The sequence below is a fragment of the Mesorhizobium sp. M1E.F.Ca.ET.063.01.1.1 genome, assembly GCF_003998155.1.
Taxonomy (GTDB): Bacteria; Pseudomonadota; Alphaproteobacteria; order Rhizobiales; family Rhizobiaceae; genus Mesorhizobium.
Genome location: NZ_RZSC01000003.1, coordinates 1 through 55,368, shown reverse-complemented (window position 1 = coordinate 55,368; position 55,368 = coordinate 1). Strand labels below are relative to the sequence as shown.

Annotated in this window: 48 protein-coding genes, 1 tRNA gene and 1 pseudogene; 28 read left to right on the top strand and 22 right to left on the bottom strand. The window is 64.3% G+C overall.

All coding sequences use genetic code 11. The features are described 5' to 3' along the window. A partial coding sequence (locus EOA29_RS01195; RefSeq protein ID WP_127220081.1) for a Tim44/TimA family putative adaptor protein occupies nt 1–519 on the bottom strand: 519 nt, incomplete at its 3' end. 212 nt (nt 520–731) lie between these two features. Here EOA29_RS01195 and EOA29_RS01190 point away from each other — a divergent pair. Then, complete coding sequence (locus EOA29_RS01190; RefSeq protein WP_126091077.1) at nt 732–1,226, top strand: FxsA family protein; 495 nt, start codon at nt 732–734, stop codon at nt 1,224–1,226. 290 nt (nt 1,227–1,516) lie between these two features. Further along, nucleotides 1,517–2,017, top strand: a complete 501-nt coding sequence (secB, locus tag EOA29_RS01185; RefSeq protein WP_126086743.1) for a protein-export chaperone SecB — start codon at nt 1,517–1,519, stop codon at nt 2,015–2,017. A 322-nt stretch (nt 2,018–2,339) separates the two neighbouring features. On the opposite strand, the gene dnaQ is transcribed toward secB, so the two are convergent. The 5 genes from dnaQ to EOA29_RS01160 form a co-directional block, all read right to left on the bottom strand. Continuing rightward, nucleotides 2,340–3,047 carry a DNA polymerase III subunit epsilon gene (dnaQ, locus tag EOA29_RS01180; protein ID WP_126091078.1) on the bottom strand — a complete coding sequence of 236 codons (708 nt, stop codon included), beginning with the start codon at nt 3,045–3,047 and terminating at the stop codon, nt 2,340–2,342. Between the two features lie 74 nt (nt 3,048–3,121). Next, nucleotides 3,122–3,718, bottom strand: a complete 597-nt coding sequence (gene coaE, locus EOA29_RS01175) for a dephospho-CoA kinase (protein WP_126095692.1) — start codon at nt 3,716–3,718, stop codon at nt 3,122–3,124. Nucleotides 3,719–3,728: 10 nt separating this feature from the next. Continuing rightward, complete coding sequence (locus EOA29_RS01170) at nt 3,729–4,562, bottom strand: shikimate dehydrogenase (protein ID WP_126091079.1); 834 nt, start codon at nt 4,560–4,562, stop codon at nt 3,729–3,731. Continuing rightward, the gene (locus tag EOA29_RS01165) at nt 4,555–5,154 is read right to left on the bottom strand and encodes a Maf-like protein (RefSeq protein WP_126091080.1); all 600 of its coding nucleotides are present in this window, start codon (nt 5,152–5,154) and stop codon (nt 4,555–4,557) included. Before EOA29_RS01165 ends, EOA29_RS01170 begins: the two co-directional genes overlap by 8 nt. A 247-nt stretch (nt 5,155–5,401) precedes the next feature. After that, entirely contained in the window at nt 5,402–6,223 is an 822-nt protein-coding gene (locus tag EOA29_RS01160; RefSeq protein WP_126091081.1) for a pyruvate, water dikinase regulatory protein, read from the bottom strand. A gap of 401 nt (nt 6,224–6,624) precedes the next feature. On the opposite strand from EOA29_RS01160, the gene hemE reads away from it, so the two are divergent. From hemE to rho, 3 genes are all read left to right on the top strand, one after another. Beyond that, nucleotides 6,625–7,653 carry a uroporphyrinogen decarboxylase gene (hemE, locus tag EOA29_RS01155; protein ID WP_126091082.1) on the top strand — a complete coding sequence of 343 codons (1,029 nt, stop codon included), beginning with the start codon at nt 6,625–6,627 and terminating at the stop codon, nt 7,651–7,653. Next, nucleotides 7,650–8,192 (top strand): protoporphyrinogen oxidase HemJ, encoded by a 543-nt coding sequence (gene hemJ, locus EOA29_RS01150; RefSeq protein ID WP_245464840.1) that lies wholly within the window; start codon nt 7,650–7,652, stop codon nt 8,190–8,192. Before hemE ends, hemJ begins: the two co-directional genes overlap by 4 nt. A 178-nt stretch (nt 8,193–8,370) precedes the next feature. Then, entirely contained in the window at nt 8,371–9,636 is a 1,266-nt protein-coding gene (gene rho, locus EOA29_RS01145) for a transcription termination factor Rho (protein ID WP_126091083.1), read from the top strand. Nucleotides 9,637–9,807: 171 nt separating this feature from the next. Here the strand turns inward: rho and EOA29_RS01140 are convergent, their stop codons facing one another. Continuing rightward, entirely contained in the window at nt 9,808–11,823 is a 2,016-nt protein-coding gene (locus EOA29_RS01140) for a thioredoxin domain-containing protein (RefSeq protein WP_126091084.1), read from the bottom strand. A gap of 76 nt (nt 11,824–11,899) precedes the next feature. Here EOA29_RS01140 and mnmE point away from each other — a divergent pair, with 76 nt between their 5' ends. From mnmE to EOA29_RS01110, 5 genes are all read left to right on the top strand, one after another. Beyond that, entirely contained in the window at nt 11,900–13,207 is a 1,308-nt protein-coding gene (gene mnmE / locus EOA29_RS01135; RefSeq protein ID WP_126095694.1) for a tRNA uridine-5-carboxymethylaminomethyl(34) synthesis GTPase MnmE, read from the top strand. 389 nt (nt 13,208–13,596) lie between these two features. After that, nucleotides 13,597–15,471 carry a tRNA uridine-5-carboxymethylaminomethyl(34) synthesis enzyme MnmG gene (gene mnmG / locus EOA29_RS01125; protein ID WP_126091085.1) on the top strand — a complete coding sequence of 625 codons (1,875 nt, stop codon included), beginning with the start codon at nt 13,597–13,599 and terminating at the stop codon, nt 15,469–15,471. A gap of 11 nt (nt 15,472–15,482) precedes the next feature. Next, a complete protein-coding gene (gene rsmG / locus EOA29_RS01120; protein WP_126095695.1) occupies nt 15,483–16,124 on the top strand; it encodes a 16S rRNA (guanine(527)-N(7))-methyltransferase RsmG in 642 nt (213 codons plus the stop codon). A 17-nt stretch (nt 16,125–16,141) separates the two neighbouring features. Next, on the top strand, nt 16,142–16,939 hold the full coding sequence (locus EOA29_RS01115; protein WP_126091086.1) for a ParA family protein: 798 nt from the start codon (nt 16,142–16,144) through the stop codon (nt 16,937–16,939). Nucleotides 16,940–17,006: 67 nt separating this feature from the next. Further along, nucleotides 17,007–17,894, top strand: a complete 888-nt coding sequence (locus EOA29_RS01110) for a ParB/RepB/Spo0J family partition protein (protein WP_126091087.1) — start codon at nt 17,007–17,009, stop codon at nt 17,892–17,894. A gap of 302 nt (nt 17,895–18,196) precedes the next feature. On the opposite strand, the gene holA is transcribed toward EOA29_RS01110, so the two are convergent. Continuing rightward, a complete protein-coding gene (gene holA / locus EOA29_RS01105) occupies nt 18,197–19,243 on the bottom strand; it encodes a DNA polymerase III subunit delta (protein ID WP_126091088.1) in 1,047 nt (348 codons plus the stop codon). Between the two features lie 465 nt (nt 19,244–19,708). On the opposite strand from holA, the gene EOA29_RS01100 reads away from it, so the two are divergent. The 4 genes from EOA29_RS01100 (at nt 19,709) to lpdA (ending at nt 24,949) form a co-directional block, all read left to right on the top strand. Continuing rightward, on the top strand, nt 19,709–20,941 hold the full coding sequence (locus EOA29_RS01100) for a 3-methyl-2-oxobutanoate dehydrogenase (2-methylpropanoyl-transferring) subunit alpha (RefSeq protein WP_126091089.1): 1,233 nt from the start codon (nt 19,709–19,711) through the stop codon (nt 20,939–20,941). 2 nt (nt 20,942–20,943) lie between these two features. Beyond that, nucleotides 20,944–21,957 (top strand): alpha-ketoacid dehydrogenase subunit beta, encoded by a 1,014-nt coding sequence (locus EOA29_RS01095; protein WP_126091090.1) that lies wholly within the window; start codon nt 20,944–20,946, stop codon nt 21,955–21,957. 19 nt (nt 21,958–21,976) lie between these two features. Further along, entirely contained in the window at nt 21,977–23,299 is a 1,323-nt protein-coding gene (locus EOA29_RS01090) for a dihydrolipoamide acetyltransferase family protein (RefSeq protein WP_126091091.1), read from the top strand. A gap of 237 nt (nt 23,300–23,536) precedes the next feature. Continuing rightward, nucleotides 23,537–24,949, top strand: a complete 1,413-nt coding sequence (gene lpdA, locus EOA29_RS01085) for a dihydrolipoyl dehydrogenase (protein ID WP_126091092.1) — start codon at nt 23,537–23,539, stop codon at nt 24,947–24,949. 194 nt (nt 24,950–25,143) lie between these two features. On the opposite strand, the gene EOA29_RS01080 is transcribed toward lpdA, so the two are convergent. Beyond that, nucleotides 25,144–26,247, bottom strand: coding sequence for a saccharopine dehydrogenase family protein (locus tag EOA29_RS01080; RefSeq protein ID WP_126091093.1), 1,104 nt, complete (start codon nt 26,245–26,247; stop codon nt 25,144–25,146). Between the two features lie 122 nt (nt 26,248–26,369). Between EOA29_RS01080 and EOA29_RS01075 the strand changes: the two genes are divergently transcribed. Next, nucleotides 26,370–26,798, top strand: coding sequence for an Lrp/AsnC family transcriptional regulator (locus EOA29_RS01075; RefSeq protein WP_126091094.1), 429 nt, complete (start codon nt 26,370–26,372; stop codon nt 26,796–26,798). A gap of 221 nt (nt 26,799–27,019) precedes the next feature. On the opposite strand, the gene EOA29_RS01065 is transcribed toward EOA29_RS01075, so the two are convergent. The 5 genes and pseudogenes from EOA29_RS01065 to EOA29_RS01045 form a co-directional block, all read right to left on the bottom strand. Next, nucleotides 27,020–29,047: an aldo/keto reductase gene (locus EOA29_RS01065; protein WP_127220079.1), complete on the bottom strand. Its 2,028-nt coding sequence runs from the start codon at nt 29,045–29,047 to the stop codon at nt 27,020–27,022. Between the two features lie 55 nt (nt 29,048–29,102). Continuing rightward, entirely contained in the window at nt 29,103–30,188 is a 1,086-nt protein-coding gene (ugpC, locus tag EOA29_RS01060; protein WP_126091097.1) for a sn-glycerol-3-phosphate ABC transporter ATP-binding protein UgpC, read from the bottom strand. A gap of 12 nt (nt 30,189–30,200) precedes the next feature. Then, the gene (locus EOA29_RS01055) at nt 30,201–31,037 is read right to left on the bottom strand and encodes a carbohydrate ABC transporter permease (protein WP_126091098.1); all 837 of its coding nucleotides are present in this window, start codon (nt 31,035–31,037) and stop codon (nt 30,201–30,203) included. A gap of 47 nt (nt 31,038–31,084) precedes the next feature. Then, nucleotides 31,085–31,945: a sugar ABC transporter permease gene (locus EOA29_RS01050; RefSeq protein ID WP_126091099.1), complete on the bottom strand. Its 861-nt coding sequence runs from the start codon at nt 31,943–31,945 to the stop codon at nt 31,085–31,087. 182 nt (nt 31,946–32,127) lie between these two features. After that, nucleotides 32,128–33,395, bottom strand: a pseudogene (locus EOA29_RS01045) (ABC transporter substrate-binding protein). 106 nt (nt 33,396–33,501) lie between these two features. On the opposite strand from EOA29_RS01045, the gene EOA29_RS01040 reads away from it, so the two are divergent. Further along, on the top strand, nt 33,502–34,368 hold the full coding sequence (locus tag EOA29_RS01040) for a helix-turn-helix domain-containing protein (RefSeq protein ID WP_126091101.1): 867 nt from the start codon (nt 33,502–33,504) through the stop codon (nt 34,366–34,368). Nucleotides 34,369–34,387: 19 nt separating this feature from the next. Here the strand turns inward: EOA29_RS01040 and EOA29_RS01035 are convergent, their stop codons facing one another. From EOA29_RS01035 to EOA29_RS01025, 3 genes are read right to left on the bottom strand one after another with little or no spacing between them, the layout of a single operon-like run. Next, nucleotides 34,388–35,767 carry an ATP-binding protein gene (locus EOA29_RS01035; protein ID WP_126091102.1) on the bottom strand — a complete coding sequence of 460 codons (1,380 nt, stop codon included), beginning with the start codon at nt 35,765–35,767 and terminating at the stop codon, nt 34,388–34,390. A 4-nt stretch (nt 35,768–35,771) separates the two neighbouring features. Beyond that, the gene (locus EOA29_RS01030) at nt 35,772–36,152 is read right to left on the bottom strand and encodes a YkvA family protein (RefSeq protein WP_126091103.1); all 381 of its coding nucleotides are present in this window, start codon (nt 36,150–36,152) and stop codon (nt 35,772–35,774) included. 56 nt (nt 36,153–36,208) lie between these two features. Further along, nucleotides 36,209–36,886, bottom strand: coding sequence for a winged helix-turn-helix domain-containing protein (locus EOA29_RS01025; protein ID WP_126091104.1), 678 nt, complete (start codon nt 36,884–36,886; stop codon nt 36,209–36,211). 202 nt (nt 36,887–37,088) lie between these two features. On the opposite strand from EOA29_RS01025, the gene EOA29_RS01020 reads away from it, so the two are divergent. The 7 genes from EOA29_RS01020 (at nt 37,089) to EOA29_RS00995 (ending at nt 44,401) form a co-directional block, all read left to right on the top strand. After that, nucleotides 37,089–37,721, top strand: a complete 633-nt coding sequence (locus tag EOA29_RS01020; RefSeq protein WP_126091105.1) for an isoprenylcysteine carboxylmethyltransferase family protein — start codon at nt 37,089–37,091, stop codon at nt 37,719–37,721. Nucleotides 37,722–37,942: 221 nt separating this feature from the next. Further along, the gene (locus EOA29_RS41060) at nt 37,943–38,128 is read left to right on the top strand and encodes a hypothetical protein (protein WP_210213101.1); all 186 of its coding nucleotides are present in this window, start codon (nt 37,943–37,945) and stop codon (nt 38,126–38,128) included. Nucleotides 38,129–38,435: 307 nt separating this feature from the next. Further along, nucleotides 38,436–39,455, top strand: coding sequence for an LLM class flavin-dependent oxidoreductase (locus EOA29_RS01015; protein ID WP_127220078.1), 1,020 nt, complete (start codon nt 38,436–38,438; stop codon nt 39,453–39,455). A gap of 298 nt (nt 39,456–39,753) precedes the next feature. Continuing rightward, nucleotides 39,754–40,725 (top strand): sugar ABC transporter substrate-binding protein, encoded by a 972-nt coding sequence (locus EOA29_RS01010; RefSeq protein ID WP_126091107.1) that lies wholly within the window; start codon nt 39,754–39,756, stop codon nt 40,723–40,725. 136 nt (nt 40,726–40,861) lie between these two features. Next, entirely contained in the window at nt 40,862–42,364 is a 1,503-nt protein-coding gene (locus EOA29_RS01005) for a sugar ABC transporter ATP-binding protein (protein ID WP_126091108.1), read from the top strand. Beyond that, nucleotides 42,361–43,377, top strand: a complete 1,017-nt coding sequence (locus EOA29_RS01000) for an ABC transporter permease (RefSeq protein ID WP_126091109.1) — start codon at nt 42,361–42,363, stop codon at nt 43,375–43,377. The genes EOA29_RS01005 and EOA29_RS01000 overlap by 4 nt, the downstream gene beginning before the upstream one ends. A gap of 22 nt (nt 43,378–43,399) precedes the next feature. After that, nucleotides 43,400–44,401: a substrate-binding domain-containing protein gene (locus tag EOA29_RS00995; RefSeq protein WP_126091110.1), complete on the top strand. Its 1,002-nt coding sequence runs from the start codon at nt 43,400–43,402 to the stop codon at nt 44,399–44,401. Nucleotides 44,402–44,574: 173 nt separating this feature from the next. On the opposite strand, the gene EOA29_RS00990 is transcribed toward EOA29_RS00995, so the two are convergent. Beyond that, a complete protein-coding gene (locus EOA29_RS00990) occupies nt 44,575–45,633 on the bottom strand; it encodes an ornithine cyclodeaminase (RefSeq protein ID WP_126091111.1) in 1,059 nt (352 codons plus the stop codon). Between the two features lie 2 nt (nt 45,634–45,635). Next, nucleotides 45,636–46,568 (bottom strand): arginase, encoded by a 933-nt coding sequence (gene rocF / locus EOA29_RS00985; protein WP_126091112.1) that lies wholly within the window; start codon nt 46,566–46,568, stop codon nt 45,636–45,638. A 132-nt stretch (nt 46,569–46,700) separates the two neighbouring features. Here rocF and EOA29_RS00980 point away from each other — a divergent pair, with 132 nt between their 5' ends. Continuing rightward, nucleotides 46,701–47,141 carry an Lrp/AsnC family transcriptional regulator gene (locus EOA29_RS00980; protein WP_126091113.1) on the top strand — a complete coding sequence of 147 codons (441 nt, stop codon included), beginning with the start codon at nt 46,701–46,703 and terminating at the stop codon, nt 47,139–47,141. Between the two features lie 160 nt (nt 47,142–47,301). On the opposite strand, the gene EOA29_RS00975 is transcribed toward EOA29_RS00980, so the two are convergent. After that, nucleotides 47,302–48,648 carry a PASTA domain-containing protein gene (locus EOA29_RS00975; protein WP_126091114.1) on the bottom strand — a complete coding sequence of 449 codons (1,347 nt, stop codon included), beginning with the start codon at nt 48,646–48,648 and terminating at the stop codon, nt 47,302–47,304. A gap of 495 nt (nt 48,649–49,143) precedes the next feature. After that, nucleotides 49,144–49,218 (bottom strand) — tRNA-Gly (locus EOA29_RS00970). 209 nt (nt 49,219–49,427) lie between these two features. Here EOA29_RS00970 and EOA29_RS00965 point away from each other — a divergent pair. The 4 genes from EOA29_RS00965 (at nt 49,428) to EOA29_RS00950 (ending at nt 52,276) form a co-directional block, all read left to right on the top strand. After that, on the top strand, nt 49,428–49,928 hold the full coding sequence (locus tag EOA29_RS00965) for a prolyl-tRNA synthetase associated domain-containing protein (RefSeq protein ID WP_126091115.1): 501 nt from the start codon (nt 49,428–49,430) through the stop codon (nt 49,926–49,928). A gap of 98 nt (nt 49,929–50,026) precedes the next feature. Beyond that, entirely contained in the window at nt 50,027–51,022 is a 996-nt protein-coding gene (gene trxA, locus EOA29_RS00960; protein WP_126091116.1) for a thioredoxin, read from the top strand. 172 nt (nt 51,023–51,194) lie between these two features. Next, on the top strand, nt 51,195–51,866 hold the full coding sequence (locus EOA29_RS00955) for an LON peptidase substrate-binding domain-containing protein (RefSeq protein ID WP_126091117.1): 672 nt from the start codon (nt 51,195–51,197) through the stop codon (nt 51,864–51,866). A 158-nt stretch (nt 51,867–52,024) separates the two neighbouring features. Then, complete coding sequence (locus EOA29_RS00950) at nt 52,025–52,276, top strand: Trm112 family protein (RefSeq protein WP_189350458.1); 252 nt, start codon at nt 52,025–52,027, stop codon at nt 52,274–52,276. A 345-nt stretch (nt 52,277–52,621) separates the two neighbouring features. Here EOA29_RS00950 and EOA29_RS00945 read toward each other — a convergent pair. Next, nucleotides 52,622–55,368: error-prone DNA polymerase (locus EOA29_RS00945; RefSeq protein WP_127220077.1), on the bottom strand; the 2,747-nt coding region annotated here is incomplete at its 5' end.

Below are 55,368 nucleotides of genomic sequence, written 5' to 3'. Positions count from 1 at the left end.
CTTCATCTCGGCGGCGACGACATCGACCTTGTCGATGCCGACGAAGGAAGACTGGATCTTTTCCGATTTCGCCTCGCGTTCGCCGATCGCGGCGGCGAAGCTGTCATAGACTTCGCGCGACAGGAGGTTCTTCAGCGTCTTGCGGTCGCCATCGGCAAAGGCCATGACGATCATCTCGTAGGCCATCTTGGCGCCGTCGACGAAGGTTTTCGGATCGAAGGACGGATCGCTGTCCTTAATCGTGCGCAGGCCCTTGTTGAGATCGCTGTCAGGCTTGGCGAAGGCGTCGATCGCGGCATAGGTCTCGGCCGCCGTCTCGCCCGGCATGCGCTTGCGCGGCAGCGACACCACATTCTCGGATTTCTGCGCAGCGTCCTGATCGCGCGTGCGGCTCGCCGAATAGGGATCGAAGGGCGGGCGCTCGTTTCCGGTGCGGCGGCCCAGCACGTTGCGCAGTTGGAAGAAGATCACAACCGCCGCAATCAAGAAGAAAATCGTGCCGAAGTCGAAGAAACCCATATCTTCCGCCAATTCCATCCCTGTCCAGGCCGGACCACCAGAGCCTCGCCCGGAGGCTCACAAAGGCGGCGGTCGCATAGCATTCAACACCCAAAGCATATAGAACGGCAGGCGCAATCATTCAAATCAAAGGCAGCCATACCTATCTATTGGCCCCGGTGCCAGCGGCGATTGCCCGCGGGCCCGCAAAAGAGAAAGCGATCGGTCAAGACTTGCGCGTTTCACTCTTCCCGTTGTTCCTGCTCCTGCTGCCGCTGCTGGAGATCGCCGGCTTCGTCATCGTCGGCCGCGAAGTGGGCGCTTTGGCGACGGTTGCGCTGGTCGTGCTTTCCACGATTGCCGGCAGCCTGCTGCTTCGCCATCAGGGTTTTGGGGTGATGGCGCGGGTGCGGGCGGAAATGGATGCCGGACGCGACCCCAGCCGCCAGCTCGCGCATGGCGCGATGATCGTGCTGGCGGCGATCCTGCTGATCATTCCGGGCTTCATCACCGACATTTTCGCCATCCTGCTGCTCCTGCCGCCTGTGCGCGATCTCGCCTGGCGGCTGCTGAAGAGCCGCATCGTGATGGCGACGAGCTTCAGCAGCGGCTTTTCCGCCCGCGGCCGCGACAAGGTGATCGATCTCGACGACAGCGACTATTCGCGCGACGACTACAAGCGCGGGCCGGACCACAATTCCCCTTGGCGTCGGCTGAAAGACGACTAGGTCTGGATGTAGGCTCGTCTGCTATCTCGTGCACGTCATTGCCCGGAACCGCCGCGCAGTCTGGACGACCTGCAGTTTTTGCCTGACGCATGTCGTTACCCCAAAACCGCTACGCACTTTTGGGCGACATGCGGTTCTTGCATGACGCATGTCGTTATCCCAAAACCGCTACGCACTTTTGGGCGACATGCGTGACGGCGGCAAAACTTGTCTTGTCATGCCGACCATGGTAGCGAACCCCCGATTTCAATCCGGTCAGCAATGCTGCCCAGGCAAAAGGACAAAGGCTCATGGCCAGCAACGATGACGCCGCGGCAGGCGCCGCCAACGGCAACGGCAACCAGGCACAGCCCTCGCTCAACGTGCTTGCCCAGTATGTGAAGGACCTGTCCTTCGAAAGCCCCGGCGCGCCGAATTCGCTGCGCGGCCGCGACAAGGCGCCCGGCATCGCCATCAATGTCAACGTCAACGCCAACCCGCTTTCGGACAAGCAGTTCGATGTCAATCTCACGTTGAACGCCAAGGCCTCCTTCGACCAGGAAGTGCTGTTCAACGTCGAGCTGGTCTATGGCGGCGTCTTCGCCATCAGCGGTTTCCCGCAGGAGCACATGCTGCCGATCCTGTTCATCGAATGCCCGCGGCTGCTGTTCCCCTTCGCCCGCCAGATCATCGCCGACGCCACCCGCAACGGCGGCTTCCCGCCGCTGATGCTCGACCCGATCGATTTCGCGCAGATGTTCCAGCAGCGCATCGCCGAGGACCAGGCCGCGGCGAAGGTCCAGGTGAGCTGAGAAAGGCTCTGCCGCACCCCTTATCAGAAGCCCGGCCGCGTGCCGGGCTTTTTTGTTAGTCAGGCCCTGCGAGCAGTCGCCGACGCTCGCGATTGGCCGTGCCCGTCTTGCCGGTCGTCATTCTGGGGCGGAGCACGGAGCGGAGCGACGCGCGCAGACCCTAGAATCCATGCCGTTATGCTAAGGCGTTGCTGCGCTTACAGAATTCTGCACCGTTGCACTCTACGGCGAGGGTCACGGCATGGATACTCGGGTCAAGCCCGAGTATGACGAAGGGATGGGCGATTCGGCTGATCTCCAACGTCGGCGCCAGAGCGCCCGCTCAACCCGCGACCGCCACCTTCAACCACAGCGCCTTCTCGCCGAGCGTGCCGACAAGACCGGCATGAGCGGCCCGATCCGCCTCGGTCAGCCTCGGCGGCAGGGCGATCGGCCTTGCGCCGATCGAGATGTCGATGTCTGCCACCTCGCCGGCACCGTTCATCTGGATCGCGACGGCGTCGAGGACAAGAGCCGCCTGCTTGCCGCCGATGAGCTCGATATAGACCTCGGCCAGCAATTCGGAGTCGAGCAGCGCGCCGTGCTTGGTGCGTCGGGTGTTGTCGATGCCGTAGCGCCGGCAGAGCGCATCCAGCGAATTCGGGCCCATCGGATGCTTGCGGCGCGCGAGCGCCAGCGTGTCGACGACGCGGGCGCCGTCGATGGCCGGATGGCCGAGCCGGCCGAATTCGAGATTGAGGAAGCCGATGTCGAACGTGGCGTTGTGGGCGATCAGCTTGGCGCCGTCGGTGAAGGCCAGCCACTCCTCCACGACTTCCGTGAAGGTCGGCTTGCCGACCAGGTCGGCGGCGCTGATGCCGTGCACGGCCTGCGCCTCGGCATGAATCGCGCGCCCTTGCGGATTGATGAATTTGTGGAAGGTGCGGCCGGTCGGGAAGCGGTTGACCAGCTCGACGCCGCCGAGCTCGATAATGCGGTCGTCGCGCAAATCGAGGCCGGTGGTTTCCGTATCGAAGATGATCTCACGCATTCGAATCAGTCCGCTCCAAAGAGCAGAATCATAAACCAGAACAAAATGGCAATGGGGACTGCTGACAGCAAGAGTCAGGAGCGAGCCTTATCCCCTGTCAGTTCGCTGACGATCGCCTCGACCGCCCGGCGCGCCGCATCGAAGCCTTGCCCGGTGTCGACGATGAAATCGGCCTGGCGGCGCTTTTCCGTGTCCGGCACCTGCTTGGCGAGGATGGCTTCGAATTTAGCCGCGCTCATGCCGGGCCGCGCCAGCACCCGGGCACGCTGGATCTCGGCCGGCGCGGTGACGACCACGACCTTGTCGACGCGGTTGCGGCCGCCGGTCTCGAACAAAAGCGGGATGTCGAGCACAGCGATCGGCGCGCCGGCGGCGCGATGCAGGCCAAGAAACGCATCGGCGTCGGCGCGGACCAGCGGATGGATGATCGCCTCCAGCTTCTTCAGCGCGGCGGGATCGCCCAACACCTTTTCCGCCAGCCTGGCACGATCGACCACGCCCGCTTTCGTCGTGCCGGGGAACGCCGCTTCGACCAGCGGCGCGGCCTTGCCTGAGTAAAGACGATGCACGGTCTCGTCGGAATCGTGGACCGGCACGCCGGCATCGGCGAACATCTTCGCCGTGGTCGACTTGCCCATGCCGATCGATCCGGTGAGGCCGAGCACGATCATGGCTGCCATCTCAATGCGCTTCGATGTCGGCGACGATCATGCGCCGCAGCTCGGGCGTGACCTCCGGCCGCTTGCCGAACCAGCGCTCGAAACCGGGCACGGCCTGATGCAGCAGCATGCCGAGACCATCGACCGTCTTCAGGCCGCGAGCCCTGGCGGCGGCAAGCAACGGCGTTTCCAACGGCACATAGACGATGTCGGTGACGATGGCATGGCCGGGCAGACCCGCCGGATCGGCGGCGAGCGTCTCGTTGCCGTGCATGCCGAGGGCCGTGGTGTTGACGAGCAGGCCGGCATCGGCAAGCAGTTCGCCGACGGCGCCGGCGCCATGCGCGGAAACACCGGCGCCGAAGCGGTCGGAAAGTTCCCGCGCCCTCGCCAGCGTGCGGTTGACGATGCGGATGTCCTTCACGCCGCGGGCCTTCAGCGCGTGGATGACCGCCCGGGACGCGCCGCCTGCGCCCAGCACCACGGCCGGGCCATTGCCCGCCCAGCCCGGCGCGTAGTCATCGAGATTGCCGGCAAAGCCGAGACCATCGGTGTTGCCGCCCCACAAGACGCCATCTTCCAGCCACAGCGTGTTGACCGCGCCGATCGCTTCAGCCGCCTCGTCGCGGCGCTCGACCAAGGCAAAGGCGGCTTCCTTGTGCGGGATGGTGACGTTGCCGCCGCGGTAGCCATTCTCGCCGAGCGATTTCAGGAACGCCGCGAAATCCTCCGGCACGACATCGATCGCCCGATAGCTGCCGTCGATGCCGTATTTCGCCAGCCAGTAGCCGTGGATCTTCGGCGAACGCGAATGCGCGATCGGATGTCCGGTGACGAAGGCCTTTTTCTCAACCATCGATCGCCCCCAGCGCGCGCAGCTCCTTCAGCAGCGGCAGCAGCGGCAGCCCAACGATGGTGAAATAATCGCCTTCGATTTTTTCGAAGAGCTGGATGCCCTCGCTCTCGATCTGATAGGCGCCGACGCTTGCCAGCGCCTTGGCGCCGACGCGCGCCAGGTGCCGGCCGATAAAGGCGGGATCGAGCTTGCGCATGGTGAGGCTGACGACGCCGACATGCCGCCACAGCACCTCGCCGTCGCGGCAGAGCACCGCCGCGCTGTTCAGCTGATGCGTCTTGCCCGACAAAGCCAGGAGATGGCTGCGCGCTCCTTCCATGTCGGCCGGCTTGTGGAAGATTTCGTCGCCGAGCGACAGCGTCTGATCGCAGCCGAGCACCAGCGCGCCAGGCCTGCGTTCGCTGACTTCGGTCGCCTTGGCTTCGGCAAGGATCGAAGCGACATCTTCGGGAGACACGCCGCTGTCTTGCAAGGGCGCCTCGAGCGCGCGCTCGTCGACATCGGCCGGAACAGCCTCGATGTCGAGCCCGGCATTGACGAGCATCGCCTTACGGAACAGGCTGCCCGAAGCGAGGATGATTTTCTCGGCCATGCTGGTTCACCCAACGGTTGCGATCCGTCCAGCACCCCTCATCCGTCTCGGCGCTGTGCGCCGAGCCACCTTCTCCCACAAGGGGAGAAGGAAAGTCCTGCGCTGACGCCGCTGCAAATCGCCACCTGGCGGTATCTGCGGGACGCCGGCGCCACGTTCTTCCTTCTCCCCTTGTGGGAGAAGGTGGCCGAGCGAAGCTCGGTCGGATGAGGGGTGTTGGACGGGGTGCTCACTTATATCGCCTGCCCTAGCGCGTCTTCCCCCGCAGGGCAACGATGGCCGCGGCCGTTTCCTCGATCGAGCGCCGGCTGACGTCTATCATCGGCCAGCCATGTTTCGTGCAGAGCTGGCGCGCATAGGCGAGTTCTTCGTTGATCGCGGCGCGGTCGATATAGTCGGTCGACACATAGGGGGCGGTGTTGCCGAGGATGCGGTTCTGGCGCACATGCGAGATGCGCTCGGCGGTCGCGACCAGGCCGACGATCAGCGGCGTCTTGGCGGCGATCAGGCTTTCGGGCAGCGGCACCCCGAGCACGATCGGGATGTTGGCCGTCTTGATGCCGCGATTGGCGAGATAGATGCTGGTCGGCGTCTTCGAGGTGCGCGAGATGCCGATCAGCACGATATCGGCGTCGTCCATATTGGCCGGCAGTTGGCCGTCGTCATGCTCCATGGTGAAGTTCAGCGCATCGATGCGGCGGAAATATTCGGCGTCGAGGACATGCTGGGCGCCGACACGCCGGCCGGCCGGGGTGCCGAGATAGGACTGGAAGACGGCGAGCACGGGCTCCAGCACCGACACGCAAGGCAGGCCCATGGCCGCGCAGCGCTCGTCGATGCTGCGCGCGAGCTTCTGGTCGACGACGGTATAGAGAATGATGCCCGGCTCCTCCTCGATGTCCTCGAACACCTTGGCGACCTGCTTTTCCGTGCGGATCAGCGGATAGATGTGCTCGATGGCGCGCGCATCCTTGTACTGCGCGGACGCCGCGCGGCCGGCCGCCAGCAGCGTTTCGCCGGTGGCGTCGGAAATCAGGTGCAGATGAAAGAAGCTTTGGGGTTTGTTCACAAGGGTCGGTTCCGGGCTGTGGGTGATTGTGGACAAGGTCGGACAAGAACACAGGGGCGCTGAAGGCGACTGTATCAGATGGCACCTTGTCCACAATTCGCCCTGCTGTAGGCTTTGTCGGGGCGCTGGGGACAAAACTGGGGATCAACTTTTCTTGGTCCGCATCGTCCACAGTGCCGAATTCGGAACAAGGGCGCCAACCCGCTGACTCAAAAGCCTGAATCCGGTTCTTCCCCAGACCCCTCCAATGTGCGAATGAAGCCGCGCGACAATATGCTGACTGGCCTTTTCGAGCGGCAGGCGGGACAGGTCGCAACCACCACAACCAACAGACTCTTAGAATCAGAAGACTCTTCTAAAATAGATATTTGATTTAAGAGCCCCCAAGGATCGAACGCTGTATGGCTGGGAAACGGATCATGCTGGACGTCCTCAAGGGCGAGACGGTGTCTCCGCCGCCGCTCTGGATGATGCGTCAGGCTGGCCGCTATCTCCCCGAGTATCGGGAGACCCGGAAGCGGGCCGGATCCTTCCTCGACCTTTGCTACGATCCCGACCTTGCGGTCGAAGTGACCTTGCAGCCGATCGAGCGCTTCGGCTTCGATGCCTCGATCCTGTTCTCCGACATTCTTGTCGTGCCCGATGCGCTCGGGCGGGAGGTCCGTTTCGAGGAGGGGCACGGACCGATCCTGAAGCCGATCGCGGCGGCCGAGATTGCTGCGCTGAACGGCGAAACGTTTCACGTGAATCTCGAACCGGTCTACGAAACGGTCCGCCGGCTGCGCGCGAAACTGCCGGATGAGACGACGCTGATCGGCTTCTGCGGCGCGCCCTGGACGGTCGCGACCTATATGATCGCCGGCCATGGCACGCCGGACCAGGGGCCGGCGCGGCTCTTCGCCTATCGCGAGCCGGGGGCCTTCGCCCGGCTTCTGAAAATACTCGCCGATCATTCGGCGGCCTACCTGATCCGCCAGATCGAGGCCGGCGCCGATGTGGTGCAGATTTTCGATTCCTGGTCGGGCGTTCTCGATGAGGCATCCTTCGACGCGTTCTGCGTCGAGCCGGTGGCGGAGATCGTGCGGCAGGTGAAGGCGGCGCATCCGGATGTACCGGTGATCGGATTTCCAAAAGGCGCCGGCGAGCGCTATCGCGATTATCGGAAGAAGACCGGGATCACCGGTCTCGGCCTCGACTGGACCGTGCCGCTGTCGATGGCGCGTGAGTTGCAGGGCGAAGGCGCGGTGCAGGGCAATCTCGATCCGCTGCGGCTTGTGGCAGGCGGCAAGGCGCTGGCGGACGGTGTCGACGCTATCCTTCGTACTCTGGGTGATGGCCCCCTGATCTTCAATCTCGGCCATGGCATCACGCCGGAGACGCCGGTGGCGCATGTCGAGGCCATGGTGAAAATGGTGAGGCGCGCGTCATGACGATGATGGGCAAAGGAGAGCTGGGAGGCGGCGCCGGCGCAATGCGCCGGGCGGCGATCGCCATCGCCGTCTTCCTCGCGCTGGCCGGGCTTCTGTTCCTGCTCGGACCGGACGATTTCTATCCCTGGGCCAAGGCGATCCACGTAATTGCGGTGATTTCCTGGATGGCCGGCATGCTCTATCTGCCGCGGCTCTTCGTCTATCACGCCGACGCCGAGATGGGTTCGGTGCAGTCCGAGACTTTCAAGGTGATGGAGCGTCGCCTGTTGCGCGGCATCATCAACCCGGCGATGATCGTGACCTGGGCGTTCGGGCTTTGGCTGGCCTGGAAAGGTTTCGGCTTTCAGGGCGGCTGGCTGCACGCCAAGATCCTCGCTGTGCTCCTGCTTTCAGGCCTGCATGGCTACCTCGCCGGCGCGGTGAGAAAATTCGCCGGGGACAAGAACGAAAAGCCGGCGAGGCACTGGCGGATCGTCAACGAAATCCCCACATTGCTGATGGTCGTCATCGTCATCCTGGTCATCGTGAAGCCGTTCTGAGGCTTCCTGGGATTCGGCCAGGAGACCCCGCAAAAGGCGGCTTGCTCTTTTAGGCGACCGACGATACAAGACGGGTCTTCCTTCCCGTCATGCGCCGCCCTTTTTTCGCTTTCGGCCGCGCCCGGCATTTGTCGCATCCAGCCGATTTTCTCCCAAAAGCCTACCCAGAGTCTATCTAATGCAAGAAATGAAACTCACCGAGTTCAAGAACAAGAAGCCGCCAGAGCTGATCGCCTATGCCGAATCGCTCGAGGTCGAGAATGCCAGCGTCATGCGCAAGCAGGAGTTGATGTTCGCGATCCTGAAGAAACTGGCCGCCCAGGACATCGAGATCATCGGCGACGGCGTGGTCGAGGTTCTGCAGGATGGTTTCGGCTTCCTGCGCTCGGCCAATGCCAATTACCTGCCCGGTCCCGACGACATCTATATTTCGCCGTCGCAAATCAGGCGCTTTTCGCTCAAGACCGGCGATACGGTCGAAGGGCCGATCCGCAGCCCGAAAGAGGGCGAGCGCTATTTCGCGCTGCTCAAGGTCAACACCATCAATTTCGACGATCCCGAAAAGATTCGTCACAAGATCCACTTCGACAATCTGACGCCGCTCTACCCGACCAAGCGGCTGAAGATGGAGATCGAAAATCCGACCAGCAAGGACATCTCACCGCGCGTCATCGACCTGGTCGCGCCGATCGGAAAGGGACAGCGCGCGTTGATCAACGCGCAGCCGCGCACCGGCAAGACGGTTCTCATGCAGAACATTGCCCATTCGATCACCGCCAACCATCCGGAATGCTATCTGATCGTGCTTCTGATCGACGAGCGCCCGGAGGAAGTGACCGACATGCAGCGCTCGGTGAAGGGCGAGGTGATCTCCTCGACCTTCGACGAGCCCGCTGCCCGCCACGTGCAAGTGGCTGAAATGGTGATCGAGAAGGCCAAGCGCCTGGTCGAGCACGGCCGCGATGTCGTGATCCTGCTCGATTCGATCACCCGCCTCGGCCGCGCCTACAACACTGTCGTGCCGTCATCCGGCAAGGTGCTGACCGGCGGTGTCGACGCCAACGCGCTGCAACGGCCGAAGCGCTTCTTCGGCGCCGCCCGCAACATCGAGGAAGGCGGCTCGCTTACCATCATCGCCACGGCGCTGATCGATACCGGCAGCCGCATGGATGAAGTCATCTTCGAAGAGTTCAAGGGCACCGGCAACTGCGAAATCCAACTCGACCGTAAGGTAGCCGACAAGCGCATCTATCCGGCGATGGACATCCTCAAGTCCGGCACCCGCAAGGAAGACCTTTTGGTGCCGCGCGCGGATTTGCAGAAGATCTTCGTGCTGCGCCGCATCCTGGCGCCGATGGGAACGACCGACGCGATCGAGTTCCTCATCGACAAGCTCAAGCAGACCAAGACCAACGCCGACTTCTTCGATTCGATGAATACGTGATCGGGTGCGAAGCGCCCTCCTTCTCCCCTTGTGGGAGAAGGTGGATCGGCGCTTTAGCGCCGAGACGGATGAGGGGTGTTCCAGCGGAGTGAGGCGCTGGTGTTCCCTGGAGCACCCCTCATCCGTCGCCTTCTGCGACACCTTCTCCCACAAGGGGAGAAGGAGAAGGCACTATCGCCGCAACAGCTTCTCCAACTCCTCTGGACCCGTCACCGCCGGCAGGCACACCTGTCCGCTGCAGAACCAGGCGCCGGGCTTGTCCGTGGGCGGGAGCACGCCGCCGGGTAGAAGCGCTCGATTCGCTTCCGTACCGACCGGCACCACGATATCGACCCGGCGCGGGTCGGGATTTCGATTCGCGACCGGAACGAGCATTGAGGAATCTGCCTTGTCGATGATGACAAGCTTCAGCGGTTCGAGCGCCAGGGCGCAGGCGTTGACGATGCCCGCCTGGCCATAGGCCTGTTGCGCGGCGCGGCCCATGGCGTGCTCGGCGGTCGTCCAGGCTTTTTCCCAAAGATCGGGATCGCCGGTGAGGGAGGAGAGCCGCACCAGCGCTTCGACAACCTGGCTGGTGGCCGAGGGGATTGCCTCATCGACATCGCCGCGGATGCGGATCAGCACATCGCCGCTGTCGGATGCCGTCAGATAGTAGCCGGTCTTCTCGCTGTCCTGATGCCAGCGGTCGAGCTGATCGACGAATTGCCTGGCCTGCTCCGAATAGGCCGGATCGCTGGTTGCCTCGAACAGGGCGATCGCGGCATTGGTCATGGCGGCATAGTCGCTCGACAACGCCGGAAAGAGTTTTTTCGAGCCAAGCATTGAGTGCGGCAGGCGCCCGTGCTGGCCGGCCTCGACGATATGAGCGAAGGCCTTTGCCGCGGCCTCGATCCAATCAGCCCGTGCAAGCGAGCGCCCCGCTTCCGCGAGCGCCGCGATCATCAGGCCGTTCCAGTCGGTGAGCGCCTTGCCGTCGCGGCCTGGCCTGACGCGCTTTTCGCGGCGGGCAAGCAGTTTCGCTTTCAGGGGCGCAAGCCGCGCGCAGTCGGCTATGCCCAGGCGCTGCTGTTCCTCGGTCTGGCGGATGATCGGCTTGCCTTCCCAGCCATGCGGAGCGGCGAGTTCGAAATATCGGAAGAACAGAGCCGAATCGTCGACGAGCGCGGCTTCGATCTCCTCCTTGCTCCAGGTGTAGAAAAGCCCCTCCTCACCCTCGCTGTCGGCATCGAGGCTGGCGGCGAAGGCGCCGCCGTCGACCCGCATCTCGCGCAGCAGCCAGGCGACGGTCTCTTCGATTCGTATCCGGAACAAGTCATTGCCGGCAGCGGCAAAGGCCCAGTTGCACATGCGGATGAGCTGGGCGTTGTCGTAGAGCATCTTCTCGAAATGCGGCACCAGCCATTCGGCGTCAGTCGAATAGCGGCTGAGGCCGCCGCCGACGTGATCGTAGATGCCGCCGGCGAGCATCTTTTCCAGGCTGAGCAGCACGGCGTCGCGGTGCGCGGTCTGGCCGTCGCGCAGCCAGGACAGCCACAGGCTGTGCATGAAGGGCGCGTTAGGGAATTTCGGCGCGCCGCTTAAGCCCCCAAGATCGCGGTCGATCATGCCGCCGATGCGGTTGCCGAGATCGGCAAGCGTGTCGCGATCGAGCACCGCCTTGCCTTTCGCGCCGGCGAGCCGCTGCTCGACATGGGCCGTCAGCCCATCGGCGCTTTCGGCGAGGCTTTGCTGCTTTTCCCGCCAGGCCTTGTCGACGGCTTCCAGCACCTGGATAAAGCCCGGCCGCCCGTAGCGAGCCTCGCGCGGAAAATAGGTGCCGCCCCAGAAAGGTTTGCCGTCGGGCGTGAGAAACATGGTCAGCGGCCAGCCGCCCTGCTCGCCCATCGCATGGAGCGCCGCCATATAGATCTGATCGATGTCCGGGCGCTCCTCGCGATCGACCTTGATATTGACGAAGAGCCGGTTCATGACGGCGGCCACAGTGTCGTTCTCGAAGCTTTCATGCGCCATGACATGGCACCAGTGGCAGGCGGCGTAGCCGATGGAGAGCAGGATCGGCCGTCCTGATTCTTTGGCTTCGGCAAGCGCCGCCGGCGACCACGCCCGCCAATGCACAGGGTTGTCGCTGTGCTGCTGCAGATAGGGGCTGGCCTCTTCGGCAAGCATGTTTCGCGCGGGCAAGGTCACGATGGGCGGCTCGGCATGATGGGTTTACAAGGTAAAGGCTAGGGCGCTTCAGCAGGTCCGGCAAATGGTTTCCCAGATGACCTCGAAGGATTCAATCGTCGCGCTTTCGAGCGGCCGCTTGCCTGCGGGCATCGCCGTGATCCGCATTTCCGGTCCGCATACTCGATTCGTGGTCGAAACGATCGCCGGTCCTGTTAAGGATCGAGTTGCCATGTTGCGGAGCCTTAAAGCGGCCGACGCTTCGGTCATCGATCACGGCCTTGTCTTGTTCTTTCCTGGGCCTGGCAGTTTCACCGGTGAGGACGTGGCCGAGTTCCAGGTCCACGGCAGCCGCGCGGTGGCGGCGAAGATGCTGGAGACGATTACCGGCATCGAGGGCGTCAGGCACGCCGAACCCGGCGAATTCACCCGGCGCGCCTTTCTTAACGGCAAGCTCGACCTGGTCGAGACCGAGGCGCTGGCCGATCTCGTCAATGCCGAGACGGAGGCGCAGCGGCGTTTTGCCCTGCGCAATGCGGATGGAGCGCAAAGCGAAGTCTATTCGAGCTGGCGCCGCCGGCTGATCCATGCGCGGGCGATGATCGAAGCCGAGATCGACTTCGCCGACGAAGAGGATGTTCCCGGCTCTGTTTCGGAGGCGGTGTGGTCCGACGTGGCGAAGATGATCGATGAGGTCGGGCGTCACATCCAAGGGTTCAAGGCAGCGGAGATCATTCGCGACGGCTTTGAGGTCGTCATCCTCGGCGCGCCGAATGCCGGCAAGTCCAGCCTGTTCAACGCGCTGGCCCGGCGCGAGGCGGCGATCGTCACCGACGAGCCGGGCACCACGCGCGACCTGCTCGAGGTGGTGCTCGATCTCAACGGGATGCGAGTGCGGATTGTCGACACGGCCGGCCTGCGCGAGAGGGCCGGCAAGGTGGAGACGATCGGCATCGAAAGGGCGCGCGCCAAGGCCGGTGGGGCCGACCTCGTCCTGCTGTTGGAGGACATTGTGGATCCGCAGCCGGTGGGCGCGGTCCCGACAGGGGTTCCATTGCTGAAGATCGGGACGAAGGCCGATCTCAAGCACGCAAGCGAGGGTGCCTATGATTGGGTCATCTCGTCCAAGGACGGCACCGGACTTTCCGGGCTGCTGGATGAAATCGGCCGCCGCGCTGCGTTGGCGATCGGAGACGCGGGCGACGTCCTGCCTTCGAGGCTCCGTCATGTCGAGCTTTTGAAAGAGGCGAAGGAATTTCTCGCCGCGGCCCTGGCGGGACAAAGCCAAGAGCTGCGCGCCGAGGAATTGCGGCTGGCCACGGATCGGCTCGGGCGGATCGTCGGCGTGGTCGATGTCGAGGACATGCTCGACGTGATCTTCTCGCAGTTCTGCATCGGCAAGTGATTCACGTGAAACACGGAGGCGTTGCGCGGGTGCGATGAGTCACGTGAAACAGGTCGGGGCTGCGGATGTGGGCGTGAACGCCGCGTTCCTTCGAGCCCCCCTCTGCTCTGCCGGGCATCTCCCCCACAAGGGGGAGATCGGATATCGCCGCGGCTTTCGCTAGTCCCCAACGGCGCAGGAATGAGTGGAGCGCCAAGGCTGCCAATCTCCCCCCCTTGTGGGGAGATGGCCGGCAGGCCAGAGGGGGGCGCTGTCCCGCCGGCTTCTCAAAGTTCCCCGCCGGGATGGCAATGCTCGCCATTCATTGTTTCACGTGAAACGAGTTCGCCTTGACACCGACCCGTCGTCGGGGACATGTGTCGGTCGATCTCTGAAAGCGGATTCTTGAAATGACCGATCACTATGATGTGGTGGTGGTGGGCGGCGGCCATGCCGGATGCGAAGCGGCAAGTGCTGCCGCGCGCGCCGGCGCCAGCACCGCGCTGGTGACGCTGCGTTTCGACACGATCGGCGTCATGTCGTGCAACCCGGCGATCGGCGGTCTGGGAAAAGGGCATCTCGTACGCGAGATCGACGCCATGGACGGATTGATGGGCCGCATGGCCGACGCCGCCGGCATCCAGTTCCGTTTGCTCAACCGCCGCAAGGGCCCGGCCGTACGCGGCCCCCGCACCCAAGCCGACCGCAAGCTCTACTGCCTCGCCATGCAGGCCGCGATCAGCGAGCAGGCTAATCTCGATGTGATCGAGGGAGAGGTTCTGGATCTCGAGATCGAAGACGGGCGGGTCGCGGCTGTGCTGGTTTCCGGCGGTCGCCGCCTTGCCTGCGGCGCCGTGGTGCTGACCACCGGCACGTTCCTGCGCGGGCTGATCCATATCGGCGAGAAGAAGATCGTCGCCGGCCGCATGAACGAACAGGCAAGCCACGGGCTGTCGGCCACCATGGCTCGTGCCGGTTTCAAGCTCGGCCGCTTGAAGACCGGGACGCCCCCTCGCCTCGATGGCCGCACGATCGACTGGGCTTCGCTGGAAAGTCAGGCGGCGGACGAGGATCCGGTGCCGTTCTCGCTGATGACTGACCGGATCGCGAACCCGCAGATCCATTGCGGCATCACCCGCACCACAGCGGCGACGCATGAGTTGATTCGCCTCAATTTGAAGCGGTCAGCGATGTATTCCGGCTCGATCGAAGGTGTGGGGCCGCGCTATTGCCCTTCGATCGAGGACAAGATCGTCAAGTTCGGCGACCGTGAAGGCCACCAGATTTTCCTCGAGCCGGAAGGGCTCGACGACGACACCGTCTATCCGAACGGCATCTCGACCTCGCTGCCGGAAGACGTGCAGCTCGACATTCTGAAGACGATCCCCGGGCTGGAAAAGGCGACGATGCTGCAGCCGGGCTATGCCATCGAATATGACCATGTCGATCCGCGCGAGTTGGCAACCACCTTGGAGACGAAGCGCGTCGCGGGCCTGTTCCTGGCCGGGCAGATCAATGGCACGACCGGCTATGAAGAGGCAGGCGCGCAAGGTTTGCTCGCCGGCATCAACGCGGCGCGCAAGGCATCGGCGAGCGACCAAATCGTGCTCAGCCGCACCGAGGCCTATATCGGCGTGATGGTCGACGACCTCACCAGCCGCGGCATCGCCGAGCCTTATCGGATGTTCACCTCGCGGGCGGAGTTCCGGCTTTCGCTGCGCGCCGACAATGCCGACGAGCGGCTGACGCCGCTGGCTGACCGGCTCGGGATCGCCTCGTCGGAGCGCATGCGGCGGTTCGATGATTTTGCCGGCAGGCTCGACCAAGCCCGCGCGCTGGCAAAGTCGATCACCTTGACGCCGAATGAAGCCGCGCGGCATGGCCTGGAGATCAACAAGGATGGCGTGCGCCGCTCGGCCTATGAGCTGCTCGCGCATCCGGGCGTCGACATGGCTTGGCTGGCCCGTGTCGAACCCCGCTTCGCCGCGCTTGACGCCAAGACCGCGGAGCGGCTCGAGACGGAAGCAAAGTATTCCGTCTATCTCGACCGGCAGCAGGCCGACGTCGCGCAAATAAGGCATGAAGAGTCGCGGCTCATTCCCGAGAGCATCGACTTCTCGGATGTGCCGGGCCTTTCCAACGAGCTGAAGCAGAAGATGAAGACGCGCCAGCCGCGCTCGGTCGCGGATGCGCAGCGCATGGAAGGCATGACGCCGGCGGCGCTCGCCATCATTGTCGCTCACGTCCGCAATGCCGAGCTCGCCGCGCGAAGGGACGTGGCGTGAGCGCCGATGACTTGGGCGCCAGTGCCTGGGCGGACCTGCAGAAAGCGGCGGGTCCGGTTTCACGTGAAACATTCGAGCGCCTGCAGGCCTTCGAACAGCTTTTCCTGAAATGGAACCGGAGCATCAATCTGGCGGCGCCGTCGACGTTGGACGACGTCTGGCGCCGGCACATCCTGGACAGCGCCCAGCTTGCCCGAATCGCTCCCGCCGCAATTCGCTGGGTCGACCTCGGCTCGGGTGGCGGCTTTCCCGGGCTGGTGCTCGGCTTCCTGCTGGCAGAGCGTCCAGGCGCCTCGATCGATCTGGTCGAGAGCAATCGCAAGAAAGCGTCCTTCCTGCAGTCGGTCATCGGCCAGTTCGATCTGCCGGCGCGTGTTCTGGCACGGCGCATCGATGACAGCTATCCATTTGTTTCCACGCCGGAAATCGTCACGGCACGCGCCTTGGCCGCGCTTCCGGATCTGCTCGATTTGTCCGCGCCCTGGCTGTCCAAAGGGGCGCGCGCGCTTTTTCACAAAGGCCGGGATTACCGGGCCGAAGTGGAAGAAAGCACTCACCGCTGGGCCTTCGATCTGGTAGAACATCCAAGCATGACCGACCCTCACGGCATCATCCTGGAAATCACCGATCTGCGTCCGGCGACCCCGCAATGAATTACTGGCATAAACCCATGAAAACTGGTCCGCGCATCATTACCGTCGCCAACCAAAAGGGCGGCGTCGGCAAGACCACTACGGCCATCAACCTGGCCACAGCGCTGGCCGCGATCGGCGAGCAGGTGCTGATCGTCGACCTCGATCCGCAGGGCAATGCCAGCACCGGGCTCGGTATCGACCGCAAGGACCGCACGGTCTCGTCCTACGACGTGCTGACCGGGGAGCTGGAGCTGGAGGCGGCAGCGGTGCCGACGGCGGTGCCGGGCTTGTCCATCGTTCCCTCGACGCTCGACCTGCTCGGCATCGAAATGGAGATCGCCTCGGCACCCGACCGCGTGCTCAGGCTGCGCAATGCGCTGCGCACCGCGGCCGAGCGCTCGGCGCCGTTCGGCTATGTGCTGATCGACTGTCCGCCTTCGCTCAATCTTTTGACCTTGAATTCAATGGCGGCGGCCGATTCGGTTCTCGTGCCGCTGCAATGCGAATTCTTCGCGCTGGAAGGTCTCAGCCAATTGCTCGAGACGGTCGAGCAGGTGCGCGGCGCCATCAACCCGGATCTCACCATCCAGGGCATCGTGCTCACCATGTATGACGGCCGCAACAACCTCGCCAACCAGGTGGTGCAGGATGTGCGCACGCATATGGGCGACAAGGTCTACGAGACCATCATCCCGCGCAATGTGCGCGTTTCCGAAGCGCCCTCCTACGGCAAGCCGGCGATCCTCTACGATCTCAAATGCTCCGGCAGCCAGGCCTATCTGCAGCTTGCTTCCGAAGTGATCCGCCGCGAGCGCAAGCTGCGCGCGGCCTGAGCGGCGCAACCAGCCATCCCCGTTAGGCAAATAGCCGATTCGATTCCGAAACGACCTGGACAGAATAATGAGCGAAGACCAATCAAGAAAAAGACTGGGCCGTGGCCTCGCGGCGCTGATCGGCGAGATCGACCGTCCGGCGGCACCCGAAAAGCCGAGCCCGGCGGCGGACGGCAAGGTGCCGATCGAGTTCGTCAGCCCGAACCCGAAGAACCCGCGCCGGCATTTCGGCGATGCCGAGCTCACCGATCTCGCGCAATCGATCCGCGAACATGGCGTGGTGCAGCCGGTGGTGGCGCGGCCCTCGCCGTCGCAGCCCGGCCGCTACGAGATCATCGCTGGCGAGCGGCGCTGGCGGGCGGCGCAGCGCGCCGGCCTCACCGAGATCCCGCTCATCGTGCGCGACGTCAACGACCGCACGGCGCTGGAGCTGGCGATCATCGAGAACGTGCAGCGCGCCGACCTCAATCCGGTCGAGGAGGCGCAAGGCTATCAGCAGCTGATCGACGAGCACGGCTACACGCAGGCCGATCTCGGCCAGGTGATCGGCAAGAGCCGCAGCCATGTCGCCAACACGCTGAGGCTTTTGAAGCTGCCCAATGTCATCCGCGACATGCTGGTCGACGGCGATTTGTCGGCCGGCCATGCCCGCACGCTGGTGACGGCCGAGGATCCGGCAGGGCTCGCCAAGCGCATCGTCAAGGAAGGGCTTTCCGTGCGCCAGGCCGAAGCGCTGGCGCAGATGCCCGCCGGCCCGACGCCGGCCAAGGTGAAGTCAGCGCCGAGCACGCCGGAGAAAGATCCCGACACGCTGGCGCTGGAGAAGCTGATGACCGACACGATCGGCATGATCGTGACCATCGAGCACAAGAGCCGAGGCGGCACGCTCAGGGTCAACTATCGCACGCTGGACCAGCTAGACGAGCTCTGCCGGCGATTGAAGGACGAGCGGTAGGGCGTTGAGGCGCAATGGTATTTTGCCGGCTAATGAAGTTTCGATTTAAGGCTGGATACGCCTGATATATTGGTGATAGCTGAGATAGGGCTGGCCGTTGGGTCGGCCTTTTCTTTGCAGTGATTGGCGAAAGAGCCGAAGCTGCAAATCTCCCCCCTTGAGGGGGAGATGGCCGGCAGGCCAGAGGGGGTTGTCTCACATCAAGCGCCGGCGTGCCTTGCCGGGCGAAGAAGAGGTCGGCGCTCCACGCGCGGCGACCCCCTCTGTCGCCTTCGGCGACATCTCCCCCTCGAGGGGGGAGATCATCCGCGCTGCCCCAGTCTCGCGCTCTCCACCGCGATGCCGAGCAATGCCTGGCGGGCCAGCGCCTCCGATAAATCCGGCCGTTTGCGCGTCTGCAGCACCGCTGTCTGCAAGCGGTTCAGCGCGCGGCCGAGCGCCTCGACATTCCAGCGCTCCAACGTCTTCTCCACCAGCTTGCGGCGCGAGAAGAAGACCGGCGGTCGGGCGCCCGCCACGACCGACGCGGCGTTTCGGCCGCCGGATTCCATCTGGCCGCGCATGACCTGGATCGCCTGCAAATGCCGCATCGCCGAGGACAGCACCAGGAACGGGTGGCCGCCCGACTGGCAGTGGCGGGTAAAGGCCACATCGAAATCGCCGACCTTGCCGTCGAGCATGGCGTCGATCGCATCGTCGAAGGAGGCGCCGGAGACGTCGCCCGACATGGCGCTCACGTCGTCGAGGGTGATTTCCTTCTGGCCGTGGGCGTAGAGCACCAGCTTCTCGATCTCGCCGCGCGAGGCCAGGCGGTCGCCGCCGAGATTGCGGCGCAGCGCCTGGCGGGCGTCCAGCGTCATCGTCATGCCGGCCTTGCGCAGCTCGTCGTCGATGACGGTGTCGAGGTCGCGGGCCTCGTCGGCATAGCACGGCAAGGCGATGGCGTTGGCGGCGGCCTCGACAATGGCTCGCAAGCCGGTGCCCTTCTTCAGGTCGCCGGCTTCGATGAGGATGATCGCATCCCGCGCCGGTTCGGCCGTCAGCGCCTTGATGTCGTCGGCCAGCGCCTTCTGGCCGCTGGCATTGCGCACCCAAAGCAGCCGCCGGTCGGAGAACATCGGCACGGTGCGCGCCTCGTCGAGCAAACGGCCCTCGTCGCGGTCGACTTCCGCGCCATCGAGCTTGACCACCGAGAACGGATCGTCGAGCGGCAGGCCGGTCTTGGCGGCGAAGGTCTTCGCCCGCTCGGCCACCAGGCCGCGATCGGGACCGTAAAGCAGGACGATTGCCATGGCCGGATCCGGCTTCGCGAGCCACGAATCGACCTCGTATCCCTTCTTCTGTGCCATGCGGGGTGAGTTAGCATGGCGATGAGTTGGGGTGAACCAGAGATCGGCGCCGGCGTCCTCACCTTCTCCCCCTCGTGGGAGAAGGTGTCGCCGCAGGCGACGGATGAGGGATGCTCCAGGGAACACCAGCGCCTCACTCCGCTGGAACATCCCTCATCCGTCTCGGCGCTATCGCGCCGATCCACCTTCTCCCACAAGGGGAGAAGGGAAAGTGGCGCTGGTGCCCGCGCCAACGCATGCCACCAATTGTCTTATCTGACTTAAAAGGCGCAAGAGTCTTCCGCCAAATTGCGCGGCGGGCGAAAACATCGACAAGAAATTTCGCCGCCATATCTGCATCTTGTCGGCCATGTGCCGCATCGGCTCCAGGGGCCGATGGCCGGGAGGACGGCCGCCATTTCGCCCGATGAATTGGCGGCGCGGATGTGCAAATATCGCACCGGCAACATTGGAGGACGTGAGCTCATGGCCGATGCTGGAATGTTGCGTTTTCATGTGCCCGAGCCCGAGGTCCGGCCCGGCGGGACGCCTGATTTCTCGAATGTGACCATTCCCAAGGCAGGCTCGGTGCCGCGCCCGGAGATCGACGTCGATCCGCGCACGATCCGCGACATGGCTTTCTCGATCATCCGGGTGCTCAACCGCGCGGGCGAGGCCGTCGGCCCATGGGCCGGGCTGCTCACCGACGAGGAGCTTCTGCAAGGCTTGCGCCACATGATGACGCTCAGGACTTTCGACGCGCGCATGCAGATGGCGCAGCGCCAGGGCAAGACCTCCTTCTACATGCAGCATCTCGGCGAGGAGGCGGTGAGCTGCGCCTTTCGCAAGGCGCTGCAGCCCGGCGACATGAATTTCCCGACTTATCGACAGGCAGGTTTGCTGATCGCCGACGGCTACCCGATGGTCATGATGATGAACCAGATCTATTCCAACGAGGCCGATCCGCTGAAGGGCCGGCAGCTGCCGATCATGTATTCGTCGAAGGAGCACGGCTTCTTCTCGATCTCCGGCAATCTGGCGACGCAGTACATCCAGGCGGTCGGCTGGGCGATGGCCTCGGCGATCTCCAAGGATTCGCGCATCGCCGCGGCCTGGATCGGCGACGGCTCGACGGCGGAATCCGATTTCCACGCGGCGCTGGTGTTCGCCTCCACCTATAAGGCGCCGGTCGTGCTCAACGTGGTCAACAATCAGTGGGCGATCTCGACCTTCCAGGGAATCGCCCGCGGCGGCTCCGGCACCTTCGCCGCGCGCGGCCTCGGCTTCGGCATCCCCGCGCTGCGCGTCGACGGCAATGACTATCTCGCCGTGCATGCGGTGGCCAAATGGGCGATCGAGCGGGCGCGGCGCAATCTCGGGCCGACGCTGGTCGAATACGTCACCTACCGCGTCGGCGCGCATTCGAGCTCGGACGATCCGTCCGCCTACCGGCCCAAGGCGGAGTCCGATGCCTGGCCGCTCGGCGATCCGGTCGTCAGGCTGAAGAACCATCTCATCCACAAGGGCGTCTGGTCGGAGGATCGTCACACCCAGGCGGAAGCCGAAATCCTCGCGACGGTGATCGCGGCGCAGAAGGAGGCCGAAAGCCACGGCACGCTGCATGCCGGCGGCAAGCCGTCGACGCGCGACATGTTCGAAGGCGTCTATGCCGAAATGCCGCCGCATCTCAGGCGCCAACGCCAGCAGGCAGGGGTCTGACCATGCCAAGACGGACCATGATCGAGGCGATCCGCGACGCCATGGACGTATCGATGGGGCGCGACGAGCGCGTCGTCGTGTTCGGTGAGGATGTCGGCTTCTTCGGCGGCGTCTTCCGCTGCACCCAGGGCCTGCAGGCCAAATACGGCAAGAGCCGCTGCTTCGATGCGCCGATCAGCGAATCCGGCATCGTCGGCGCGGCGATCGGCATGGCCGCTTATGGGCTGAAACCCTGCGTCGAGGTGCAGTTCGCCGATTATGTTTATCCGGCTTATGATCAGATCGTGTCGGAGGCAGCGCGGCTGCGCTACCGCTCGAACGGCGATTTCACCTGCCCGATCGTGGTGCGCATGCCGACCGGCGGCGGCATTTTCGGCGGCCAGACGCACAGCCAGAGCCCGGAAGCCCTGTTCACGCATGTGTCCGGCCTGAAGACGGTGGTGCCGTCCAACCCGCACGACGCCAAGGGGCTTTTGATCGCGGCAATCGAAGACCCGGACCCGGTGATCTTCCTCGAGCCGAAGCGGCTCTATAACGGCCCCTTCGACGGCCATCACGACCGGCCGGTGACGTCCTGGTCGAAGCATGAGCTCGGCGAGGTCGCCGACGGTCATTACACGATTCCGCTCGGCAAGGCGGCGATCCGCAGGCAGGGTTCGGCGGTCACCGTGCTCGCCTATGGCACCATGGTCTATGTCGCCGAGGCCGCGGCTGCGGAAACCGGCATCGACGCCGAAATCATCGACCTCAGGACGCTTTTGCCGCTCGACCTCGACACGATCGTCGCCTCGGTGAAGAAGACCGGGCGCTGCGTCGTCGTGCATGAGGCGACGCTCACCTCCGGTTTCGGCGCCGAGCTCGTCTCGCTGGTGCAGGAAAACTGCTTCTACCATCTGGAGGCCCCGGTGGCGCGGGTCGCCGGCTGGGATACGCCCTACCCGCATGCGCAGGAGTGGGAGTATTTCCCCGGCCCCGCGCGGGTCGGGCGCGCGCTCGTCGAGACGATTGAAGCTTGAAGAAGGGGGAAGCCTGAGGATGGGCGAATATGTGATCAAGCTTCCCGATGTCGGCGAAGGCGTCGCCGAGGCTGAGCTTGTCGAATGGCACGTCAAGATCGGCGACCTCGTGCGCGAGGATGCGGTCCTGGCCGCCGTCATGACCGACAAGGCCACCGTCGAGATCCCGTCGCCGGTCGATGGCGAGATCCTGTGGCTCGGCGCGGAGATCGGAGACACGGTCGCGATCGGCTCACCGATCGTGCGGCTGAAGGTTGCCGGCGAAGGCAATGTGAAGGCGGACAGCACCGCTAAGGCCGCGCCGAAGGCGCCGGCCAAGCCGGCCGAGGTGAAGGCCGAACCGGTCCCGAGCGCTCCGAAATCGGCGCCGAAGCCGGTGGAGCCGCCAGCGAGGGTGCCGCCTCCGGTCGTCGCGCCGAAGGCACGTCCACCTTCGGTCCCGGGCGCGCCGCGCGCCGAAGGCGAAAAGCCGCTGGCCTCACCCGCTGTGCGCTTGCGCGCCAGGGAAGCCGGCATCGATCTGCGCCAGGTTCCGGGCAGCGGGCCGGCCGGGCGCATCGGCCATGAGGACATCGAGGCCTTCCTGGCGCGGGGTCCGCAGCTTGCCCGCGCAACCGGCCTTGCCCGCAAGGACGGCGTCGAGGACATCAAGATCGTCGGCCTGCGGCGCAAGATCGCCGAGAAGATGGCGCTCGCCAAATCGCGCATCCCGCACATCACCTATGTCGAGGAGATCGACGTCACGGCGCTCGAGGAGCTGCGCGCCACCCTCAACAAGGAGAAGCGACCCGCCAAGGGGACGGAGAGGCCGAAGCTGACGCTGTTGCCTTTCCTGATGCGGGCCATGGTCAAGGCGATCTCCGACCAGCCGAACCTCAACGCCTTGTTCGACGACGAGGCCGGCATCGTCCATCAGCATGAAGGCATCCATATCGGCATTGCCGCGCAGACGCCCAACGGCCTCGTGGTGCCGGTGGTCAAGCATGCCGAGGCGCGCGACCTCTGGGACTGCGCCGCCGAGGTCAACCGTCTCGCGGACGCGGCCAAGTCCGGCACGGCAACGCGTGACGAGCTTTCCGGCTCGACCATCACCATCACCTCGCTCGGCGCCATGGGCGGCGTGGCGACGACGCCCGTCATCAACTATCCGGAAGTGGCGATCGTCGGCGTCAACAAGATGATGGTGCGGCCGGTGTGGGACGGCACGCAATTCATTCCCCGCAAGATGATGAACCTGTCGTCCAGCTTCGACCATCGCGTCATCGACGGCTGGGACGCCGCGGTGTTCGTGCAGCGCATCAAGACGCTGCTGGAAACGCCGGCGCTGATTTTCGTGGATTGAGGGGATGAGGTCGATCTTGAACGGCGCGGCGCCGGAATGTGGGCTCCCCCTTCTCCCCTTGTGGGAGAAGGTGTCGCCGAAGGCGACGGATGAGGGGTGCTCCAGGGAGAGCCAGCGTCTCACTCGGCTGGAACACCCCTCATCCGTCTCGGCGCTAACGCGCCGATCCACCTTCTCCCACAAGGGGAGAAGGAAAAGGCGCGCCGCCGCCCTCGCCGCAAAAAGGATGCAGCTGTCATGAAAGAGATCTCCTGCAAGCTGCTCGTCATCGGCGCCGGTCCCGGCGGCTATGTCTGCGCCATCCGCGCCGGCCAGCTCGGCGTCGACACGGTGATCGTCGAGGTCGGCAAGCCGGGCGGCACCTGCCTCAATGTCGGCTGCATCCCGTCCAAGGCGCTCATCCATGCCGCGGAGGAGTTCGACAAGGTCGCGCATATGGCCGGCGGCAAGGATCCGCTTGGCATCAAGGTCGGCGCGCCGACACTCGATCTGACCAGGACGGTCTTCTGGAAGGACGGTATTGTTAGCCGGCTGAACAGCGGGGTCGCCGGACTGCTCAAGAAGGCAGGGGTCAAGACAGTGCATGGCTGGGCGACGTTCCGCGACGGCAAGACCGTCGAGGTCGAGACCGAGACCGGAAGCCAGGTGATCCGCGCCGAGACGGTGGTGATCGCCACCGGCTCGGCGCCGGTCGAATTGCCGTTCCTGCCTTTCGGCGGCCCGGTGATCTCGTCGACCGAGGCGCTGGCGCTGAGCGAAGTGCCGAAGAAGCTCGCCGTCGTCGGCGGTGGCTATATCGGGCTGGAGCTTGGCATGGCGTTCGCCAAGATGGGCGCCAAGGTGACCGTGGTCGAAGCCCTGCCGCGCGTGCTTGCGCAATATGATGCAGAATTGACCCGGCCGGTGCTGAAGCGGCTCAGCGAGCTCGGCGTCGAAGTGATGACGGGCGCCAAGGCCAAGGGGCTGTCGACCCAGGGGCAGATGGGCAAGGGCGATGCGTTGCTGGTCGAGACGGCCGACGGCAAGAACGCCAAGGTCGCCGCCGACAGGATCCTGGTCACGGTCGGCCGCAAGCCGCTGACCGAAGGCTGGGGGCTGGAGCAGATCGACCTCGACAGGTCGGGAAAATTCATCCGCATCGACGATCAGTGCCGTACTTCGATGCGCGGCATCCATGCCATCGGCGACGTCACCGGCGAGCCGATGCTGGCGCATCGCGCGATGGCGCAGGGCGAGATGGTGGCCGAGATCGTGGCCGGCCACAAACGGAGCTGGGACAAGCGCGCGATCCCGGCGATCTGCTTCACCGATCCGGAACTGGTCACCGCCGGCCTGTCACCGGAGGAGGCGAAAGCGTTGGGCGGCGAGATCAAGATCGGTCAGTTTCCCTTTGCCGCCAACGGCCGCGCCATGACCAGGCAAGGCGAAGACGGCTTTGTGCGGGTTGTGGCTCGCGCGGACAATCATCTGGTGCTGGGCATCCAGGCGGTCGGGCAAGGCGTTTCGGAACTGTCGGCCGCGTTCGGCCTGGCGCTCGAAATGGGCGCGCGGCTGGAGGATATCGCAGGCACCATCCATGCGCATCCGACGCAAGGGGAAGGTTTCCAGGAAGCGGCGCTGAAGGCGCTGGGCCACGCGCTGCATATCTAAAGCTCCCCCTTCTCCCCTTGTGAGAGAAGGTGTCGCCGAAGGCGACGGATGAGGGGTGATCCAGGGAATACCGGCGTCTCACTCCGCTGGAGCACCCCTCATCCGTCTCGGCGCTGCGCGCCGATCCACCGCCCGGGGGCGAGCCACGGGTCTCGCCCCGTCCTTCGGACCCCACAAGGGGAGAAGGAGAGGATTCAGCTCGCCAGCCGGCTCACCATCTCGTGCTGCGCGTAGGCGCCGCCGAAGCGGTTGGCGAGGAAGGCGTCGAGGGCGATGTCTTCCTGGCGGACGAAGCCTTTCGCCGGCAGGCTGCCGTCGGCCAGCATGTCGAGCACGGCGCAGATGCCGGAAGCGGTGGTGATCTGGATGGCGCTGCGCACGACATTGCCGACGCGGTGCGAATAGATCTTGTTGGCGTAGGTCTCCTGCAGCAGGCGCCCGTTCCTGCGGCCCGAGACGGTGACGAAGACGATGACCACGTCCTGCAGCGTCGCCGGCAGGGCGCTTTCGAAAATGTCCTTCAGCACGTCGCGGCGGTGGCGCAGCCCAAGATCGTTGAGCAGCGCCTTCATGATCGCGGCATGGCCGGGGTAGCGGATGGTGCGGTAGTTCAGCGTGCGCACCTTGCCCTTCAGCGTCTCGGCCAGAGTGCCGAGACCACCGGAGGTGTTGAAGGCCTCATAGGTGACGCCGTCGAGCGAGAACTCCTCGCGCTCCTCCAGCGGCGGCACCTCGATCAGCTCGCCTTCGACGATCGCCTCGCAAGGCTCGCAATATTCGTTGATGACGCCGTCGGTGCTCCAGGTGAGGTTGTAGTTCAGCGCGTTCGACGGGTATTGCGGCAGCGCGCCGACGCGCATGCGCACGCTTTCCAGCGTGTCGAAGCGGCTGGCGAGGTCGTTGGCGACGATCGAGATGAAGCCCGGCGCCAGGCCGCATTGCGGGATGAAGGCGCTCCTGGCGTCACGCGCCAGCTCCTTCACCCGGCGGGTCGAGACGACGTCCTCGGTGAGGTCGAGATAATGGACGCCGGTGGCGGCGGCTGCTTCCGCGATGCGCGCGGTGAGGTGGAAGGGCGCGGCGCTCAGCACGGCGAACTTGCCGGCAAGGACTTTCTCCAGCGCGCCGTCTGCGGCGATGTCGAGCTCCTGCGTCGCGACGCCGGCCGGCAATTCGGCCGCGGCAAGCTGGTCGGCCGAGCGGTCGACGAGCGTGACGCGATAGGCGCCCGTGGCGCTAAGCATTTCGGCGATGGTCGAGCCGATCTTGCCGGCGCCGACGACAACGATGTTCTTCATGATCAATTACCCCTGCCAATTCGAGTTGGTCGAGATCATCGCAACTCGCCTGTCGAAAGGAAGCGTGAAATCTGGCAAAGTGAAACCAGACTTTAAGCGATCCGCCGAAGGAATTCGTCACAATGCTCAGCCAAGCCGAACAGGCCCTGCTCACCTTGCTGCGCGCCAACGCGCGCGCCTCGACCGCCGAGCTGGCGCGGCAGCTCGGCGTATCGCGCACGACGGTGCAGAGCCGGATCGAACGGTTGGAGCGACGCGGCATCATCACCGGCTACGGTGTGCGGCTGGCGCCCGACTATGAGCAGGGGCTGGTCAAGGCGCATGTGCTGCTCACCGTCACGCCCAAGCTCGCCGACAAGGTGGTGCGCAGCCTCGAGGCGATGCCCCCGGTCAGGACGGTGCATTCGGTGAGCGGCAATTTCGACATGATCGTCATCGTCGACGCGCCGTCGATCCGTGATCTCGACGCGCTGCTCGACCGGATAGGGGCGATGGATGGGGTCGAGCGGACGTCGTCGTCGATTATTCTGTCGACGCGGGTGGATCGGTGAGATCGGCGAGATGCTGGCGGGACAGCGCCCCCCTCTGGCCTGCCGGCCATCTCCCCCTCAAGGGGGGAGATTGGATGTCACGCGGGATTTCGCCAATCGCCAACGTTGTAGGAAGGGCGAGGCGACGAAGCTGTCAATCTCCCCCCTTGAGGGGGAGATGCCCGGCAGGGCAGAGGGGGGTATCGTAGAGCGCTGGCGTTTCCTCTTTCATACCTAGGGGCCTACGCCCTCCCTCTCTCCGGCCCATTGTCCAACCACGCCACATCCTCCGCCGTCAGTTCAATATCCAGCGCCTTGAGGCTGTCCTCCAGCTCGTCCAGCGTGCGGGGGCCGATCAAGGGCACCGACGGGAACGGCTGCGCCAGGACATAAGCCAACGCGACATGGATCGGGCTCTTGCCGAGCCGCTTGGCCAGTTCGATGGCGCGGTCGCGGCGGCCGAAGTTCTTTTCTGAATACCAGACCCGCACCAGCTCCTCGTTGTCGGTCCGGTCGCGGCCGGCGCGGTCGGTGAAGAAGCCGCGGCCCTGGCTCGACCAGGCGAAGTTCGGCATCTGCCGCGCCGTCAGCCAGGCTTTCCACGCATCGGTCGAGGAGGTGATGCAGCCGGCCCAGATCGGTTCCAGCATCTCGGCCAGGGAGAAGTTGTTGGAGAGCGCGCCGGGCTTCTGCTTGCCGGTGCGTTCGGCATAGGCGATCGCTTCATCCATGCGCTCCATCGTCCAGTTCGAGCCGCCGAACAGGCCGCGGATGCGGCCGGCCTTCGCCTCCCGGTCCATGGCATCGACGAACTCGCCGACCGGCACGTCCGGATTGTCGCGATGCATGAAATAGATGTCGACATGGTCGGTCTGCAGCCGGTCGAGCGTCTGGGCGAGCTGCCTGGCGATCACATCGGGGTAGCAGAGCGGCGAATGCGCGCCCTTGGCGATGATCACCGACTGCTCGCGCACGCCGCGATTCCTCAGCCACTGGCCGAGCAGCGCTTCGGTGTAGCCGGCGCCGTAGACAAAGCCGGTGTCGAACAGGTTGCCGCCGGCCTCGAAATAGGCGTCGAGCAGGATCGATCCGGAGGAAAAGGTCCGGAAATCCTCGAAGCCGAGCGCCAGAAGCGAGGCCTGTCGCGGCAGACCCGGAATCGCGCGCTTGCCGATGGCGGTGCCGCTGGTGCGCAACGGCCGGCCGGCGATGGTGTTGATGCGTTTTGCCGGCTTTTCGATCTCGTATTCCAGCCCGACCGCGGCCCGCCATTTGTCGAGCACGCGCAGGGTCCCCAGGCTGTCGGCCCAAGACATGCCCGGCCAGGCGAATTCGTGGCGGCCGGCGAGGATCGCCTCGCCCGCGGCATCGACCTCGAAGGAATAAAGGTGGCGCTTTTCGTCGAGACTGATCGTCTCGCGCGTACCGCCGGACCGGACCACGTCGATCCGGCCCGGTCCGACATCGCGGTTGCCGCCGGCGAACCAGAAATTGGGCACCTCGATATGACCCTTGGTGCCGAAGATGCGCAGCACGTTGTCCTGGTTGAGCGAAATGCTGCAGGAGACCTCGGCGACGATGCCGCCGGGAAAGTGGAGCAATGCAGAGGCCCACTCGTCGACGCCGGACTGGCCGAGATGGGCGGCGCCCACGACCTTGTCCGGCTCGAGGAAGGGCTGACCCGCTGCGGCGCCTGCAATCAACCGCGCCATCGATACGGGATAGCCGCCGACATCGAGGATGCCGCCGCCGGCCAGCTCGTTGGCGTAGAGCCGGTGCTCGGGTAAGAAGCCTGGCATGGCGAAGCCGAAGCTCGACTTGATCATGCGGATGTCGCCGATGACGCCCGATTTGATCAGCTCGACCAATTGGAGTGTTTGCGGGTGCAGCCGGTACATGAAGGCTTCACCCAGAAAGGTGCCGGCCTTGCGCGCCGCATGCATCATGGCGTCGGCCTCGAAGGCGGTCAGCGCCAGCGGCTTCTCGCACAGCACATGTTTGCCGGCTTCGGCGGCCTTGATCGCCCATTCGGCGTGGCCGGGATGCGGTATCGAAATGTAGACGGCGTCGACGTTCTTGTCGGCAAGCAACGCGTCATAGCCATCGAGAATGCGCGTGCCGGGAAAGGCCTCTGCAAGCCCCGGCTTGCCGGGGTTGCGGGCGCCAAGAGCAACCAGCTCGCCGTTGCGCGACTGCGCCAGGCCGCCGGCAAAGGATTTTGCGATGCTGCCGGGTCCGAGGATGCCCCAGCGAATTTTTCCAGATGTCATGTCGAATTCTCCATGGGTCGCCGCCACGCCTGGCATGCCGGCAAAGAAAAACGGGTCAGCGGATCCTCGCGCCTGTCTTGTCGAAGAGCAGCGAGCGGTCCGCCTTGATCGATACGGTGAAATGGTCGCCGCTGGCGCGCTGGCGCGCGGCCTCGCGCTCGACGATCAGCTCCTCGGCCCCGGCATTGGCGTAGACGTAGCTCACCGAGCCCAGGTGCTCGGCGACATCGGCCTTGACCGGGATGTCGCAGTCGCCGTCGCCGGCCTCGAAGAAATGCTCCGGCCTGACGCCGAGCACGACCTCGGTGCCTACTGTCGGCAAAGCCTTGCAGAGCGCCTTGCGCAATCTGGCGCCGCCATGATGGGCGAGCTCGACCGTCGCGGCGCTGTTGGATGTCTCGACGACCTTGGCGCTGAGAAAATTCATTTTCGGCGAGCCGATGAAGCCGGCGACGAAACGGTTGGCCGGGTCGTCATAAAGGTCGAGCGGCGCGCCGATCTGTTCGACATTGCCACCTTTCAGCACAACGATGCGGTCGGCCAGCGTCATCGCCTCGGTCTGGTCGTGCGTCACATAGATCATGGTGACGCCAAGCTCCTTGTGCAGCCGCGAGATCTCGACCCGCATCTGGACCCTGAGCTCGGCGTCGAGGTTGCTCAGCGGCTCGTCGAACAAAAACACCTGCGGCTCGCGCACGATGGCGCGGCCGATGGCAACGCGCTGGCGCTGGCCGCCGGACAATTGCTTCGGCCGCCGCTGCATCAGCTCCTCGATGCACAGGATCTCGGCGGCACGCTTGACCCGACGGTCGGTGTCGGCCTTCGGGTTGCCGTTCATCCTCAGCCCGAAGCTCAAATTCTGCTCCACCGTCATGTGCGGATAGAGCGCGTAGGACTGGAACACCATGGCGATGCCGCGGTCGGCGGCCTCGACATCGTTCACCACCTTGCCGCCGATGGCGATCTTGCCGCCGCTGATGTCCTCCAGCCCGGCGATCATGCGCAGAAGCGTGGACTTGCCGCATCCCGACGGGCCGACGAAGACGACGAACTCGCCGTCGGCGATATCGATGTCGGCGCCATGGACGACCTCGAAGGTGCCGAAACGCTTGACGACATTGGTGAGTGTGACGGCGGCCATCTCGCTCCTATCCTACTTGACCGCGCCGGCGGCGATGCCGGCGATGAAATGGCGCTGCAGCAGCACGAAGACGATGAGCATCGGCACCGTCAGCATCACCGCGCCGGCCATCAAGCCGCCCCAGGAGACCTTGGTGAGGCCGATCAGCGTGCCGAGCGCCACCGGCGCCGTCATCGCGCCGGGCTGGCTGTTGATCAGCAGCGGCCAGAGATAATTGTTCCACGAGGCGAGGAAGAGGATGATGGCCAATGCCGCCAGCATCGGCCGCGCCAGCGGCAGCGCGACGAAGAGGAAGATGCGCCATTCCTTGACGCCCTCGACCCTGGCCGCGTCGAACAGTTCGGCCGGCATCATCGAAAAGGCCTGGCGCATGAAGAGCACGCCCAGCGAATTGAACAGCGGCGGCACGATCAGCGCGATCCAGGTGTTGGCGAGCTGGAAATCGCGCGCCACCATGATGAATTGCGGGATCAGCACCACCGCGTAGGGAAGCGTGATGGTGCCGAGGATGATCGCCACCACCAGCCGCTTGCCGAGGAACTCGTAGCGCGCCAGCGCCCAGCCGGCCATCGAGGTGAGCATCACCGACAGGAAGGTGTAGGTCACAGCAACGGAGACGGAGATTCCGATCGCGCCGATGAAATTGGTGTCGCGCTGCAGATTGTTGACATTGTCGAGGAAATTGTCGTGCGGCAGAAGCTCGATGCCGGGGCTGAAGATGCCGTAGTCGGGCATGGTGGAGAACACCACCATCATCCACAGCGGAAACAGCCAGACCAGCGCCAGCGGCGTCAGCACAAGATGCAGCAGAATGCTGCGTCCGAGCCGTCTTTGAGAGCGCGAGATCATTTCGGCTCCCCCCTCATTTCGGCTCCCCCGTCATTTCGGCTCCCCCGTCATTTCGGCTCCTTTGTCAGCCAGAGCTGCACCAAAGTGATCGCGATGGCGAGGCCCGCCATGGTGTAGGCGATGGCCGAGGCATAGCCGAAATTGAGCGAACGGAAGCCCTGCCGGTAAAGCAAGAGGCCAAGCGTCTCGGTGCCGCCGCCCGGTCCGCCGCGCTCGGTGATCAGGAAGGGTTCGGTGAAGAGCTGCATGGTGCCGATGATCGACAGCACGGCGCAGAAGACGATGACGGGCTTCAGCAGCGGCAAGGTGATGTGGAAGAACTGCTTCACCTTGCTGACGCGGTCGAGCGTCGCCGCCTCGTAGACGTCCTCCGGAATCGACTGCAGGCCGGCGAGAATGATGATGGCATTGTAGCCGGCCCAGCGCCATGTCACCGCGATCATGATCAGCGTCATGGCCGGCGTGACGTTGGAGAACCAGTCGACCTTGGGGATACCGACGCTGTTGAGCAGCTTGTTGATGATGCCGAAATCGAGGCTGAACATCAGCCGGAACACCGCCGAATAGGCCACCTCGCCGACCACGACCGGAGCGAAGAAGGCGAAGCGGTAGAGGCCGCGCGCCTTAAGCAGCGGCGAATTCAGAAGCACCGCCATGACGATCGCCAGCGAGATCATCACCGGCACCTGGATGACCAGGATCAGCAGCGTGTTCTTCAAGGCGTTGAAGAAGGCGGGATCGCCGATCAGGCGGCCCCAGTTGAAGGTCGGCGCGAAGCGCCACGGCACCGTGCGGGTCGCCTGGAAGGAGATCAGGAACGAGCTGATGATCGGCCAGATCCAGAAGATGGCGAAGATCAGCAGATAGGGCATGAGGAAGCGATACGCGGTGGCGTTGCGGTGGCGCATCGACTTCCTCCTTTCTCTGTCTTTCCCTTCTCCCCCTGTGGGAGAAGGTGGCCGCGAAGCGGCCGGATGAGGGGTGTTCCAGGGAACGCCAACGTCTCACTCCGCTGGAACACCCCTCATCCGTCTCGGCGCTACGCGCCGATCCACCTTCTCCCACAAGGGGAGAAGGAGAGCGGCGCCCCTCACTTCACCGGCAGGCCCGTCGCCGAGGCGATCTGGCTGGCGGCGTCGTCGAGCGCGGCTTTGGCATCCGCGTAGCCGCCGGCCAGGTATTTGGTCTGCACGGCGCGGACGATGATCTCGGCATCGCTCTGGAACTGCGTGCCGCGACTCGGCACGACCTTGGGCAGCGTGGCGAGGATGTCTTTCCACACGGCCTGGTCGCCCCAATAGGGCTGACCCTGCGCGACGTAAGGATCGTCGAGCGCCGAGATCAGCGACGGCACCAGGCCGAAATCCTTCAGCATGGTGATCTGGCCCTCATTCGTCTCGAGCGTGTATTTCAGGTAGGCGTAGGCCGCTTCCTTGTTCTTCGAAGACGAAGTGATGGCCAGCGAGGAGCCGCCGAGATTGGCGGCGCGCGGGCCGTCGGCGGTCAGGCTCGGCATCAGGTAGACGCCCCATTTGCCGCTTTCCTTCGGCGATTCGGTGCGGACCGTGCCTTCATACCAGCCGCCATAGACCTGGGTGGCGACTGTGCCGGCGGTGTTGTTGGTGATCTTGGTGCCCCAGTCGGCCGAGGACACGATGCCGGCGTCCTTCATCTCCTTGACCTTGGTCATGGCGTCGACGCATTTCGGCTGGTTGACCGGATCGACTGGCCGTCCTCGGCGAAATAGGCGCAGCCCTGCTCGTTGGAGATCATGCGGAAGAATTCGGTGTCGCCGTTGAAATCGGCATTGGTCATGGTGACGCCGGGATTGGCGGCCTGGATCTTCTTGCCGGCGGCGATGAAATCGTCCCAGGTCTTGATCGAGGCGGGATCGACGCCGGCCTTCTCGTAGAAATCGCGGCGGTAGAAGACGGCGACCGGGCCGGAGTCCCACGGCATCGCATAGGCCTTGTCGCCGACCTCGAGCTCGGTGCGCTTGAAGTCGGGGAATTTCTTCTGGTCTTCCGCCGTGTAGCCCAGCGTGTGCAGGTCGACGAAGCAGTCCGGGAACTGGCTCCAGTAGTTCTCGGCCTCGCCGTTCTCGATCGAGACGATGTCGGGCAGGCCGACGCCGCCGGCGGCGCAGCCGGCGATCGACTTGTCATAGGTCGGCTGGTTGCCGAGGTCCTGAACCGTGACCTTGATGTCGGGGTATTTCTTGTTGAAGCCCTCGACCGTCGACTTCAGCGACGAAGCGGCGATGTTCCAGCTCCATATCGTCAGTTCGCCGGATTGCGCGAGGGCCGGGCCGGAGCCCAGGGCAAGCAAAAGCGTGGCGCAGGTCAGTGTGGTGCGCATTGAAATCCTCCCATTTCGTTTGCTCTCTCACCGTGAGCATGGGTAGATTATGCGGCGCGGTAGGCTTGTCCCCGACAAAGGGAATAAGAAGTTGGCGGAAAGTAAGATGCCCGGGCGTCCGTTCTATCAGCCAGGTGCCAGCAGCGTCGAAGGCCTGCCGCTGGCCTTGCAGATGTTCCATAACCACCCGCTGGTGATGCTGAAGCCGCATTGGCACGCCCAGGTCGAGGTGAACTTCATCGTGCGGGGCAGCGTGCACTACCGCATGGCGGAGCATGAGATCGCGCTGTCGGCCGGCGAGATGTGCCTGTTCTGGGGCGGCCTGCCGCACCAGATGGACGATCTGACGGACGATGCGATCTATGCCGGCGCGCATCTGCCGCTGGTGCATTTCTTCAGGCTGCACCTGCCGGCCGATGTCAGGCACCGGCTGATGACCGGCGCGACGCTGGTGACGAATGCCACCGATCAGTCCGACGACGACAATTTCAAACGCTGGAACGATTATGCGCGCTCGGGCGACGCGGCGAAGGCCGAGCATGCCGTCAACGAGCTGTTGTTGAGGCTCGAGCGGGTGCGTTTCGAACCTTACCGGCTGGTGCCGGGAACCACGGCCGGACAAGGGGCGGGCAGTCCCTTCGACCAGCAGTCCTCGCGCAATGTCGGGCGCATGTGCGATTTCATCGCCGAGAATTTCCTCTACGACATCGACTGCGTGAACATAGCGGCCGCCGCCGACATCCATCCGAAATACGCCATGAGCCTGTTCAAGAAATCGACCGGCATGACGCTCAACGAATATGTGAATCTTTTGCGGCTGAGCTACGCGCAGGCGCTTTTGATGCATGAGGGCGCCAACGTGCTGAAGGTCGCGATGGACTCGGGCTTCGGCTCGCTCAGCGCCTTCAACAAGTCGTTCCGCAAGCTTGCCGGCATGTCGCCCTCCGATTTCCGCAGGGCGGGCGTCCGGTAGCCGCAGACTATTGCGTCGATCAGGCGGCGGGTGCCTTCACCGCCGGAAAGCTGACGATCACAACAAGCCCCGGATTGTTGTCCGCCAACACGATGGTGGCGCCATGCAGGTCGGCCACCGCCTTGACGAGGCTGAGGCCAAGGCCGCTGCCGGGCGTCGTGCGGCTGGAATCCAGCCGGTAGAGCCGCTGGAAGACCTTCTCGCGCTCTTCGGGCGGAATGCCGGGGCCGTTGTCGCGGACATGGACGAGGATGCTGTCGTCCCGGCGGGACACCGCCAGCTCGATCGCCGTGCCCGGCGGGCAATGCCGCAGCGCGTTCTCGACCAGATTGGAGAGCATCTGCATGAGCAGGTCGCGATCGCCGTGGATATACCGTTTCGTATCCGGAACGAGCTTTGTGGCCAGGGATTTCCCGTCGTCCTCGGCGACATCGGCATAGACCTCGCCGATGGTCTCGACGATGCCGCCGACGTCGAGATCGACGAAGCGGGCCTTGCGCGCCCCGGCCTCGATCTGGGCGATGCGCAGCAAAGCGTCGAACGTCTGGTTGATCTGCAGGCTTTCGGCGCGCGCATCGGCCAGCTCGCCGGTGACATCCTCGCCCGATGCCGTCTTGTCGGCGGCCTGCTCCAGGATCATCTGCAGGCGGTTGAGCGGTGTCTTCAAGTCATGCGCGATGTTGGCGCTCACCTCCCGCATGCCGTCGACCAGCGCCGACAGCCGGTCGAGCGCGGCGTTCACCTGGGTGGACACCGCGTCGATGTCGTCGCCATTGCCGATCAGCGGGATGCGCGCGTCGAGCCGTCCGTGCGAGACGTCGACCATGGTGGCGGCAATGCCGTCGAGGCGCCGCTGGACACGCGAGGCAAGCAGGGCGCCGCCGGCGATCGCCAGGCCGGTGATGAACAGCGTGCCCCAGCCGAAGCTCATCAGTACGATGGTCTCCAGCTCGTCGGTCCCGGCGAGCGAGAAGGCGACCGTCAGATTGTTGCCGCCAACCTCGCCCGTATAGGCGCGGTACATCGTGTCGGGCGGCACGCCCGGCAATCTGACTGCGAACATCGAGAAACCGTCGGGCAGGCCGGAAGCGGTGAAGTTTCCGGCCAGATGGTTGCCGTCGGGATCGGTCAGCGAGAAAAGCTGGTCCTTGTCCGGGCTGAGGTCGGCATTGTTTTTGACCGAGGCGATAAGGTCGTCCCTGTCGTTCTCCGCATAGGTCAGGGCGACGACCGAATAGGTCTCCTTGATGGATTGATCCAGCCGTCTCGCCAGGTCGGCGCTCATCAATTGATAGACGATCGCGCCGGACAGGATGAAGGCAAGCACGAACAGGAAGGCGAAGGTCAGCGCCAGCCGGAACGGCGTGCTGCGCAACAGGCTGAGAGGGGTGTCTTTCATCGTGTCAGGCGGGCTTCGGCCAGAACAGCCAGAGCAGCGCCAGCGCCGCAACGATCCAGACCGCGATCATGAAGATCAGGCCGGCCCTGCTGCCCGGCCTGGCGCGGTGCGCGGCCTCGGCGCGGAATTCCTGCATGAGATCGGGCGGGACCAGCTTGACCGCCAGCATGATGCCGAGCGGGACGATCAAAAGGTCATCCAGGTAGCCGACGACCGGGATGAAGTCCGGGATGAGATCGATGGGGCTGAGGGCATAGGCCGCGACCGCCCCGGCGGTCGCCTTCGCATACCAAGGTACGCGGTGGTCGCGGGCGGCAAGCCACAATGCCACCGTGTCGCGCTTGATGGCGCGCGCCCATCGCTTTGCAGTATCCAGCATCGGCATGTCGCTTATATACGGACAGCCGGTCGGACGCGCGAGATGCGATCACGCATGGATCGTCAACCCGGTGCGTGCAGGCTGTAGCCGGTGTTGCGCACGGTATGGATGAGCGGCACGTCGAACGGCCTGTCGACCTTGGCTCTCAGCCGGCTGATATGGGTCTCGACGACACTGGTCTTGGGATCGAAATGGAAGTCCCAGACGCGCTCCAGCAGCATGGTGCGGGTGATGACGCGGCCCTCGCCGCGCATCAGCACTTCGAGCAGGCTGAATTCCCGGGGCTGCAGGTCGATCGCCTGGCCCTGCCTGGTCACGCGCCGCATGATCAGGTCCATTTCCAGATCGGCAACGCGCAGAGCCGTCTTCTGCTCCTGCGCCGCCGGCCGGCGGCCGAGCGCGTTGATGCGGGCAAGCAGCTCCGAAAAGGCGAACGGTTTGACGAGGTAGTCGTCGCCGCCGGCCTCCAATCCCTCGACCCGGTCGTCGACGCCGCCGATCGAGGTCAGGAATATGGCCGGCGTCTGGATGCCTGCGGCACGCACCGCCTTGATCAGGGAAAGACCGTCCAGGCCGGGGATCATGCGGTCGGCCACGATGACGTCATAGGCATCGCGGGTGGCCGCGATGAGCGCGTCATGGCCGTTGCGCAGGAGATCGCAGGCGTGTCCGGCCTCGGTCAGCCCCCTGACGATGTAGTCGGCGGTCCTTGGGTCATCCTCAACCAGCAGAAGTCGCATGTTGGCCTGTCGTCCGGAGTCCAGCGCAAGCGGCATGCTAGCATCGGCGACGGCCCATTCCCACAAGCCCGGCTTACGCGCGCCTGTACGGTTCCTTACAAATTCGTAAGGATGATCGAAAATACTGATGAGGCCTCGCAATGGGGCGGGAGAAAGGCTAGGGGATAAACGTCCTTGCCCGGGCCGGAGTGACTGATCCCGAATGGCTTACACATCACTCAAGTCAGCGCCAAAGGCGTTCGACCAGCACAAGCGCCTGATCGTCGTCCAGGCCGCCGCCGTGGTGGCCATCGTCCTGCTCCTGTTTTCCAGGCCGTTTCTCAGCGAGGGCTCGAACGGGCACGAGCTGATGGAGACCGCCGGCTTCGGCCTTGTGCTCGTCTGCTTTCTTGGCCGGCTGTGGAGCATCCTTTATGTCGGCGGCAGGAAGAATGACGAGCTGATCGTCTCGGGTCCGTTCTCGATGACCCGCAACCCCCTCTATTTCTTCTCGACCATCGGCGCGGTCGGCATCGGGCTGATGTTCGGATCGGTGCTGGCGGCAGCGGCGCTGGGGCTCGCAAGCTTCCTCGTTTTCCGGTTCACCGCCCGCATGGAGGCCGAGTTCCTGTCCGGCAAGTTCGGCGCCGCCTACGCCGCCTATGCCGAGCGGACGCCCCGGTTCTGGCCGAACCCGCTGCTTTACCAGGACCAGGATCAGTGGCTTTTTTCCACCGGCGCGCTGAAAAGCACGTTCCGGGACGGGCTTTATTTCCTGGCCTTGTTTCCGCTCATCGAAACGGTCGAGTATTTTCGCATGACGGGCGTGCTGCCGACCTTGTTTACCGTCTATTGATATTTCACCGCTCAACCCAAAGCGGATCGCGCCGAAACGAATTCAGGCGACGCGCTTCAAGTCTTTGTTTTGATGCATGTTATTGTCCCAAAACCGCTGCGCGCTTTTGGGCGACATGCATTGAGCCGATTTGCACCCAAAAGAAGTCAGCGGCAACGCCTTGATGGCCTGAGCCGATCGAACATAAAGGTCGGGTCTGAACCTTGGCTGGCGGTAACACGATGGACGCTCGCATATCGAAGCGCAAAATACCCGGACGGATGTCGGTTTTTGAGCTCGACGCCCTGCGGGAGGCTTTCAGGCGATCCGTTCGCGAGAACAACGTCACCGAAGTCGAGTGGGCCGAACACGCCAAGCTTTTCGTCAAAAGAGCGACCTATAGAGAAAGCCGCGCGATCAAGGCCTGACTGGCCTGACGCCCTGCGGTCGCGGGTGCCGCGCCTCCGTTTCCCCCGGCGTTACGCTGCCGTCTCCTGACGGTAGACGAGTCCAGCCTCCTTCAACGGATGACAAGGCGGCGAACATGTCTTTGACGGATCCGTACCGATTGACGGTCTGTATCCTTCGGTGTCCGTTGAATCGCGGTATTGCTCCAACTATTTGTTTTCACGCAATTCCGAGGTGAAAAGCCGTTTTACGCTGCCTTGGCATTGCGCTGGAGCAACAAATGAATTTGAGCGGCCGAGCGAGCCGATCTGAACCGGAACGGAGCACATGAAGAAGATCGGATTTTTGTCGTTCGGGCATTGGTCGCCCTCGCCGCAATCGGGCACGCGCTCGGGTGCCGACGCGCTGCTGCAGTCGATCGACCTTGCGGTGGCGGCCGAGGAGCTCGGCGCCGACGGCGCCTATTTCCGCGTCCATCATTTCGCCCGTCAGCTCGGCTCGCCCTTTCCACTGCTTGCCGCCGCCGGCGCCAAGACCAAGCGCATCGAGCTTGGCACCGCCGTCATCGACATGCGTTACGAGAACCCGCTTTATATGGCCGAGGATGCGGGTGCGGCCGACCTCATCGCCGGCGGCCGGCTGCAGCTCGGCATCAGCCGCGGCTCGCCCGAGCAGGTGATCGATGGCTGGCGCTATTTCGGCTACGTGCCGGAAGAGGGCAAGACCGACGCCGACATGGCGCGCCGCCACGCCGAGATTTTTCTCGACCTCTTGCGCGGCCAGGGTTTCGCCCAGCCCAATCCCAGGCCGATGTTTCCCAATCCGCCCGGTCTGCTCCGGCTCGAGCCGTTCTCCGAGGGCCTGCGCGAGCGCATCTGGTGGGGCGCGGCCACCAACGCCACCGCCGAATGGGCGGCCAAGCTCGGCATGAACCTGCAGAGCTCGACGCTCAAATTCGACGAGAGCGGTGAGCCGCTGCACATCCAGCAGGCCGAGCAAATAAGAGCCTACCGCGCCGCCTGGAAGGAGGCCGGCCATACCAGGGAACCGCGCGTCTCGGTCAGCCGCAGCATTTTCGCCCTGGTCAACGACATGGACCGCGCCTATTTCGGCGGCAGCGAGGGCGAGGACCATTTCGGCTATATCGAGCCGGAAAAGCGCGCCGTGTTCGGCCGAACCTATGCCGCCGAGCCGGACGTGCTCGTCGAGCAGCTCAGGCAAGACCAGGCGATCGCCGAGGCCGACACGCTGCTGCTCACCGTGCCCAACCAGCTCGGCGTCGCCTACAACGCCCATGTCATCGAGGCGATCCTGAAGAACGTCGCGCCGGCGCTGGGCTGGCGGTGATTTGGCGAAAACGGCGAGGCGCGTAATCTCCCCCCTTGCGGGGGAGATGGCCGACAGGCCAGAGGGGGTCGCCTCACGTAAATCGCCGACCTGATCTCTTGTCGCAGAAGGGCGCCGGCGCTTCACGCGCGGCGACCCCCTCTGTCGCCTTCGGCGACATCTCCCCCTCAAGGGGGGAGATTGGCGCCGGCGCCCTCCCGTCCGCCTTACCATCGATATTGACACCTGATAAAATGTCGCCCTAGTTTGCGTAATCGGTTACGTAACCGATTACGGCTCATCAAAAGTGGAGGAAAGCATGAGCAAGGTTTCAACTACCCATGGGCTCGATCTCGGCTCGTTCTCGCGCCGCCAGTTCCTCAAGACCAGCGCGCTGGCGGCCGGCGCGCTCGCCTTGCCGCTCGGTCCGGCGTTCGCCGCCGACAAGCCGAAGGTCGGCCTGGTGATGAAGTCGCTGGCCAACGAGTTCTTCAAGCAGATGCAGGCCGGCGCGGAGGAATACGCGGCCAAGAACAAGGACAAGTTCGATTTCGCCGCCGTCGGCATGAAGGACGAGCGCGATTTTGCCGCTCAGGTCGACGCCATCGAGAACTTCATCACCCAGAACTACAACATCATCGTCGTGGCGCCGGCCGATTCGAAGGCCATGGTCACGCCAATCGCCAAGGCGCTGAAGGCCGGCATCAAGGTCATCAACATCGACGTTGCGCTCGACGAGAAAGCCAAGAAGAAGGCCGGCGTCGACCTCGCCTTCTTCGGCCCGGACAACCGCGCCGGCGCCAAGCTCGCCGGCGATGCGCTCGGCAAGGCGCTGGGCAAGGGCGGCAAGGTCGTCATCCTCGAGGGCAATCCGGAGGCCGACAACGCCAAGCAGCGCAAGCTGGGCTTCGACGATTCGGTGAAGGAGTACAAGCTGAAGCTGCTCGACTCCAAGACGGCGCATTGGGAGACCGAGGAAGCCAACACGCTGATGACCAACTTCCTCACCCAGCATCCCGATATCCAGGGCGTGATGGCGGCGAACGATTCGATGGCGCTCGGCGTCGTCAAGGCGATCGACGCGGCCGGCAAGTCCGGCCAGATCAAGGTTGTCGGCTTCGACAACATCCCGGCCGTCGGCCCGCTGCTCAAGGAAGGCAAGATGCTCGCCACCGTCGAGCAGTATGGCGCGCAGATGGCGGCCATGGGCATCGATTACGGCCTGCGCGAGCTTGCCGGCGAGAAATTCTCCGGCTGGGTCAAGACCGACGTGAAGCTGATCACCGCTTGAGGCGAGCACGGGCGCCGGCACTCCCTCTGGCGCCATCCATTCGCTTGTCTCATCATCGCCGCCGGCAAACTGTCGGCGGCGATGACCGCGCGCTCATACCGGTTTGCGGCGGAAGAGCGCCATTCAGGATTGCTGCATGGACGATGTGATTCTTTCCCTTGAAGGGGTCGGAAAGATCTTTCCCGGCGTCGTCGCGCTGAGCGAGGTCTCGCTGTCGATCGCGCGCGGCGAAACCCATATCGTGCTCGGCGAGAACGGCGCCGGCAAGTCGACGCTGATCAAGCTCTTGGCCGGCATCTATCAGCCGGACAGCGGCACCATCGCTTTCAACGGCCAGCCCTACCAGCCGAAGACGCCGCACGATGCGCAGCAGAGCGGCATCCGCATCGTGCATCAGGAGCTGAACCTTCTGCCCTATCTCAGCATCGCCGAGAATCTGATGCTGGAAAACCTGCCGCGCCGCGCCTTCGGCATCGTCGACCGCAAGGCGCTCAACCGCCGCGCCGTCGCGCTGCTCAAGGAGGTCGGCCTCGACGTCGATCCGCGGACGCGGGTCGAGGCGCTCGGCGTCGCGCAGATGCAGCTCGTCGAGATCGCCAAGGCGCTGAGCTACGACAGCAAGCTTCTGGTGCTCGACGAGCCGACCGCGACGCTGACGCCGCCCGAGATCGCGCGGCTCTTTTCCATCATCAAGCAGCTCAAGGCCAAGGGCGTCACCATCATCTACATCTCGCACCGCCTGCACGAGGTGTTCGAGATCGGCGACCGGGTCACCATCTTGCGCAACGGCAGGCTGGTCGCGACCCGCGAGCTCCACGGCCTTAGCGTGCCGGATATCGTGCGGATGATGATCGGCAGAGACATCGCCGACGAATTTGGCTTCGATGCCTCGATCGCGCCGGGGAAGGTCGCGCTCAGCGTCGCCAATCTGAAGCGCAACGCCGCGACGCCGGAAATCTCCTTCTCGGTTCGGCATGGCGAGATCCTGGGCGTCGCCGGCCTGGTCGGCAGCGGCCGCACGGAAGCCATGCGAGCCCTGTTCGGCGCCGATCCCAAGCTCGACGGCGTCGTCGAGATCGACGGCAGGCCGGTGGCGATCACGGCGCCCAAGGATGCCGTGCGGCACGGACTGAGCCTGCTCACCGAGGACCGCAAGGGCCAGGGCCTGCTGCTCGACCTGGCCGTCGACAAGAACATCACCATCACCGATCTCGGCAAGGTCTCGCGCCACGGGCTGGTCAACCGCCGGGCCGAAGCCGCGGCCGCGAACGACCTGGTCGGGCAGCTGCGCGTCAAGGCGAGCTCGATCGAGCAGGCCGTGCGCAATCTTTCCGGCGGCAACCAGCAGAAGGTGGTTTTAGCCAAGTGGCTGTTCCGCGGCACCTCGACGCTGATCCTCGACGAGCCGACGCGCGGTGTCGACATCGGCGCGCGGCGCGAGATCTACCAGCTCCTGTGGATGCTGGCGGCGGCACAGAAGGGCATCATCATGGTGTCGTCCGACCTGCCGGAGCTGATGGGCATGTGCCACCGCATCATCGTCTTTTCCAAGAACAGAATTGTCGGCGAGGTGCCGCGAGCCGAATTCGACCAGGAGCGCATCCTGTCGCTCGCCTACCAGGAGTATGTGCGACCATGAGCGAGACGTCCGACGCAATCGTTTCGGCGCCTGTTTCCCCCGGAAGGGCGAAGTTCCTGCGTTTCCTGGTGCGCGATGCCGGCGTGCTGCTCGCGCTGGTGCTGATCACGCTGTTCTTCTCGGTCAGCGCGCCCTATTTCGCCACGCCCGGCAACGCGCTGAAGATCTTCGTCCAGATCGCCATCAACACGGTGCTCGCCGCCGGCATGACCTTTGTCATCCTCACCGGCGGCATCGACCTTTCGGTCGGCTCGGTGCTGGCGCTTTGCACCGTGGTGGGCGCCACCGTCATGATCGACGAGAGCCTGTCGCCGGCGGCGGCGATCACGCTGGCGCTATTGGCCTGCATGGCGACGGGTGCTGTCTGCGGCTTCCTCAACGGCTGGATCTCGACCCGCTGGAAGATCCCCTCCTTCATCGTCACGCTCGGCATGCTCAACATGGCGGCGGGCGCCGCGCGCGTGGTCAGTGACAATTCGACCATCACCGGCCTGCCGCAGAGCTTCGTCGATTTCGGCAACCTCATCATCGGCGGCTTCCTGCCGTCGATCTTCCTGGTTGCGGTGCTGGTGATCGCGGCCGGCTGGTTCGTGCTGCGCTTGACCGTCTTCGGTCGCATGATCTTCGCGGTCGGCACAAATGACGAGGCGGTGCGCCTCTCCGGCCACAATCCGGACTTCTACAAGGTCGCCGCCTTCACCATCAGCGGCCTGACGGCCGGCATCGCGGCCATGGTCTATCTGCTGCGCTTGAACATCGGCAGCCCGATCGCCGGCGTCGGCTACGAGCTCAACGCGATCGCCGCCGTCATCATCGGCGGCACCAGCCTCAGCGGCGGCAAGGGCTCGATCATCGGCACGCTGGTCGGCGCCTGCATCCTGCAGGTCTTGAGCACCGGGCTGCAGCTGCTCGGCGTCGGCGACAATTTCAAACCCATCGTGATTGGCCTTGTCATCGTGCTCGCCGTCATCCTAGACGCGTATCGGGAGAGGCTGTTGCGGAAAATCCGCTAGGGAGCCAGGGGAACCAGGGACCATGACGACGATTGCCGATGTCGCACGCTATGCGGGGGTGTCCGTCGCCACCGTCTCGCATGTGATGAACCGCACGCGCCATGTCGAGCCGGAGACGGCCGAGCGCGTGCGCGCGGCGATCACCGCGCTGCGCTACAGCCCGAACTCGCTGGCGCGGAGTCTGCGGCGCGGCGAGACCAAGACCATCGGCCTGCTCTTGCCCGACAATTCCAACCCGTTTTTCGCCAGCGTTGCGCGCCAGATCGAGGATGCCGGCTTCGTCGCCGGCTACACGGTGATCCTGTGCAACTCCGACGGCAACGCCGAGAAGGAAGAGCGCTATCTGTCGGTGCTGCTGGCAAAGCAGATCGACGGACTGATCTTCGCCGGCTCGTCCGACCATGCGAGGGTGTTCTCGCGCCTTTCCGCCGCCGTGCCGGCGGTGCTGCTCGACCGCGAGATCCACTCCGTCAATGTCGATACCGTGCTGGTCGATCACGATCACGGCGGCTATCTCGCCGGCCGTCATCTCGTCGGGCTCGGCCACAAAAGGATCGGCGTTATCGGCGGCCCGCGCGATTCGAGCTCCAGCCCTGCCCGCGTGCGCGGCTTTGTCCGGGCGCTCGAGGAAGCGGGGCTCGAACTGCCTGCATCATCGGTGGTCGATTCCGACTATCACTTCGCCGGCGGCCGTCTGGCGATGGAGCGGCTGATGGCGCAAGCGCCGGAGATCACGGCGGTGTTCGCCTGCAACGACCTGATGGCCATGGGCGCGATCACCGCGCTGCGCACGCGCGGACTGCGCGTCCCCGACGACATGTCGCTGGTCGGCTTCGACGACATACCCTACGCGGTCACCACATGGCCGCCGCTGACGACGATCGCGCAGCCGGTCGAGAAGATCGGAACGCGGGCGGTGAGCCTGCTGCTCGAGCGCCTCGGCGAGCCGGCGGCGCCCTCGCGCCGCGAGGTTCTGACGCCGGTCCTCATCGAACGCGAAAGCTGCGCGCCTTTGCGGCAGTAGGGCGTAATCTCCCCCCTTGAGGGGGAGATGTCGCCGAAGGCGACAGAGGGGGTCGCTGCGCATGAAGCGCCAACCTCCATCTGCACAAGCAAGCCGAGCCCAGTCGGACCGACCCCCTCTGGCCTGCCGGCCATCTCCCCCTCAAGGGGGGAGATTACGCGCTCATTCCCTCATCAAGCGGCCGGCTGCATCGCGGCCCTGAGCAGCATGCCGAACAGGTCGCGCGGCTCGTCGGGGTCGGCGAGCAGGTCGAGCTCCTCATAGAGGCCGGTGGCCTGGAGCTGGTCGCGGACGTAGCGGAGCGCGGAAAAATCCTCGATGGCGAAGCCGACAGAATCGAACAGCGTGATCTGCTCGGGCGTCTTGCGGCCTTCGGCCTGGCCGGTCATCACCTGCCACAGCTCCGTCACCGGATGGTTGGCGTCGAGCTGCTGGATCTCGCCCTCGATGCGCGTCTGCGGCGGGAACTCGACGAAGATGTCGGAGCGCAGAAGGATGTCGCGATGCAGCTCGGTCTTGCCGGGGCAGTCGCCGCCGACCGCGTTGATGTGGACGCCGGAGCCCACCATGTTGTCGGTGAGGATGGTGGCGTACTGCTTGTCGGCGGTCACCGTGGTGATGATGTCGACGCCTTCGACCGCATCCTGCCCGGTCGAGCAGATGGTGATGTCGAAGCCCTTGCCGGCAAGGTTGCGGGCGCATTTTTCCGAAGCCTTGCGGTCGATGTCGTAGAGCCGCAGCCGGTCGATGCCGAGCAGCGCCTTGAAGGCGATGGCCTGGAACTCGGACTGGGCGCCGTTGCCGATGATGGCCATGGCGCGCGAACCCTTCGGCGCCAGGTATTTGGCCGCGACCGCGGAAGTGGCGGCGGTGCGCAGCGCCGTCAGGATGGTCATCTCGGTCAACAGCATCGGATAGCCGGAGCCGACATCGGCGAGCACGCCGAAGGCGGTGACCGTCTGGCGGCCCTCGCGCATGTTCTTCGGGTGGCCGTTGACATATTTGAAGCCGTAGAGGCGGCCGTCGCTGGTCGGCATCAGCTCGATGACGCCGTCATGGCTATGCGAGGCGATGCGCGGCGTCTTGTCGAACAGCTCCCAGCGGCGGAAATCCTCCTCGATATAGGCGGCGAGCTCGGTGAGGAATCGCTCGACGCCGATGGCGAGCACCAGCTTCATCATGCGGTCGACGCTGACGAAGGGAACGATGGCGAGGCGGGAAGGCTGGGTCATGGTCAGAGGCTTCCGGAATGGCTGCGGGTCGGGCGGTCCATGATGCGACGGCCCATCAGGCTGGCGGTGAGGTCGACCATCAGCGTCGCCGTTCGGCCGCGCTCGTCGAGGAACGGGTTCAACTCGACCAGGTCGAGGCTGGAGACCAGGCCGCTGTCGGACAGCATCTCCATCACCAGATGCGCCTCGCGGAAGGTGGCGCCGCCGGGCACGGTGGTGCCGACGGCCGGGGCGATCGACGGGTCGAGGAAATCGACGTCGAGGCTGACATGCAAGAGCCCGTCTTCCTTCTCCACACGGGCGAGGAAGGCGCGCAGCAGCGGTGCGATGCCGTGCTCGTCGATGGCGCGCATGTCGTGCACGGTCACGCCTGCCTCCTTCAGCGCGCGGCGCTCGGCCGGATCGACGCTGCGCAGGCCCATGGTGCAGACGCGGGCAGGATCGACCGCGGCGGGCAGATCCGGGAAATAGCCGTTGAAGCCGGGCCGGCCGCTGGCATAGGCGAGCGGCACGCCGTGCAGGTTGCCGCTGGTGGTGGTGTCGAGCGTGTGGAAATCCGGATGCGCGTCGAGCCAAAGCACGAAGAGCGGCCGGCCGCGTTCGGCGGCACGGCGCGCCACGCCGGATACCGTGCCGGCCGAGATCGAGTGGTCGCCGCCGAGGAAGATCGGCATGGCCTCCCTGGAGGCGGCGTAGGCGGTCTCGGCGATCGCCGCCGTCCAGGCGGAAATCTCCGGCAGCGCCTTCAATACGAGATTGCCGTGGACGAGGGCGCGTACCTCGGCCGGCTGGATGGCACCCCAGTCCTCAACCTCGTGGCCGAGTTCCGACAGCACCGAGACGAGCCCAGCCGTGCGCAGCGCGCTCGGCCCCATCTCGCATCCCATCCTGCCCGCGCCGTCCTGCACCGGCGCGCCGACGATCCTGCAGCGCATGATTCTTTTTAGCCCTTGCGATTGACCAAGGGATTGAACCATCGCGGCCTGGCGGTTTGAACAAGGAAAATTGGCATTTCGAAAAGATCATTCTATCATATTGGTCAGGAAGTTTGATCGAAATGGATAGTCATGGATGCGCTCGACGAAAGACTGGTGACGCTGCTGAGGCATGATGCGCGGCGCAGCGTCTCCGACCTCGCGGTCGATCTCGGAGTCTCGCGCGCCACGGTCAGGGCGCGCATGGAGCGGCTGGAAAAATCCGGCGAGATCATCGGCTATACGGTGGTGCTGCGCGCCGACGCGGTCGACCAGCGCATACGCGGCGTCATGATGATCGAGATCGAGGGCCACGCCGCCGATCGCGTGATCAGGGCGCTCGGCGGCTTCCCCGAAGTCTCGACCATTCATACCACCAACGGCCGCTGGGACCTGGTGGTGGAGCTGGGCACCGCTTCGCTGACCGATTTCGATGCCGTGCTGCGGCGGATACGGCTGATCCCGGGGATAACGGGGAGCGAGACCAGCCTGTTGCTTGCGACGCCGAGGACGACCAGGGCACGGCTGGGGTAGTTGCGGCAGAGGGGGATGTCTACCAAACGCGAAAAAGCCGCGGAAAACCGCGGCTTTTCGTTTGCTTGATCCCTGGAGGGAAACTGGAACGGGTGAGGCGATTCGAACGCTCGACCCCGCTTGGGTCGTCGGGCCATAACCCCTTCACCAGATTAATTGATCAACTGATCCCCTTGCCATCAACCGCGACGGTGTTGTCCGACGGAAGTTTGTCGCCAGCTTGCGGTGATTGCGATGTCACCATGATCTTGCTGTCTGGAAACTGAAGCGTGTATCCATCCATTAGCGTTATCGCTGACAGTGACATTATCTTGTCACTATACCCCAGTGTCACGCCAAAACGTTCGGCAAGTTCGGTCGCCGCAGCTACTGTCATGCCCACGAAGTTCGGAGCCGCCAGTGGTATGGCCATTCCAGATTTCATTGTTGGTATAGGGGATGGGATCGACCCGAGCGGAAATGACTTGCCCTGCTGTTTAGCGAAGTCAGCCGGCATGACCGCCCTGGTAACGTCACGCATCGCCTGCGAAGCGCAGCCTGCTACGACGTCCAGATCAGATTCGTAGCCGTTCGACGCCTTGATGAAGTCTGCGGCAGATGTCCCATCGGCGAACTCGCAGCGGTAGGCATTTTCAGTGATGAAATTGACCAGATTCAAGCTATCGAGGATACGGCTTCGTGTTTTAGCACAGATAGCAAGCACATCTGACGCATGCTGAATATCCGCTTCGTTAGGGGCTGGCGGCGCTTTTGCAATCGTCATTGGTGCCAATGTGGCAGAGTAGGGTACCGAATTTGCGGTTGGGTCATCGCGAAACGATGTCAACCACTTGCGCAGCATATCATAAAGATCCGAAGTGGAATTTGGTGAGCTAATATCCAAATCGACCGGGCCGCCTTCATGATACGTTTCGACATGGAGTTCGCTTGCATACCTCTGATGCAATTCGTCGAGCTTCATTTTGCCTTCAGCGGAAAAGGCGGAATAAGAACCACCAAGGCTGGCGGCAATCGACATTGCGTCTTGTTTAGACAGAGCGTCAATACGCATTACGGCGAAAAACAAGCCGCCACGATCGACACCACGTACGAACATGTTGCCATAGCGGCCGTTAAAAGCCCTAGAGTCGGCGATCAATAGCTTCGCGGCATCTGTTAGCTCTGGCTCATCTATGGACAGATATTCCAACTTGACGAATGCGCTGAGCATCAAAAATAGGGAGCTGCTTTGAACTTTCGATCGCTTGGCGAAATCGAACCGGGCGCTTGCGCCCTGAAAGGCGGGAACTCCATAACTTGCCTCGGCACTGATGCCCAAAGCGCTCTCGAGCTCTTCAGTTGTGGTGATGCGAGTAATGGACCAGCTCGCAGTCGAGCCCCCGGCACTCTTAACGCCCGTTATCTCCCCCTGAACAGCTCTGTTCATGGGACTACCCGTCGAATAATCCACGCCAATGCCAAAGTCATAGCTCTTGATCATCGGCACGACGACTTGAGTCAAACCCATCGAACTCTCCAATTTGCTGGTATGGCAAGCAAGGTGTAGTACGACTACGAAGAGTCACCATCTGGTAGACGCGAATGTGTTTGTCGCGATGGAAATTGGCAATTCCGAAACCGACGAAATCTCGACCGCCAGGAAGGGTACACCTTGATCCTGCGCCCTAAGAATGAGGCGCTGGTCCTGAGCTATCGGGAAATTCCGACCGCCCTAAAATACCACGCAGTTGGGATAACGCGTGTGAAGTGCGTCACGCCGTATGGACTTTCAGCGCGCTCTCCCCAACGGTTTGGTCTTGTAGAATTCAGCGACGATCTTGGATCATCGCCGCCGAGTGTGGACGGTTTCGAGAACGCGTCCCAGCGATGGCCGGGCTGGTAACCCGCTCGGGGATCCCGGCTCTTTGATCTGGCTCTTGCCGTTCGGGTTCTTCGTGCGTTCAAACGCGAAAAAGCCGCGGAAAACCGCGGCTTTTCGTTTGCTTGATCCCGGAAGGGAAACTGGAGCGGGTGAGGCGATTCGAACGCCCGACCCCAACCTTGGCAAGGTTGTGCTCTACCCCTGAGCTACACCCGCTCGCGCGGCCTTGGGCCGCAAGCCGCGCCTATATGGCCGAAGAGCGCGCCGATTGCAACAGGGAAATGACGGTCTTTTTGGAGCTAGCTCTTCATGCATGGAAGGCTCGCTCCGAACGGGCGGATTTCCGTGGCCCACGCGGGCGATCTTGCCCCGAGGGTGCCGTTGGCCGTAAACGGCATGACACTTCCGGACGATGCGAGGACCCAATGCCGAAGACCGAAGCCGAGCTCTACGCCTTTCTTGCCGATCTCGGCATTTCCGTCTCGACGGTGCGCCACCCGCCACTGTTCACGGTCGCCGATTCGCAGGCGCTGCGCGGCGAGATCCCGGGCGGGCATACCAAGAACCTCTTCCTCAAGGACAAGAAGGACAATTTCTTTCTCGTCACCGTCGGCGAGGACGCGGAGGTCGATCTCAAGCAGATTCATCACCTGATCGGCGCCGCCGGCCGCGTTTCCTTCGGCAAGCCGGAAATGCTGATGGAGCTGCTCGGCGTCATCCCGGGCGCGGTCACCGTGTTCGGCCTGATCAACGATACGGCCGGACGGGTGAAGGTCGTCCTCGACCAGGAACTGATGAACCACGACGTCATCAACGGCCATCCGCTGACCAACGAGGCGACGACGACCATCGCGGCGGCCGATCTCGTCAGATTCGTCGAGGCAACCGGCCACGATCCTGTTATCTTGAAAGTGTCATTATCTTGAAAGTCAGGGCTTGATCGCCACATGGAGGGCGAACCGAAATCCGACAATGACGCGCCGCGCCTTCATGCCGGCGGCGGCGCGACCGAAAGGGCGACGACATGAGTGACAACAATCCGTTCAGCGGCTCATTTGGCGGCAATTCCGGCCAGTACGCCCAATCCGTCCAGTATGGCGGGGCCGACCGTGCCAAGGTGTCGCTCGGCGAGGCGCCGGCGACGGCCGAGCTGATCAAGGACACCACGACCGCGACATTCGCGGCCGACGTCATCCAGGAATCGCGCCGCCAGCCGGTGCTGGTCGACTTCTGGGCGCCCTGGTGCGGTCCCTGCAAGCAGTTGACGCCGCAGCTCGAAAAGGCGGTCAAGGCGGCCGGCGGCAAGGTCAAGCTGGTCAAGATGAACATCGACGACCATCCCTCGATTGCCGGCCAGCTCGGCATCCAGTCGATCCCCGCGGTCATCGCCTTCAAGGACGGCCAGCCGGTGGACGGCTTCATGGGCGCCATTCCCGAAAGCCAGATCACGCAGTTCATCCAGAAGGTCGGCGGCAAGGGCGGCGGCGGCGCGCCGCAAATTACCGACGCGCTGGCAGCGGCCGGCGAGGCGCGCGAGGCCGGCGACGTCCAGACCGCGGCCGACATCTATGACGCCATCCTCGAGCAGGCGCCCGAAACCGTCGAGGCGATCGCGGGTCTGGGTGAGATCCTGTTCGAGGCCGGCGATGCTCCAGGCGCCGAGGCGGTGCTTGCGAAGGCGCCGGAGGACAAGAAGGACGCGCCGGCGCTTGCGGCGCTGCGCGCCAAGATGACGCTTGCGGCGGAAGCGGCCGCGCTCGGCAATCCGGCCGAGTTCGAGCGCCGGCTCGCCGCCAATCCGAACGATCATCAGGCGCGCTTCGACCTGGCGATGGTGCAGAATGCGCGCGGCGAGAAGACGCAGGCCGCCGACAACCTTCTGGCGATCGTCAAGGCCGACCGGACATGGAACGACGACGGCGCCCGGGCGCAGCTCCTGAAGTTCTTCGAGGCATGGGGGATGACCGACGAGGCGACGCTTGCCGCGCGGCGCAAGCTGTCGTCGCTGCTGTTCTCCTGAGCCTTTTGCCGGCTCTCTTGCTGGCCCCTGCCAGGTAAGGGGGCTTGCGGCGGGCGGCAACTGCGCCAAATAGGGCAGTGGCTCGCCCTGTCGATGGGTTGGATAGACCGGGCTGCGTCAGAGAAGATCGCAGGTTTGACACGCTGGCCGGCGACGCTTTTGGAGGGTTGAGGTGCAGGTCGGAAACGCCCGCTATCGGCTCGCGAGGGATCTGCCATCGGCGATCCCGGTATTTCCGCTCGCCGGCGCCCTGCTCTTGCCGGGCGGCCGCATGCCGCTCAACATCTTCGAGCCGCGCTACCTGCAGATGATCGATGAGGCGATGGCCGGGGCCCGGCTGATCGGCATGATCCAGCCCAGCCTTGACGGCGCGCTGCGCGACGACGGCGAGCCGGAACTCTGCAGCGTCGGCTGCGCCGGGCGCATCATCTCGCTCGCCGAGACCGGCGACGGGCGCTACCTGATTTCGCTGCAGGGCGTCTGCCGCTTCCGGGTCACGCAGGAGCTGGCGGTGAAGACACCATTCCGGCAGTGCCGGATCGCGCCGTTCCTCGCCGATCTCGAGGAGGACCAGGCCGCCGCCGAGGTCGACCGGCCGGCGCTGCTCAAGGCGTTCCGCGCCTATCTGCAGGCCAATGATCTCGAAGCCGACTGGGAAAGCGTCAGCCGCGCCGAGAACGCCATGCTGGTCAATGCGCTGTCGATGATGGCGCCCTATGGGCCGGCCGAGAAGCAGGCGCTGCTCGAAGCGGCGGACCTGAAGACGCGCGCCGAGACGCTGATCGCCATCACCGAGATAACGCTGGCGCGCGAGGATGAGGATTTTGGCTCGAGCATCCAGTAAGATGCGTCGATATTCAGGTGATGCCGGCCTGCAAACGGCGGCTTTCTGCGCTTCCGGTGCTCACGTACGTTAAGTACGCTCCGCTCCGGTTCTCGAAAACCGCCGTTTTCGACTCAGCCTAACCTGAATCTCAACACATCTCGCGTGGCGGGAGGACAATGCTAGTGGCGGATGGACGTGACGGGCGGAAGGCCACGGTCGACCCTAAACTGCTGGAACTGCTCGCCTGCCCGCTGACCAAGGGGCCGCTGAGCTGGGATCCGGACCGCAGCGAGCTGATCTCGCGGGTGGCGAAGCTTGCCTATCCGGTGCGCGACGGCATTCCGATCATGCTGCCGTCGGAAGCGCGCACGATCTCGGCCGACGATATGCTGACGCCGCCGCCGCCGCGGCTGAGCGGGCCGTCGTGAATGTCTTCCGCTGACGGACGCTTCCGGAAGGACGCCGCAAGCCTTCGAGATTGGCAAAGGCGTCTGTGATTACACAACGCCGCTGCAGCGGAGGAATCCGAAACGCTGGCGGGACGGTACCCCCCTCTGCCCTGCCGGGCATCTCCCCCGCAAGGGGGGAGATTGGCAGCCTGGGCGCCGCGCCCTTCTTTCGACGTCGACAATTGGCGAAAGCCGCGCAACATGCGATCTCCCCCCTTGCGGGGGAGATGTCCGGCAGGACAGAGGGGGGTGTGAAGGAACGCAACCTTCGCCATCCCAGGGTCTTCGCTCCTTGCTCCGCTCGAGGCCAACGGCCTCTACGCCTCACTGAAAATTCCGTCCCCTTGGCATGACCTGCTGTGCGGTATCCGACAGCGCGGCGATGTCCTGACGGACCGGCAGGCCGCGGCTCGCGGAGCGCTCCGGTCCATTCGATGACTCGGCGGGCTGATGCTCGATGGTGAGCGCCTGCAGCAGTACGCTCAGCCAGGAGGTCAGGTCCTCGATCCTGTCGGCGACGATGTGGATGACGTCCGATTCATGCTGCAGCTTGCCGGTGACGCGGATGAAGCGCGCGCCCATGATGATAGAGCGGAAGCGGTCGAAGACGCGCGGCCAGATGATGACGTTGGCGATCGACTTTTCATCCTCCAGGGTGAGGAAGATCGCATTGCCCTTGCCGGGGCGCTGGCGCACCAGCACCAGGCCGGCGACGGAGACGCGGCGGCCGTCGCGCACCGACGGCAGGCGGGCATTGGGCGTGATGCCGGCGCGGTCGAGCCGCTCGCGCAGGAAGGCGACGGGGTGCTCCTTTAGCGACAGGCCGAGCGCACGGTAGTCGTGGACGACATGCTCGCCGAGCGGCATTTTCGGCAGCTTCGTTTCCGGCTCCAGCTCACGCAGGCGAAGCGTGGGCTGGTCGAACAGCGGCAGCTTTTCGGCAGCACTCCTGCCGTCGAGCGCGCGCACTTCCCAGAGCGCGGCGCGGCGGTCGAGGCCGAGCGAGCGGAAGGCGTCGGCCTCGGCCAGCCTTTCGATCTCCCCGACATCGAGGCCTGACCGCAGCCAGAGATCCCTGACCGATCGATAGCCTTTGCCGCGCCGGGCGACGGCGGCCTCCATCCGCTCCTCGGACAGGCCCTTGATCTGGCGGAAGCCAAGCCTGACCGCATGAGCCGCCTCGATGACGCCGCGCATCGAGGCATGACGCTCGAGGATGCGGGACGAATCGAAGGCGGCCTGTTCCAGCGTGCAGTCCCAGACGGAGTGGTTGACGTCGACCTCGCGCACCTCGACGCCATGGTCGCGCGCGTCGCGGACGAGCTGGGCCGGCTGATAGAAACCCATCGGCTGCGCGTTCAGGATCGCGGCGCAGAAGACGTCGGGATAGAAGGTCTTGAACCAGCAGGAGGCATAGACCAGCAACGCGAAGGACGCGGCATGGCTTTCGGGAAAGCCGTATTCGCCAAAGCCTTCGATCTGCTTGAAGCAGCGCTCGGCGAACTCCTTCTCGTAGCCCTTGGCGACCATGCCGTCGATCATCCGCTGGCGGTAGTTGCCGATCGTGCCGGTGCGCTTGAAGGTGGCCATGGCGCGGCGCAATTCGTCGGCCTCGCCCGGCCTGAAGCCGCCGGCGACGATGGCGATCTTCATCGCCTGTTCCTGGAACAGCGGCACGCCAAGCGTCTTGCCGAGGATCTCTTCCAGCTCGGGCTTCGGGTATTCGGGCTTCTCCTTGCCTTGCCGGCGGCGCAGATAAGGATGCACCATGTCGCCCTGGATCGGGCCGGGCCGCACGATCGCCACTTCGATGACGAGATCGTAGAAATTCTGCGGCCGCAGCCGCGGCAGCATCGACATCTGGGCGCGCGACTCGATCTGGAAGACGCCCAGCGTGTCGGCCCGGCAGATCATGGCGTAGACGCGATCGTCCTCCGGTGGCAGCGAGTTCAGATCATAGGGACGGCCGTATTCATCGCGCGCTTCCGGATAATGCCGCGTCAGCAAGGTCAGGGCGCGTTTCAGGCAAGTCAGCATGCCGAGCGCCAGCACATCCACCTTGAGGATCTTCACCGCGTCGAGGTCGTCCTTGTCCCATTCGACCATCTTGCGCTCGTCCATCGCCGTCTTGACGATGGGCACGACCTCGTCGAGCCGGTCGCGGGTGATGACGAAGCCGCCGACATGCTGCGAGAGGTGGCGGGGAAAGCCCATGATCTCGTTGGCGCGCTCCAGCACTTGGCTGGACAGCGGGTCGGCGCGGTCGAGGCCGCCGGCATCGGTCTCCCTTTCGCCGAGCTCCGAGGTCGACCAGCCCCAGATGGTGCTCGACAGAGCGCTGCGGACGTCCTCGGAGAGGCCCATGGCTTTCGCCACTTCGCGCAAGGCCGAACGGCCGCGATAGCTGATGACGGCGGCCGCGAGTGCGGTGCGCTTGGCGCTGTATTTGTCGTAGATGTAGGCGATGACTTCGTCACGCCTTTCATGCTCGAAGTCGACGTCGATGTCGGGCGGCTCGTTGCGCTCCTCGGAGATGAAGCGCTCGAAGAGCGCGTCGATCCGGTCGGGGCCGACTTCGGTGATGCCGATGCAGAAGCAGATGACCGAATTGGCGGCCGAACCGCGCCCCTGGCAAAGGATGCTCTGGCTGCGGGCGAACTTCACGATGTCGTGGACGGTCAGGAAATAGCGCGCGTAGTTCAGCCGCTCGATGAGCGCGAGCTCTTCCTCGATGCGCCGCGTGACATGGGCGGGAACACCGGCCGGGTATCGGACGGCAGCCCCTTCCCGCGCCAGCCGCTCGAGCTCGGCCTGCGGTCCGAGGCCGGATTCGGTCGGCTCGTCCGGATAATTATATTCGAGGTCGCTGAGCGAGAATGTGAGCTCGTCGGCGAAGCGCAGCGTTTCAGCCAGCGCCTGCGGGTGCCGGCGGAACAGACGCGCCATTTCCAGCGGCGGCTTCAGATGGCGCTCGGCATTCACCGTCAGCTCCAGTCCGACCTCGGAAACCGGCGTGTTGAGGCGGATCGCGGTGAGCACGTCCTGCAGCGGCCGGCGGTCGGCGGCATGAT

Excerpts from the sequence above, each read along its gene's own strand:
- secB (WP_126086743.1), top strand. The coding sequence starts at position 1,517 with ATGGCCAGCAACGATGACGCCGCGGCAGGCGCCGCCAACGGCAACGGC.
- dnaQ (WP_126091078.1), bottom strand. The coding sequence starts at position 3,047 with ATGCGTGAGATCATCTTCGATACGGAAACCACCGGCCTCGATTTGCGC.
- coaE (WP_126095692.1), bottom strand. The coding sequence starts at position 3,718 with ATGATCGTGCTCGGCCTCACCGGATCGATCGGCATGGGCAAGTCGACC.
- EOA29_RS01170 (WP_126091079.1), bottom strand. The coding sequence starts at position 4,562 with ATGGTTGAGAAAAAGGCCTTCGTCACCGGACATCCGATCGCGCATTCG.
- EOA29_RS01165 (WP_126091080.1), bottom strand. The coding sequence starts at position 5,154 with ATGGCCGAGAAAATCATCCTCGCTTCGGGCAGCCTGTTCCGTAAGGCG.
- hemE (WP_126091082.1), top strand. The coding sequence starts at position 6,625 with ATGGCTGGGAAACGGATCATGCTGGACGTCCTCAAGGGCGAGACGGTG.
- hemJ (WP_245464840.1), top strand. The coding sequence starts at position 7,650 with ATGACGATGATGGGCAAAGGAGAGCTGGGAGGCGGCGCCGGCGCAATG.
- rho (WP_126091083.1), top strand. The coding sequence starts at position 8,371 with ATGCAAGAAATGAAACTCACCGAGTTCAAGAACAAGAAGCCGCCAGAG.
- mnmE (WP_126095694.1), top strand. The coding sequence starts at position 11,900 with ATGACCTCGAAGGATTCAATCGTCGCGCTTTCGAGCGGCCGCTTGCCT.
- mnmG (WP_126091085.1), top strand. The coding sequence starts at position 13,597 with ATGACCGATCACTATGATGTGGTGGTGGTGGGCGGCGGCCATGCCGGA.
- EOA29_RS01115 (WP_126091086.1), top strand. The coding sequence starts at position 16,142 with ATGAAAACTGGTCCGCGCATCATTACCGTCGCCAACCAAAAGGGCGGC.
- EOA29_RS01110 (WP_126091087.1), top strand. The coding sequence starts at position 17,007 with ATGAGCGAAGACCAATCAAGAAAAAGACTGGGCCGTGGCCTCGCGGCG.
- holA (WP_126091088.1), bottom strand. The coding sequence starts at position 19,243 with ATGGCACAGAAGAAGGGATACGAGGTCGATTCGTGGCTCGCGAAGCCG.
- EOA29_RS01100 (WP_126091089.1), top strand. The coding sequence starts at position 19,709 with ATGGCCGATGCTGGAATGTTGCGTTTTCATGTGCCCGAGCCCGAGGTC.
- EOA29_RS01095 (WP_126091090.1), top strand. The coding sequence starts at position 20,944 with ATGCCAAGACGGACCATGATCGAGGCGATCCGCGACGCCATGGACGTA.
- EOA29_RS01090 (WP_126091091.1), top strand. The coding sequence starts at position 21,977 with ATGGGCGAATATGTGATCAAGCTTCCCGATGTCGGCGAAGGCGTCGCC.
- lpdA (WP_126091092.1), top strand. The coding sequence starts at position 23,537 with ATGAAAGAGATCTCCTGCAAGCTGCTCGTCATCGGCGCCGGTCCCGGC.
- EOA29_RS01080 (WP_126091093.1), bottom strand. The coding sequence starts at position 26,247 with ATGAAGAACATCGTTGTCGTCGGCGCCGGCAAGATCGGCTCGACCATC.
- EOA29_RS01075 (WP_126091094.1), top strand. The coding sequence starts at position 26,370 with ATGCTCAGCCAAGCCGAACAGGCCCTGCTCACCTTGCTGCGCGCCAAC.
- EOA29_RS01065 (WP_127220079.1), bottom strand. The coding sequence starts at position 29,047 with ATGACATCTGGAAAAATTCGCTGGGGCATCCTCGGACCCGGCAGCATC.
- ugpC (WP_126091097.1), bottom strand. The coding sequence starts at position 30,188 with ATGGCCGCCGTCACACTCACCAATGTCGTCAAGCGTTTCGGCACCTTC.
- EOA29_RS01055 (WP_126091098.1), bottom strand. The coding sequence starts at position 31,037 with ATGATCTCGCGCTCTCAAAGACGGCTCGGACGCAGCATTCTGCTGCAT.
- EOA29_RS01050 (WP_126091099.1), bottom strand. The coding sequence starts at position 31,945 with ATGCGCCACCGCAACGCCACCGCGTATCGCTTCCTCATGCCCTATCTG.
- EOA29_RS01040 (WP_126091101.1), top strand. The coding sequence starts at position 33,502 with ATGCCCGGGCGTCCGTTCTATCAGCCAGGTGCCAGCAGCGTCGAAGGC.
- EOA29_RS01035 (WP_126091102.1), bottom strand. The coding sequence starts at position 35,767 with ATGAAAGACACCCCTCTCAGCCTGTTGCGCAGCACGCCGTTCCGGCTG.
- EOA29_RS01030 (WP_126091103.1), bottom strand. The coding sequence starts at position 36,152 with ATGCCGATGCTGGATACTGCAAAGCGATGGGCGCGCGCCATCAAGCGC.
- EOA29_RS01025 (WP_126091104.1), bottom strand. The coding sequence starts at position 36,886 with ATGCGACTTCTGCTGGTTGAGGATGACCCAAGGACCGCCGACTACATC.
- EOA29_RS01020 (WP_126091105.1), top strand. The coding sequence starts at position 37,089 with ATGGCTTACACATCACTCAAGTCAGCGCCAAAGGCGTTCGACCAGCAC.
- EOA29_RS41060 (WP_210213101.1), top strand. The coding sequence starts at position 37,943 with ATGGACGCTCGCATATCGAAGCGCAAAATACCCGGACGGATGTCGGTT.
- EOA29_RS01015 (WP_127220078.1), top strand. The coding sequence starts at position 38,436 with ATGAAGAAGATCGGATTTTTGTCGTTCGGGCATTGGTCGCCCTCGCCG.
- EOA29_RS01010 (WP_126091107.1), top strand. The coding sequence starts at position 39,754 with ATGAGCAAGGTTTCAACTACCCATGGGCTCGATCTCGGCTCGTTCTCG.
- EOA29_RS01005 (WP_126091108.1), top strand. The coding sequence starts at position 40,862 with ATGGACGATGTGATTCTTTCCCTTGAAGGGGTCGGAAAGATCTTTCCC.
- EOA29_RS01000 (WP_126091109.1), top strand. The coding sequence starts at position 42,361 with ATGAGCGAGACGTCCGACGCAATCGTTTCGGCGCCTGTTTCCCCCGGA.
- EOA29_RS00995 (WP_126091110.1), top strand. The coding sequence starts at position 43,400 with ATGACGACGATTGCCGATGTCGCACGCTATGCGGGGGTGTCCGTCGCC.
- EOA29_RS00990 (WP_126091111.1), bottom strand. The coding sequence starts at position 45,633 with ATGACCCAGCCTTCCCGCCTCGCCATCGTTCCCTTCGTCAGCGTCGAC.
- rocF (WP_126091112.1), bottom strand. The coding sequence starts at position 46,568 with ATGCGCTGCAGGATCGTCGGCGCGCCGGTGCAGGACGGCGCGGGCAGG.
- EOA29_RS00980 (WP_126091113.1), top strand. The coding sequence starts at position 46,701 with ATGGATGCGCTCGACGAAAGACTGGTGACGCTGCTGAGGCATGATGCG.
- EOA29_RS00975 (WP_126091114.1), bottom strand. The coding sequence starts at position 48,648 with ATGGGTTTGACTCAAGTCGTCGTGCCGATGATCAAGAGCTATGACTTT.
- EOA29_RS00965 (WP_126091115.1), top strand. The coding sequence starts at position 49,428 with ATGCCGAAGACCGAAGCCGAGCTCTACGCCTTTCTTGCCGATCTCGGC.
- trxA (WP_126091116.1), top strand. The coding sequence starts at position 50,027 with ATGAGTGACAACAATCCGTTCAGCGGCTCATTTGGCGGCAATTCCGGC.
- EOA29_RS00950 (WP_189350458.1), top strand. The coding sequence starts at position 52,025 with ATGCTAGTGGCGGATGGACGTGACGGGCGGAAGGCCACGGTCGACCCT.